This window comes from Streptomyces sp. NPDC050704, from assembly GCF_040654355.1.
Taxonomy (GTDB): domain Bacteria; phylum Actinomycetota; class Actinomycetes; order Streptomycetales; family Streptomycetaceae; genus Streptomyces.
Genome location: NZ_JBFAHW010000044.1, coordinates 1 through 54402, shown reverse-complemented (window position 1 = coordinate 54402; position 54402 = coordinate 1). Strand labels below are relative to the sequence as shown.

The 54402-nt window shown below is 70.1% G+C and carries 58 protein-coding genes and 5 tRNA genes (1 of these 63 only partly in view); 12 read left to right on the top strand and 51 right to left on the bottom strand.

The annotated features are described in order from the left end of the window. From AB0I18_RS25450 to AB0I18_RS25420, 7 genes are all read right to left on the bottom strand, one after another. Nucleotides 1-1070 carry the beginning of a Tat pathway signal sequence domain protein gene (locus AB0I18_RS25450; protein ID WP_363107866.1) on the bottom strand. Its footprint begins 1678 nt before the window's first position, so only the first 1070 of its 2748 coding nucleotides appear in the window; its start codon is at nucleotides 1068-1070; its stop codon lies beyond the left edge, outside the window. A 102-nt stretch (nucleotides 1071-1172) separates the two neighbouring features. Next, a complete protein-coding gene (locus AB0I18_RS25445) occupies nucleotides 1173-1793 on the bottom strand; it encodes a hypothetical protein (RefSeq protein ID WP_363107865.1) in 621 nt (206 codons plus the stop codon). 7 nt (nucleotides 1794-1800) lie between these two features. Continuing rightward, nucleotides 1801-2682 carry a carbohydrate ABC transporter permease gene (locus AB0I18_RS25440; RefSeq protein WP_363107864.1) on the bottom strand — a complete coding sequence of 294 codons (882 nt, stop codon included), beginning with the start codon at nucleotides 2680-2682 and terminating at the stop codon, nucleotides 1801-1803. Continuing rightward, nucleotides 2679-3650 carry a sugar ABC transporter permease gene (locus AB0I18_RS25435; RefSeq protein ID WP_363107863.1) on the bottom strand — a complete coding sequence of 324 codons (972 nt, stop codon included), beginning with the start codon at nucleotides 3648-3650 and terminating at the stop codon, nucleotides 2679-2681. The genes AB0I18_RS25440 and AB0I18_RS25435 overlap by 4 nt, the downstream gene beginning before the upstream one ends. Beyond that, nucleotides 3650-4939 carry an extracellular solute-binding protein gene (locus AB0I18_RS25430; protein ID WP_363107862.1) on the bottom strand — a complete coding sequence of 430 codons (1290 nt, stop codon included), beginning with the start codon at nucleotides 4937-4939 and terminating at the stop codon, nucleotides 3650-3652. Before AB0I18_RS25430 ends, AB0I18_RS25435 begins: the two co-directional genes overlap by 1 nt. Nucleotides 4940-6671: 1732 nt before the next feature. After that, a tRNA-Val gene (locus AB0I18_RS25425) sits at nucleotides 6672-6743 on the bottom strand. A gap of 69 nt (nucleotides 6744-6812) precedes the next feature. Further along, nucleotides 6813-7247: a TIGR02611 family protein gene (locus AB0I18_RS25420; protein WP_363107890.1), complete on the bottom strand. Its 435-nt coding sequence runs from the start codon at nucleotides 7245-7247 to the stop codon at nucleotides 6813-6815. A 191-nt stretch (nucleotides 7248-7438) separates the two neighbouring features. On the opposite strand from AB0I18_RS25420, the gene AB0I18_RS25415 reads away from it, so the two are divergent. Continuing rightward, nucleotides 7439-7852: an SsgA family sporulation/cell division regulator gene (locus tag AB0I18_RS25415; protein WP_003959770.1), complete on the top strand. Its 414-nt coding sequence runs from the start codon at nucleotides 7439-7441 to the stop codon at nucleotides 7850-7852. 870 nt (nucleotides 7853-8722) lie between these two features. Next, nucleotides 8723-9280: a CGNR zinc finger domain-containing protein gene (locus AB0I18_RS25410; RefSeq protein ID WP_363107861.1), complete on the top strand. Its 558-nt coding sequence runs from the start codon at nucleotides 8723-8725 to the stop codon at nucleotides 9278-9280. Nucleotides 9281-9321: 41 nt separating this feature from the next. Here the strand turns inward: AB0I18_RS25410 and AB0I18_RS25405 are convergent, their stop codons facing one another. Further along, nucleotides 9322-9474: a hypothetical protein gene (locus AB0I18_RS25405; RefSeq protein WP_010988207.1), complete on the bottom strand. Its 153-nt coding sequence runs from the start codon at nucleotides 9472-9474 to the stop codon at nucleotides 9322-9324. A 164-nt stretch (nucleotides 9475-9638) separates the two neighbouring features. Continuing rightward, nucleotides 9639-10088 (bottom strand): hypothetical protein, encoded by a 450-nt coding sequence (locus tag AB0I18_RS25400; protein WP_363107860.1) that lies wholly within the window; start codon nucleotides 10086-10088, stop codon nucleotides 9639-9641. Between the two features lie 212 nt (nucleotides 10089-10300). On the opposite strand from AB0I18_RS25400, the gene AB0I18_RS25395 reads away from it, so the two are divergent. Then, nucleotides 10301-10825 carry a DsbA family protein gene (locus AB0I18_RS25395; RefSeq protein ID WP_363107859.1) on the top strand — a complete coding sequence of 175 codons (525 nt, stop codon included), beginning with the start codon at nucleotides 10301-10303 and terminating at the stop codon, nucleotides 10823-10825. Nucleotides 10826-10869: 44 nt separating this feature from the next. On the opposite strand, the gene AB0I18_RS25390 is transcribed toward AB0I18_RS25395, so the two are convergent. The 3 genes from AB0I18_RS25390 to AB0I18_RS25380 form a co-directional block, all read right to left on the bottom strand. Next, nucleotides 10870-11694 (bottom strand): GNAT family N-acetyltransferase, encoded by an 825-nt coding sequence (locus AB0I18_RS25390; RefSeq protein ID WP_363107858.1) that lies wholly within the window; start codon nucleotides 11692-11694, stop codon nucleotides 10870-10872. Nucleotides 11695-11765: 71 nt separating this feature from the next. Continuing rightward, entirely contained in the window at nucleotides 11766-12587 is an 822-nt protein-coding gene (locus AB0I18_RS25385) for an aminodeoxychorismate lyase (protein WP_363107857.1), read from the bottom strand. Next, the gene (locus tag AB0I18_RS25380) at nucleotides 12584-13648 is read right to left on the bottom strand and encodes a chorismate-binding protein (protein ID WP_363107856.1); all 1065 of its coding nucleotides are present in this window, start codon (nucleotides 13646-13648) and stop codon (nucleotides 12584-12586) included. Before AB0I18_RS25380 ends, AB0I18_RS25385 begins: the two co-directional genes overlap by 4 nt. 156 nt (nucleotides 13649-13804) lie before the next feature. On the opposite strand from AB0I18_RS25380, the gene AB0I18_RS25375 reads away from it, so the two are divergent. The 3 genes from AB0I18_RS25375 (at nucleotide 13805) to AB0I18_RS25365 (ending at nucleotide 14062) form a co-directional block, all read left to right on the top strand. Then, nucleotides 13805-13877: transfer RNA gene (locus AB0I18_RS25375), tRNA-Gly, on the top strand. 38 nt (nucleotides 13878-13915) lie between these two features. Further along, a tRNA-Cys gene (locus tag AB0I18_RS25370) sits at nucleotides 13916-13989 on the top strand. A gap of 1 nt (nucleotide 13990) precedes the next feature. Then, nucleotides 13991-14062, top strand: a tRNA-Val gene (locus AB0I18_RS25365). 69 nt (nucleotides 14063-14131) lie between these two features. Here AB0I18_RS25365 and AB0I18_RS25360 read toward each other — a convergent pair. The 12 genes from AB0I18_RS25360 to AB0I18_RS25305 all read right to left on the bottom strand — a co-directional run bounded on the left by AB0I18_RS25360 (nucleotide 14132) and on the right by AB0I18_RS25305 (nucleotide 20760). Further along, complete coding sequence (locus AB0I18_RS25360) at nucleotides 14132-15298, bottom strand: tyrosine-type recombinase/integrase (protein ID WP_363107855.1); 1167 nt, start codon at nucleotides 15296-15298, stop codon at nucleotides 14132-14134. Further along, on the bottom strand, nucleotides 15295-15513 hold the full coding sequence (locus AB0I18_RS25355) for a helix-turn-helix domain-containing protein (RefSeq protein WP_363107854.1): 219 nt from the start codon (nucleotides 15511-15513) through the stop codon (nucleotides 15295-15297). The genes AB0I18_RS25360 and AB0I18_RS25355 overlap by 4 nt, the downstream gene beginning before the upstream one ends. Nucleotides 15514-15515: 2 nt before the next feature. Then, entirely contained in the window at nucleotides 15516-16901 is a 1386-nt protein-coding gene (repSA, locus tag AB0I18_RS25350) for a replication initiator protein RepSA (RefSeq protein ID WP_363107853.1), read from the bottom strand. After that, complete coding sequence (locus AB0I18_RS25345) at nucleotides 16894-17073, bottom strand: hypothetical protein (protein ID WP_363107852.1); 180 nt, start codon at nucleotides 17071-17073, stop codon at nucleotides 16894-16896. The genes repSA and AB0I18_RS25345 overlap by 8 nt, the downstream gene beginning before the upstream one ends. 94 nt (nucleotides 17074-17167) lie before the next feature. After that, nucleotides 17168-17485: a SpdD-like protein gene (locus AB0I18_RS25340; RefSeq protein ID WP_363107851.1), complete on the bottom strand. Its 318-nt coding sequence runs from the start codon at nucleotides 17483-17485 to the stop codon at nucleotides 17168-17170. A gap of 25 nt (nucleotides 17486-17510) precedes the next feature. Then, nucleotides 17511-17666: a hypothetical protein gene (locus AB0I18_RS25335; protein ID WP_344393631.1), complete on the bottom strand. Its 156-nt coding sequence runs from the start codon at nucleotides 17664-17666 to the stop codon at nucleotides 17511-17513. Between the two features lie 18 nt (nucleotides 17667-17684). Continuing rightward, nucleotides 17685-17876, bottom strand: coding sequence for a mobile element transfer protein (locus AB0I18_RS25330; protein ID WP_363107850.1), 192 nt, complete (start codon nucleotides 17874-17876; stop codon nucleotides 17685-17687). 20 nt (nucleotides 17877-17896) lie between these two features. Continuing rightward, nucleotides 17897-18562 carry a DUF2637 domain-containing protein gene (locus tag AB0I18_RS25325; protein ID WP_363107849.1) on the bottom strand — a complete coding sequence of 222 codons (666 nt, stop codon included), beginning with the start codon at nucleotides 18560-18562 and terminating at the stop codon, nucleotides 17897-17899. Nucleotides 18563-18635: 73 nt separating this feature from the next. Continuing rightward, nucleotides 18636-18827: a hypothetical protein gene (locus tag AB0I18_RS25320; protein WP_363107892.1), complete on the bottom strand. Its 192-nt coding sequence runs from the start codon at nucleotides 18825-18827 to the stop codon at nucleotides 18636-18638. Next, nucleotides 18824-18982 carry a hypothetical protein gene (locus AB0I18_RS25315; RefSeq protein ID WP_363107848.1) on the bottom strand — a complete coding sequence of 53 codons (159 nt, stop codon included), beginning with the start codon at nucleotides 18980-18982 and terminating at the stop codon, nucleotides 18824-18826. The genes AB0I18_RS25320 and AB0I18_RS25315 overlap by 4 nt, the downstream gene beginning before the upstream one ends. Before the next feature lie 81 nt (nucleotides 18983-19063). Beyond that, nucleotides 19064-20401 carry an FtsK/SpoIIIE domain-containing protein gene (locus AB0I18_RS25310; protein WP_363107847.1) on the bottom strand — a complete coding sequence of 446 codons (1338 nt, stop codon included), beginning with the start codon at nucleotides 20399-20401 and terminating at the stop codon, nucleotides 19064-19066. Nucleotides 20402-20403: 2 nt separating this feature from the next. Continuing rightward, a complete protein-coding gene (locus AB0I18_RS25305; RefSeq protein WP_363107846.1) occupies nucleotides 20404-20760 on the bottom strand; it encodes a hypothetical protein in 357 nt (118 codons plus the stop codon). A 431-nt stretch (nucleotides 20761-21191) separates the two neighbouring features. On the opposite strand from AB0I18_RS25305, the gene AB0I18_RS25300 reads away from it, so the two are divergent. Next, complete coding sequence (locus AB0I18_RS25300) at nucleotides 21192-22232, top strand: XRE family transcriptional regulator (RefSeq protein ID WP_363107889.1); 1041 nt, start codon at nucleotides 21192-21194, stop codon at nucleotides 22230-22232. On the opposite strand, the gene AB0I18_RS25295 is transcribed toward AB0I18_RS25300, so the two are convergent. From AB0I18_RS25295 to AB0I18_RS25285, 3 genes are all read right to left on the bottom strand, one after another. Beyond that, nucleotides 22216-23010: an NUDIX domain-containing protein gene (locus tag AB0I18_RS25295; RefSeq protein WP_363107845.1), complete on the bottom strand. Its 795-nt coding sequence runs from the start codon at nucleotides 23008-23010 to the stop codon at nucleotides 22216-22218. The genes AB0I18_RS25300 and AB0I18_RS25295 overlap by 17 nt on opposite strands. Before the next feature lie 134 nt (nucleotides 23011-23144). After that, nucleotides 23145-24065 (bottom strand): nuclease-related domain-containing protein, encoded by a 921-nt coding sequence (locus AB0I18_RS25290; RefSeq protein ID WP_363107844.1) that lies wholly within the window; start codon nucleotides 24063-24065, stop codon nucleotides 23145-23147. 742 nt (nucleotides 24066-24807) lie between these two features. Beyond that, a complete protein-coding gene (locus AB0I18_RS25285; protein WP_363107843.1) occupies nucleotides 24808-24987 on the bottom strand; it encodes a hypothetical protein in 180 nt (59 codons plus the stop codon). Nucleotides 24988-25279: 292 nt separating this feature from the next. Between AB0I18_RS25285 and AB0I18_RS25280 the strand changes: the two genes are divergently transcribed. Next, nucleotides 25280-25351: transfer RNA gene (locus tag AB0I18_RS25280), tRNA-Val, on the top strand. A gap of 68 nt (nucleotides 25352-25419) precedes the next feature. On the opposite strand, the gene AB0I18_RS25275 is transcribed toward AB0I18_RS25280, so the two are convergent. From AB0I18_RS25275 to AB0I18_RS25260, 4 genes are all read right to left on the bottom strand, one after another. Then, nucleotides 25420-25752: a zf-TFIIB domain-containing protein gene (locus AB0I18_RS25275; protein ID WP_363107842.1), complete on the bottom strand. Its 333-nt coding sequence runs from the start codon at nucleotides 25750-25752 to the stop codon at nucleotides 25420-25422. Nucleotides 25753-25826: 74 nt separating this feature from the next. After that, on the bottom strand, nucleotides 25827-26774 hold the full coding sequence (locus tag AB0I18_RS25270) for an aminoglycoside phosphotransferase family protein (protein ID WP_363107841.1): 948 nt from the start codon (nucleotides 26772-26774) through the stop codon (nucleotides 25827-25829). A gap of 177 nt (nucleotides 26775-26951) precedes the next feature. Beyond that, nucleotides 26952-27161: a hypothetical protein gene (locus tag AB0I18_RS25265; protein ID WP_138045550.1), complete on the bottom strand. Its 210-nt coding sequence runs from the start codon at nucleotides 27159-27161 to the stop codon at nucleotides 26952-26954. 235 nt (nucleotides 27162-27396) lie between these two features. Beyond that, a complete protein-coding gene (locus AB0I18_RS25260) occupies nucleotides 27397-27663 on the bottom strand; it encodes a hypothetical protein (protein WP_151485138.1) in 267 nt (88 codons plus the stop codon). Nucleotides 27664-27859: 196 nt separating this feature from the next. On the opposite strand from AB0I18_RS25260, the gene AB0I18_RS25255 reads away from it, so the two are divergent. Continuing rightward, on the top strand, nucleotides 27860-29134 hold the full coding sequence (locus tag AB0I18_RS25255) for a serine/threonine-protein kinase (RefSeq protein ID WP_363107888.1): 1275 nt from the start codon (nucleotides 27860-27862) through the stop codon (nucleotides 29132-29134). Nucleotides 29135-29234: 100 nt separating this feature from the next. Here AB0I18_RS25255 and AB0I18_RS25250 read toward each other — a convergent pair whose 3' ends face one another. From AB0I18_RS25250 to AB0I18_RS25205, 10 genes are all read right to left on the bottom strand, one after another. Next, the gene (locus AB0I18_RS25250; RefSeq protein WP_363107840.1) at nucleotides 29235-30053 is read right to left on the bottom strand and encodes an RNA methyltransferase; all 819 of its coding nucleotides are present in this window, start codon (nucleotides 30051-30053) and stop codon (nucleotides 29235-29237) included. Nucleotides 30054-30117: 64 nt separating this feature from the next. Next, entirely contained in the window at nucleotides 30118-31374 is a 1257-nt protein-coding gene (gene cobA / locus AB0I18_RS25245) for a uroporphyrinogen-III C-methyltransferase (RefSeq protein WP_363107839.1), read from the bottom strand. A gap of 237 nt (nucleotides 31375-31611) precedes the next feature. After that, nucleotides 31612-35460: a nicotinate-nucleotide--dimethylbenzimidazole phosphoribosyltransferase gene (gene cobT / locus AB0I18_RS25240; RefSeq protein WP_363107838.1), complete on the bottom strand. Its 3849-nt coding sequence runs from the start codon at nucleotides 35458-35460 to the stop codon at nucleotides 31612-31614. Between the two features lie 336 nt (nucleotides 35461-35796). After that, the gene (cbiE, locus tag AB0I18_RS25235) at nucleotides 35797-37008 is read right to left on the bottom strand and encodes a precorrin-6y C5,15-methyltransferase (decarboxylating) subunit CbiE (RefSeq protein ID WP_363107837.1); all 1212 of its coding nucleotides are present in this window, start codon (nucleotides 37006-37008) and stop codon (nucleotides 35797-35799) included. Between the two features lie 130 nt (nucleotides 37009-37138). After that, nucleotides 37139-37777 (bottom strand): GNAT family N-acetyltransferase, encoded by a 639-nt coding sequence (locus AB0I18_RS25230; RefSeq protein ID WP_363107836.1) that lies wholly within the window; start codon nucleotides 37775-37777, stop codon nucleotides 37139-37141. A gap of 158 nt (nucleotides 37778-37935) precedes the next feature. Continuing rightward, nucleotides 37936-38784 carry a MetQ/NlpA family ABC transporter substrate-binding protein gene (locus AB0I18_RS25225; RefSeq protein WP_363107835.1) on the bottom strand — a complete coding sequence of 283 codons (849 nt, stop codon included), beginning with the start codon at nucleotides 38782-38784 and terminating at the stop codon, nucleotides 37936-37938. A gap of 64 nt (nucleotides 38785-38848) precedes the next feature. Next, nucleotides 38849-39676 (bottom strand): MetQ/NlpA family ABC transporter substrate-binding protein, encoded by an 828-nt coding sequence (locus AB0I18_RS25220; RefSeq protein WP_363107834.1) that lies wholly within the window; start codon nucleotides 39674-39676, stop codon nucleotides 38849-38851. 74 nt (nucleotides 39677-39750) lie between these two features. Then, the gene (locus tag AB0I18_RS25215; RefSeq protein ID WP_363107833.1) at nucleotides 39751-40494 is read right to left on the bottom strand and encodes a methionine ABC transporter permease; all 744 of its coding nucleotides are present in this window, start codon (nucleotides 40492-40494) and stop codon (nucleotides 39751-39753) included. Then, a complete protein-coding gene (locus AB0I18_RS25210; protein WP_363107832.1) occupies nucleotides 40491-41579 on the bottom strand; it encodes an ATP-binding cassette domain-containing protein in 1089 nt (362 codons plus the stop codon). The genes AB0I18_RS25215 and AB0I18_RS25210 overlap by 4 nt, the downstream gene beginning before the upstream one ends. Nucleotides 41580-41980: 401 nt before the next feature. Then, nucleotides 41981-42637, bottom strand: a complete 657-nt coding sequence (locus AB0I18_RS25205; protein ID WP_363107831.1) for an HAD family hydrolase — start codon at nucleotides 42635-42637, stop codon at nucleotides 41981-41983. A gap of 69 nt (nucleotides 42638-42706) precedes the next feature. Here AB0I18_RS25205 and AB0I18_RS25200 point away from each other — a divergent pair, with 69 nt between their 5' ends. Both AB0I18_RS25200 and AB0I18_RS25195 read left to right on the top strand, forming a co-directional pair. Continuing rightward, complete coding sequence (locus AB0I18_RS25200; RefSeq protein ID WP_363107830.1) at nucleotides 42707-43066, top strand: hypothetical protein; 360 nt, start codon at nucleotides 42707-42709, stop codon at nucleotides 43064-43066. 1 nt (nucleotide 43067) lies between these two features. After that, entirely contained in the window at nucleotides 43068-43499 is a 432-nt protein-coding gene (locus AB0I18_RS25195) for a hypothetical protein (protein ID WP_363107829.1), read from the top strand. Nucleotides 43500-43566: 67 nt separating this feature from the next. Here AB0I18_RS25195 and AB0I18_RS25190 read toward each other — a convergent pair whose 3' ends face one another. The 3 genes from AB0I18_RS25190 to AB0I18_RS25180 all read right to left on the bottom strand — a co-directional run bounded on the left by AB0I18_RS25190 (nucleotide 43567) and on the right by AB0I18_RS25180 (nucleotide 45866). Continuing rightward, the gene (locus AB0I18_RS25190) at nucleotides 43567-44070 is read right to left on the bottom strand and encodes a GNAT family N-acetyltransferase (protein WP_363107828.1); all 504 of its coding nucleotides are present in this window, start codon (nucleotides 44068-44070) and stop codon (nucleotides 43567-43569) included. A gap of 45 nt (nucleotides 44071-44115) precedes the next feature. Beyond that, on the bottom strand, nucleotides 44116-44622 hold the full coding sequence (locus tag AB0I18_RS25185; protein WP_363107827.1) for a sigma-70 family RNA polymerase sigma factor: 507 nt from the start codon (nucleotides 44620-44622) through the stop codon (nucleotides 44116-44118). Nucleotides 44623-44696: 74 nt separating this feature from the next. After that, the gene (locus tag AB0I18_RS25180; RefSeq protein WP_363107826.1) at nucleotides 44697-45866 is read right to left on the bottom strand and encodes a glycerophosphodiester phosphodiesterase; all 1170 of its coding nucleotides are present in this window, start codon (nucleotides 45864-45866) and stop codon (nucleotides 44697-44699) included. A gap of 473 nt (nucleotides 45867-46339) precedes the next feature. On the opposite strand from AB0I18_RS25180, the gene AB0I18_RS25175 reads away from it, so the two are divergent. Then, nucleotides 46340-47032, top strand: coding sequence for a lysophospholipid acyltransferase family protein (locus tag AB0I18_RS25175; protein ID WP_363107825.1), 693 nt, complete (start codon nucleotides 46340-46342; stop codon nucleotides 47030-47032). 118 nt (nucleotides 47033-47150) lie between these two features. Here AB0I18_RS25175 and AB0I18_RS25170 read toward each other — a convergent pair whose 3' ends face one another. The 7 genes from AB0I18_RS25170 to AB0I18_RS25140 all read right to left on the bottom strand — a co-directional run bounded on the left by AB0I18_RS25170 (nucleotide 47151) and on the right by AB0I18_RS25140 (nucleotide 54155). Continuing rightward, on the bottom strand, nucleotides 47151-48380 hold the full coding sequence (locus AB0I18_RS25170) for a HAMP domain-containing sensor histidine kinase (protein WP_363107824.1): 1230 nt from the start codon (nucleotides 48378-48380) through the stop codon (nucleotides 47151-47153). Beyond that, on the bottom strand, nucleotides 48377-49045 hold the full coding sequence (locus tag AB0I18_RS25165; RefSeq protein WP_363107823.1) for a response regulator transcription factor: 669 nt from the start codon (nucleotides 49043-49045) through the stop codon (nucleotides 48377-48379). Before AB0I18_RS25165 ends, AB0I18_RS25170 begins: the two co-directional genes overlap by 4 nt. Before the next feature lie 45 nt (nucleotides 49046-49090). Then, nucleotides 49091-50332: a trypsin-like peptidase domain-containing protein gene (locus AB0I18_RS25160; RefSeq protein ID WP_363107822.1), complete on the bottom strand. Its 1242-nt coding sequence runs from the start codon at nucleotides 50330-50332 to the stop codon at nucleotides 49091-49093. A gap of 569 nt (nucleotides 50333-50901) precedes the next feature. Continuing rightward, nucleotides 50902-51852, bottom strand: coding sequence for a VWA domain-containing protein (locus AB0I18_RS25155; protein WP_363107821.1), 951 nt, complete (start codon nucleotides 51850-51852; stop codon nucleotides 50902-50904). A 115-nt stretch (nucleotides 51853-51967) separates the two neighbouring features. Then, nucleotides 51968-52891 (bottom strand): DUF58 domain-containing protein, encoded by a 924-nt coding sequence (locus tag AB0I18_RS25150; protein ID WP_363107820.1) that lies wholly within the window; start codon nucleotides 52889-52891, stop codon nucleotides 51968-51970. Then, entirely contained in the window at nucleotides 52888-53901 is a 1014-nt protein-coding gene (locus AB0I18_RS25145) for an AAA family ATPase (protein ID WP_363107819.1), read from the bottom strand. Before AB0I18_RS25145 ends, AB0I18_RS25150 begins: the two co-directional genes overlap by 4 nt. Further along, nucleotides 53898-54155, bottom strand: coding sequence for a hypothetical protein (locus tag AB0I18_RS25140; protein ID WP_363107818.1), 258 nt, complete (start codon nucleotides 54153-54155; stop codon nucleotides 53898-53900). Before AB0I18_RS25140 ends, AB0I18_RS25145 begins: the two co-directional genes overlap by 4 nt. Between the last annotated feature and the right edge of the window lie 247 nt (nucleotides 54156-54402).

The window sequence follows — 54402 nt, the reverse complement described above, 5'->3', positions numbered from 1 at the left end:
TCGGCGGAGAGCTGCGAGAGGGTGTAGTCGCCCCATTCGGGGATGTACTGGAGCCGGGTCGTCACCCGCTGGTCCCAGGTCGACGGATCGGGCAGCTTCTTGCCCTCGAACTGGGCGGTCCGGATGGCCGCTCCCGGGTCGCGGCGCAGCCCGGTGATGCCCTTCACGGCCTCGCGCAGCAGACCGGTGCCCTCGCCGCCGATGCGGATGTGCCGGTCGTACGCGGCGTCGCGCATCGGCACCGTGAACCGGACGCCGATGCCGCGGATGAAGTCGCCGCTGGCCTTTCCGGGCTCCTGCGTGCCGTCGAAGGTGATGGTGTGCACCATGCGGAAGGACTCGCCGCCCGCGTAGAAGTACAGCCGGACCGAGAAGGGCAGCCAACTCCGGCTGCCCTTGCGGTGCTTGCCGTCGATGCGGACGACGGCACGGACCGGCCCGTCCTGCTCGACCTCCGCCTTCGAGATGGCGCTGTCGAACCGCTCGTACTTCTCCGCGCCCTGGTCACCGTCCTCGACCTCGGGCTGCCGCAGCAGCACGAGCCGGCCGTCCTTGGCGATCTCCGTCGAGCCACGGGTGACCGACTTGACGAGCGTGGAGCCGCTCTTGCCGATCTTCGCGGTGATGACGCCGGTCGAGACGGTGATGGTGCCGCCGCTCTTGTCGACCGTGACCTTCTTCTCGGGCGCGGCGGGCGAACCGGCGTCGAGCGTGAGCTTGCCTGCGCCCGCGCCCGGGCCGACCGCGTGCGCGGTCCACTTCAGCGAGCCGTCCGGCCAGTAGCCGATCGGCCAGGACTGGACGGGCACCTCCTTGCCGTCGGCGTCCTTGAGCGCGAACGTCTGGTCCTTCTCGTACGTGCCCTTCGGCCAGGGCACGCCCACGGTCGAGCCGGGGGCGGCGCCGAGGCCGCCCTCCTCCAGCCAGTCCAGGGTCACCGGGTCCGCGTCGGCGGCCTCGGCTCTCGGCGCGGCCTGCGCGTCCTTCGCGCCCAAGGCCCAGCTGAACTGGGCGGCGGCGCCGGCGACGGCGGCCGCCTTGAGGATGGACCTACGGGGGATGGGAGCCATGAGATGCGGCCTTTCCTTTCCATGCGGGGGAAGTCAGGGGCATGACAGAGCGAGGTGCGGCGCCGGAGCGCCGACCTTGTGCGGGCCGGGGAAGGCAGGTGGTCAGCGGCGCCGGCCGCGCTCCTCCACGGCCAGGGCCGCCGCCGCGACGGCCCCCAGGACGGGGACCGCAAGCGGCAGGACGAACCAGGCGGTGCAGGCCACCATGACCAGCCCGCCTACGAGCAGGAACGACCCGGCGGGGTCGAGGACTGTCCGGCGCCCGGCGGCAGCGAGCAGCTCCCGCCAGGACGCCCCGGGCTCCCAGACCGCCGCCGCGCGCAGCCCGGCGACGGCCAGCCCGATCAGGGCGAACAGACCGACGGCCCCGACCAGCGGGCCGCCGGGGATTCCGGCGCGTACGGCCTGGACGTCCACCCACACCGCGAGGGCCGCGGCCCAGCCGAGCACTCCGGCGATCCATCCGCCGCGCACGGCCGCGCGGAAGTCGGCGACGAACTCCCGCCAGCCGCCCTCCACATGGGCCGTACGCCGCCGCAGATGCCGCGACCCGGCGGCGAACGCGGCGGGATACGTGACCACGGGCAGCGAGGCGATCGCGATCCACACGCCGGTGAGCAGACACTCGGCGAACAGCGCGAACCGCTCGGCGAAGGCGGACTCCCGCTTGGGGAGCTTCCGCGCGGACGCCGATACCGGTGCGGATGCCGTACGAGCCTTCATGCGCGTGTCAGCCCTTCAGCCCGGAGGTCGCCATACCGTCGATCAGGTAGCGCTGGAAGGCGAGGAAGAAGGCCAGCACGGGCAGCAGCGCCACCAGCGACATGGCGATCATGCCGCCGTAGTTGGCGACACCCTCCTGATCGCGGAACATCATCATGCCCAGCGACACGGTGTACTTGCTTGGCTCGTTGAGGTAGATCAGCGGGCCCATGAAGTCGTTCCAGGCGTTGATGAACGTGAAGATCGCGCTGGTGATGAGTGCGGGCCGGCACAGCGGCAGCACGATCGACCAGTAGATCCGCAGATGCCCGCAGCCGTCGAGGCGGGCCGCCTCGTCCAGTTCCTTCGGCAGGTTCCTCATGAACTGCACCATGAGGAAGACGAAGAACGCCTCGGTGGCCAGGAACTTGCCGATCAGCAGCGGCACGTAGGTGTTGATCAGTTCCATCTTCTGGAACATCACGTACTGCGGGATCAGCAGCACGTGATACGGCAGCAGCAGCGTGCCGATCATCAACGAGAACAGCAGGTTGCGCCCGGCGAACCGGATCTTGGCGAAGGCGTACGCCGTCAGCGAGGAGGAGATCACGATGCCGACGACGGAACCGAGCGCGTAGAAGAGGGAGTTCTGGAAGAACGTCGCGATCGAGATGTCCGCGATGCCGTCGGCGAGCCCCTTGAAGTTCTGCAGGATGGGGCTGGTCGGGAACAGCTCCAGGCTGCCGATGATCTCCCGGCTCGGCTTGAACGAGGCACCGAGGACCCAGATGACGGGATACAGGACGACCGCGAGGACCAGCAGGGCGCCGACGTGCCAGGCCAGCGATCCGCTGCGCTTGCGCCCCAGCTCCAGGGACTTGCGCGGCGGGGTGGTCGTGGTGCTGCTCATCGGGAGGCCTCCTCGTAGTGCACCCACCGTTTCTGGGACCAGAAGAGGACCACCGTCACCAGCGCCACGGCGAGCAGCAGCATCCAGGCCATCGCGGAGGCGAAGCCCATCTGGGCTTCCTTGAAGCCTTTTTGGTACAGGTAACAGGTGTAGACAAGTGTGGAGTCGGCCGGCCCGCAGGTGGCGTTGGAGACGACATACGCCGAGCCGAAGATCTGGAACGAGTGGATCGTCTCCAGAAGCACGTTGAAGAAGAGCACCGGGGAGATCATCGGCAGCGTGATGCTCCAGAACCGCTTGAACGGTCCGGCACCGTCGACCTCGGCCGCCTCGTACAACTCCTTCGGCACCTGCTTGAGCCCGGCGAGGAAGATGACCATGGGCGCGCCGAACTGCCAGACGGTGAGCGCCACCAGGCTGTAGAGCACCCAGTCCGGGTTCCCGACCCAGCCGCCGACGTTCATGCCGAAGAACGACTGCGTACGGTCCACCACGGCGTCGTCGGAGAACAGCGCGCGCCACACGAAGCCGACGGACACGCTCGCGCCGATCAGCGACGGGGCGTAGAACGCGGCCCGGTAGAAGGCCTGTCCGCGCCGGCTCTGCGCGAGCAGCAGGGCGACCCCGAGCGCGAGCAGCAGCTTCAGCGGCGTACCGATGATGACGTACTTCGCCGTCACCTCCACCGACTTCTGCCACCGCGGATCGTCGAGCATGGTGGTGAAGTTGTCGAAGCCGATCCACTTCGGGGAGCTGAAGAGGTTGTAGTCCGTGAACGCGAAATAGAGCGAGGCGGCCATCGGCCCCGCGGTCAGCAGCAGAAAGCCCGCGATCCACGGGGACATGAAGAGGTAGCCGGCCAGACTTTCCCGGCGGCCCCGCCGCTTGGCGGCGGCGGGGGTACCGGGACGCTTCGCCGGGGCTTCCGGCGGAGAGTCCTTGATGAGCGTTGTCACTGCTGTTCCCATCAGGCGGCGAGGGCGGTCTTCGCCTCGGAGAAGAACTGCTTGACCGCGTCGGACACCTTCGTCTTGCCCGTCGACATGTCGGCGGCGATGCGCAGGAAGGCGGCTTCCGCGGTGTCGGCACCCGCCGGGTGCGGGGTGATGGTCCCGAGGACACCGGCCGCGGCGACGTCCTCCTCGTACTTCGCGATCGCCTGTTCGGGGGCGGCGGACGGCTTGTACGCGTCGAACTGCTCGGTGGTGGCGAGGAGGCCCCGGTCGTAGCCCATGATCTTGCCGACCTCGGGGTCGTGCACCATGAAGTCGATGAACTGGGCGACTTCCTTGGGGTGCTTGGTCCGGGCGGAGCCGCTGAGCATGAGCGAGGAGAGGTACTGGCCGGTCTCCTTGCCGTCGGTCGTCGGGATCGGCGCGAGCCCGTAGGTACTGTCGCCCTCCGTGGCGTAGCGCACCGTGAAGTTGTCCCAGGTGAACTCGGAGCCGGCTTCGCCCGCGGCCAGCGCCGACTTGGGCTTGAGCTGCTCGACCTTCTTCGGGTCGGTGATGATCCCGGCCTTGACGCGGTTGTACCCGTCCTGCCACCACTCCGTCAGATCGGCCTCGTCGAAGCCGAGTCCGTCCTCCGTGAAGAACGCCTTGCCGTTCTGCCGCAGATAGAGGTCGTAGAGGTACATGATCCCGAAGTAGCCGGTGTCACCGGAGATCTTCTGGGTGTTCTGGATCTTCTTGAGGGCGGCGAAGTACTCGTCCCAGGTCCAGCCCTGCTTGGCCTCGATGCCGGCCTTTTCGAAGACCTTCTCGTCGATCACCAGCGACATGGTGTTGGAGCCGACGGGAATACCGAGCAGCTTTCCGTCCACCTCGCCGACCTTCTCGACTCCGGCACGGAAGTTCTTGAGGTTCAGATTCCCCGCGTCCACCTGAGGCTTGAGGTCGAGAAGAACACTTCTCTTGTCGTACTTCCGCAGAAAGGCCACGGCGTTCTGGAATACGTCCGGCGGATTTCCACCGGCGGCCTGGGTCTGGAACTTCTCCCAAAAGGCCACGTAATCCTGGAAGTCCGTCTTCACCTTGATCTTCGGGTACTTCTTCTCGAAGAGCGCGATGGTCTGGTTGATCCTCTTGGCCCGCTCCTCCGCACCCCACCAGGCGAAGCGGATCTCGACAGTGCCGTCCCCCGACCCACCGCTGTCGCCCCCGCAGCCCGTCGTCGCGGCCAACCCCAGTGTGGCCGCCGACGCCCCCGCCACCTTGAGGACCGTCCGCCTCTGAACACTCCCGTTGTCTCCCACAGTCGGGCCTCCCCGCGACGTCACTGTCCGCTGCCATGAATCGTTTCAAGTAAGCGCTTGCTGCCACAAGGTACGGAGGCCCTCAGAGCACGTCAATGATTCGGACAGGAATTGATGTGAACGGGGTCGCTCGCGCGACGGCGTGAACGGGGCTGAATCCGTGGGGGTGTTGGATGACTGCGCAGGTGGGGCGGGGGGTGTCGGCGGGTCGAACGGGGAGTGGATCTGTGGAAGTTGTGACGGGCCGGGCTGAAAGTTGGCGTGGGGTGGGGGGTTGGTGGGGTGACGGGAGGGTGGTGGCGGGGTGAGGTGTGGGCGAGTAGGAGTGCGGTGGGCGGATGCGTTTTGGGGGTTATGTGCGCGTGGGGGGCTTGATCGAGCCGAGGGTTTGCGGGTCGGTTGAGTTGGGGTGGGTTGGGTTGAGTTGGGGCTTGGAGCCGGATGGGCGTGGAGGCGGTGGAGATGGTGGGTGGCAAGGCCGATGGGGCTGTGTGTGGGGTGTGATGGAGGTCGATGAATGGCAGGCCGAAGTGAGTGGGCGCGGTTCTCGTGTGCGGTGGGCTGCGAAATGTGGGCTGAGCTGCACGAGTGTGGTGGGGCGTCATGGCGGCCGGGGTGCGTGACGGAGGCGGACTGGGGTGGGGGTGGGTTGAGGTGGGACAAAAGTGCGGTCGAGCTGTGGCCGGAAGGCAGGTCAGGGGTCTTCTGCTGGATCTCTGTGGGAGGGAGCGGTGTTCGGTGCCTGGTCCGGGGCCTCGGCCGAAGCTTGGGGAACCGGGCGCAGGCCCTCGCACTGGAGCACTTGGGCCTGAGCGCGGCGCGGCGCGAGGGCGTGCCGGGTCGCGTCCGGCGAGGTGGTGTACGAGTCGGGGCTGTCCTGCTCCGGTGACCGATGCTGCGGCGAGCGGCGATGGGAACCCCTTGGCGGCGTTCCTGCCGCTCTCGGCCGAGCGAGTGCCGGCCGGCCAGAGCGTCGACCCCGGCATGATGTGTGACCTGCGGAGTCATGTGCCCTGCGGCTCTGCACCACTCCGCGGAACGCGACCGCGTGCCGGGCGTCGCGACGCCGCGGAGGTGGCCGTGTCCCGCCAAGTGGTGCAGCAGCGATCACCTCTCAAGTCGCACCAGCACCTGCACCCGCACCTGCACCTGCACCTGGTCCACGCGACACAGAGACTCAACAAGATCGCGCCACGACACCACTTCTCTGGACGCAACCGCATGCCGCGCCCTGGTGGCCCTGGTCGGACCGGGCCCAGGCCGTTTCCTGATGGCTCCTGGTCGTCCGCGAGCCCGGCCAGTAGGCGCCACGCGAATCGCCTCATGAGGCGCGACTTCCTCCGCCATCGGATGCACTCGCTCCGGCCGGAAGGCAGTTTCAAGAGCCATCGGAGACGGCCAGGCCCTGGTGAGACCTGGGCCGGCCTGGTGGAACCCGGGCCGGCTGCTCCTGGAGAGTTGCAGGACGCGGAAGCATCCGTGTGCCCGCCGAAGCGAGGGGAATCATGTCCGCCTCTCAGGTACTTCCCGGACAGGGCATACCGCCGGATCGAAAGCGTCATGGGCGGTTCGGCCCGCGGCAGCCGGGGCGACACACAAAGCCGACAGGCGTGACCGGTTCGATGCGGTGCGGACGGGGCCGAGCCCCTGCGACGCGCGCCGGAGGTGCGCGGAAACGACGAAGGCGACCCGGCCTGCGCTTTCCGCAGGTAAGGGCCGCCAATCGTATGGGTGGGCGATACTGGGATCGAACCAGTGACCTCTTCGGTGTGAACGAAGCGCTCTCCCGCTGAGCTAATCGCCCGGGCGCACGGAGAACATTACCCCATGTCAGAGGGTGCTTCCGAACGTCCTTCGAGCGCGCGGAGCGGTGTTACTCCTTGATCTTCCACGGCATCTCGAAGCCGAACTTCCAGACGTAGATTCCGACCAGAACGGCGATGATCACCAGCCCGATGGTCGTCAGGATGATGTTCCGGCGCCGCACTTTGGGATCGAGCGCCCGCTGCGTCGCCGCGGTGACCTTGTGTTTCGTCCAGCGGAGCACCAACTGCGCCCAGACGAACTCGGTCGCCCAGATCGCCATGCCGCCGAAGATCACCAGCCAGCCCGGCCCGGGCAAGGGCAGCATGATCACGCCCGCCACCACGACCGCGAGCCCCACGATGAACACGCACACCTGCCAGCTCAGATGCAGCAGGCGGCGGGCCTTGATGAATTCCGGCGCACGGGATCCGAGCACCGGCTCGCTCTTCGTTCCGTCGGTCGCCATGGCGACCTCCCCCGTTCCGTCACTCCCCGTATTCATACGGCCAAACCCTACCCGACGGAAACCGGTCACCGGAATGGTGGTACTCCGCGAACGAGCCCTCGGCCGGATGAGCTACCTAAAGACACGCAAAACACTCAGAGGGGTTTACAACGGCACCGTAGGTGGCATGTCGATTTCGCCGACGTGCGAATCCCCGAGCGCACACTGAGCGAAAGGCCCTGGCGCTTATGAACACCACGGTCAGCTGCGAGCTGCACCTGCGCCTCGTTGTGTCGAGCGAGTCCTCACTGCCTGTTCCCGCAGGACTGCGGTATGACACGGCCGATCCCTATGCCGTGCACGCCACCTTCCACACCGGAGCCGAAGAGACCGTCGAGTGGGTGTTCGCCCGCGACCTCCTGGCCGAGGGCCTGCACCGGCCCACCGGTACCGGCGACGTCCGAGTCTGGCCGTCCCGCAGCCATGGCCAGGGCGTCGTGTGCATCGCCCTGAGCTCCCCGGAGGGTGAGGCACTGCTCGAGGCCCCGGCGCGGGCCCTGGAGTCCTTCCTGAAGCGAACCGACGCCGCCGTGCCCCCTGGCACGGAACACCGGCACTTCGATCTCGACACGGAGCTCTCGCACATCCTGGCCGAAAGCTAGGGCGAGGTCTCCGCACCAAGCCGCCCGGCGCCGTCCACTCGGGGAGACGGCTCGGGCTCAGACAACCGAATAGGGCACACACATCGGCGCCGTCGCCGCGGATCTCCCGCGGGGCGGCGCCGCTGTGTGCCTCCGGCGGTCGGGCGGGTATGGACTGGACCCGCCTGTATGCCCCGGCGGCCCGGCGTACCGGTGGCCGACTGGGTGCGCTCCCGCCGGTCCGCCCGACAGGCGAGCCAATGCGCCGGCGCGACAGTACGGCGACCCCGGACCCTCGGACCGTCGAAACGCAGCCCGCCGGCCAGCGGCCGGCAGCAGACCGACGGCACGGCGGTCGGCGGTCAGCCGCGTAGAAGCCGCCAACGGGCAGCGGCTACGGGCAGCGGCCGAATGCGGCTGGTGCACGTACCAGTAGGCGGCCGGAACACGGCCCCGGCCTCCGGCAGGTGCGCCGGCAGCCCGCCAGGCGGAGCCGTCTGTTCACGCTCTCCGGCAGTCGGCGGCCAGAGCCAAGGGACGTGCAGGGCCTCCAGCAGCCCGGTGGTCAAGAACCATGGGTGCAGGCCGTCAGCCGGCCCGGCAGAACGGATCCCCTCCCGCACGTCAAGGCATCTAAGGCATCCCGGATATCCCGGCAAGCCGCCCTCGTCGATGCCCGGACCACGTATCCGGACAGCCGCCCGCTCCTCCCCCACCCCCCACCCCGACATCCCGGCACACAAACCCGCCTCACCGCACTCCACCCCGCCCCACCCGCATGCCGCAGCAGGCCGGCGCCCGAGTCCCGTGCCGGTCCAGCGTGTCGTGGAGCCGCTAGCATCGGCCTGCATCGGCGGGCGCTCGCCCGACCCCCAGGCCAGGGAGCGAAACGTGCTGATCACCCACGACACCCGGTGCGCCCTCGACACCGTGGTCGATCTGGTGAACACCGCACCGGAGGACGACACGGCGGACGGGCTCGCGACCCTCGCGGCGCTGGAGGATTTCGTAGCAAACCACGAGATCAGCGATGTCGGGACGCTGACCGAGCTCGATCTCTCGGCGGTACGCAAGATCCGCGGGCGGTTCTCCGGGATCTTCGCGGCGCCCGAGCCCCGGGCCGCCGCCGTGCTCATCAACGAGCTGGTCGCCGCCGCGGGCACCACCCCCCGTCTCACGGATCACGACGGCTACGACTGGCACGTGCACTACTTCGCGCCCGGCGCGTCCGTCGCCGACCATCTCGCGGCCGACTGCGGCATGGCCCTGGCGTTCTTCGTGGTGGCCGGGGAACAGGAACGGCTGCGCCGCTGTGAGGCACCGGACTGCCGGCGCGCTTTCGTCGACCTCTCCCGCAACCGCTCCCGCCGCTACTGCGACAGCCGCACCTGCGGAAACCGCCTGCACGTGGCCGCCTACCGGGCGCGTCGCAAGGAGGCGGCGGGCTGACGGAGTCCTCGGCGGGTGACGCCAGGGACTCCGCGTACGGCTCAGAGCAGCAGCAGATCGTGCAGCGAAGCCATGAGCAGCAGACAGCCGATCACCGCAAGGAAGATCATCAGCGGTGGCTGGGAAAGCGCGAAGAGACAACCTCGCCGCTCCTCGGGAGGAGCCGCGGTGTCGCTCTGTGTTGTGTCCAGCATCTCGCGGGCGATGATGACGCAGCCGCCACTCCCGACGCGATCAACACGCCCGGTTTATGGGGGAGTTTGCCGAAATCCGTGACACAGCGGTCCAAGATCTGGGACAACCGGCTCGGCGCCGCCCCTTCAGGACACCGCCCGGCTCACTGTGTCGTTTCAGAGCGTCATATGCCGTGCTTCTTGAGGATGGCCTCGATGTCGCTGAAGTCGTCACCGGACTCGGCCGCGCGGGGCTTGGCCGCGGGGCGGGTGGCGGGCGGACGGGCCACCCCCTGGCCGAGCGAGGGTGCCGAGGCCGCGGGGGCCACCGCCTCGCGCTGCGCGGAGCGGGCCGCCCTGCGCTCCTTGCGCGTGCCGCCACGGCGCCGCTCGACGGCGCGCGTGGTCACGAACAGCAGCCAGGCGCCGCCGAGCACCCCGAAGCCCGCCCAGGCCGTCGGGCTGAAGGCGGTCTCGGCCACCCATTCGACGGCCCCTGTCATCACCAGGCCGACGGGGACCAGCGAGTAGGCGGCGAGACGGGCCGCCGCGAGGAAGCGCTTGCGGTACGCGGTGACCGCGGCGATGCCCAAGCCGGCCGCGGAGACGGCGGAGCAGACGGTCTCGGCAATCATCCGGTCCTCCAGCAGGGCTCGGTCGGGCAGAGTCGCTTCGTCCCCTCCATCCTGCACCGCTCGGTGCCCGGTATGCCATGGTCCGGGAAGACCTCAGGGACATATCCGGGTCGGCTCCTCCTCAGGGCCCGGTCCCGGACCGTCCCGGGGGTCATTCGGAGTGGGCGAGGTCCCGGTTGGGCCGGGAGGGCAGTGCTGGGACACTGGGGTCCATGAGCGATTCCTCCCCCGTAAGCCCCGCCGTCCCCGTCCTGGACGTCTGGTGCGAGCTCCAGTGCCCGGACTGCCGTAGCGCCCTGGACGACCTGCACGCGCTGCGCGCCCGCTACGGCGACCGGCTGGAGCTGCGGCTGAGGCACTTCCCCCTGGAGAAGCACAAGCACGCGTTCGCGGCCGCGCAGGCCGCCGAGGAAGCCGCCGAACAGGGGCAGGCCTGGCCGTACGTCGAGGCGGTACTGGGGCGGGTGGCGGAGCTGGACCGTAAGGGAGAACCCCTCCTGGTCGAGGTGGCGCGCGGACTCGGCCTGGACGCCGAGGAGTTCGACACCGCCCTCATCGACGGCCGGCACATCCTGATCGTCGACGCCGACCAGGCCGAGGGCAAGGCCATCGGCGTGACCGGCACCCCGACGTACGTCATCGACGGCGAGTTCCTCGACGGCGGCAAGAGCCAGGAGGGGCTGCGCGAGCGGATCGAGGAGATCGTGGACCGCCTGCTGGCCGGGCAGGAGGCCTGATCGCCGCGAAGGCCCGCCCTCTGCAGAAGGTTCTCGTAGGCGCTCTACAGCAGGTTCTTGTAGAGGTGGTGGGTGGTCGTCTCGTAGCCGAGTGAGTCGTAGAGCCGCTCGGCCGGGGCGTTCCCGGCGAAGACGTTCAGGCGGATGCCGGTCCTTCCGACGGCGATGGCCTGCGCCTCCGCCAGCAGCAACAGCGAACGGCCGTACCCCCGCCCCCGGTACCGCTCATCGGCCTCGACGTCGTACACGAAGGCCCAGCCGTCGTGCGACCCCAGCCACAGCCTGCCGACCGGCGTCCCCTCGTGTTCCAGGACGCTGAACTCCATGCCCTCGCTGCTGAGCCCGTCCGGCAGTGAAGTGGCCTGCTCCCGCTCGCACTTGGCGCGGGCCTCGGCCTCGGGCACCCCGCGAGCGGTCCAGTCCTGAACGTAGTCCTCGTTCGCCCGCTCCATCCAGGACCCGAACTCGGCCTCGGTCATGGGACGTCCCCGGCTGCCGGCGGGCAGTTCGGGAGGAGTCCCGTCGAGCCGCTTCTCCATGTTGCGGTTGCGCGGGACATAGCCGAGCGCAGTGGCCAGCCGCAGGGCGGCCTCCGCATCGGCCGGCACCGCCGCCTCGATCCGCGCGCAGCCCCAGCCGCGCGCCACCTCCTCGGCGGCGAGCGCGGCCACGGTGCCGCGCCCGCGCCTGCGGTCCGGCTCCTCGATCCGCAGTTCGCGGATCTGGGCGACCGACCGCCCGAAGGCGGGGCTGGTCGCGAGGTGTATCGCACCGACGGGACGGCTGTTCACACACACTTGGTAGTGGCGCGAACGCGTCCCGTCGGCGGCGTGCTGAAGCGGCTCGGTCGGCCGCAGGGTGGTGGTCATCAAGGGTGTTGTACCCGTACCGCGGCCTCAGGGCATCCGGTTAACGGGATGACCTGGGACCGTGGGCCGAGTTACGGATCGAGGTCGTCGCCGGCCCGCTCGTCGAAGATCCGCATCGCCTTGGCGGTCACCGGGCCCGGTGCGCCCGGCAGTTCGCGCCCGTCGACCCGGTGCACGGCCTGCACATCGCGCAGGGTCGAGGTCAGGAAGACCTCCTCGGCCCGCTCCAGGACGTCCAGCGGAAGGTCGGTCTCCCTGGCGCCCGTCCACTCGACGGTGAGGGCCCGCGTGATGCCGGCGAGACAGCCGGAGGCGACCGGCGGGGTGTGGATCTCACCGTCGAGGACGACGAAGACATTGGAGCCCGTGCCCTCGCACAGCTGCCCCACCGTGTTGGCGAACAGCGCCTCGGACGCGCCCTGTTCGCGGGCGCGGGCGAGGGCGACGACGTTCTCGGCGTACGAGGTCGTCTTGAGGCCGGTGAGCGCGCCGCGTTCGTTGCGGGTCCACGGCACGGTGATCACGGCGGTGGAGTCGGGGCGGCGGGTGGTCCCGCCCAGGGCGACGACCAGGGTCGGTCCGTGCTCCCCGCGGTCGGAGCCGAGCGGGCCGTGGCCCCCGGTGTACGTGATCCGCAGGCGGCCGAGCGGCATCGGGTTGGCGTCCAGGACGGCGGCGCAGGCCCGGCGCACCTCGTCGAGATCGGGCTCGGGCAGCCCGAGGCCGCGCGCCGAGCGCGCCAGCCGGTCGAGGTGGCGGGTGAGCGCGAACGTACGGCCGTCGAGCACCTTCACGGTCTCGAAGATGCCGTCGCCCACGGTCAGCCCGTGGTCGAAGACGGAGACACGGGCCGACTCGATGTCCTGCAGCCCGCCGTCGAGCCAGATCTTCACGTGGGGGTCCCTCCGCTCGCGTCGTACGCCCCTGGATACACCCCTGACGCTACAGCGAGCAGTCGCGCGGCTTTCAGTTCGGTCTCCCGCCACTCGCGCTCGGGGTCGGATCCCCAGGTGATCCCCGCGCCGGAGCCGAAGCGCAGCACGGCCGCGTCCTCGGCGGACCGGTCGATCCAGAAGGTGCGGATGCCCACGGCCAGCTCTCCGGTCCCGCGGTCGGCGTCGACCCAGCCGATGCCGCCGCAGTACGGGCCGCGGGGCGCCGTCTCCAGGGCCTCGATGATCCGCAGGGCGCTGGACTTGGGGGCGCCGGTGACGGAGCCGGGCGGGAAGGTCGCGGCCAGCAGTTCCGGCCAGCCGGCGTCCTCGCGCAGTTCGCCGCGGACCGTGGAGACGAGGTGGACCAGACCCGGATGCTTCTCCACGACGCACAGGTCGGGCACGGTCACGGTCCCCGTCGCGCACACCCGGCCCAGGTCGTTGCGCACCAGGTCCACGATCATCACGTTCTCGGCGTAGTCCTTCTCCAGAAGATCCGCTTCGGTGCGCCCGGTGCCCTTGATGGGCCCCGAGTCGACGACACGACCGCTGCGGCGCAGGAAGAGTTCGGGGGACGCGGTGGCGATCTCCACCCCGTGGCGGGGCAGGCGAATCGTTCCGGCATACGGCGCCGGGTTGCCGCGGGCCAGCAGGGCGGTCAGCGCGTCCACGTCGGCGTCCGGCGCGACGGGTGCGGACAGGACCCGGCAGAGGTTCGCCTGGTACACCTCGCCGGCCGCGATGTGCTCCCGGATACGGCGTACGCCCGCCATGTACGCGACGCGGTCGAGCGACGACGCCCAGTCACCGGCAGTCGGCCCCCGCCACTCCCCCGGCACCGGCGCGGGCACCGGCTCTCGTCGTACGTCCGCGAAACGGGCGCATACCAGACGCCCCTCGAAGTCGGCGCTCACGGCCCAGAAGCCACCGGAGTCCAGGGCCGCGGGGTCGCCGGTGACGTCGACGAGACCGGTCGCGACGAGGCCGCCGAAGCGGGCGAGAGCTGGGAGGTCGTGCACGGCTGTGAGTCTATGGTGGGTGACCAACGGGTGCCCCGGCCGTGTCGTCGAGCGGACGCAGCGCAGCACGCTGCACAAACGCGTTTTTGTACTGGCCCCGGAATCCGCTAGAGTTCAACACGTCGCCGGGACGCGCAAGCGGCTCGGAAACGACAAGCGGACGTAGCTCAGTTGGTAGAGCGCAACCTTGCCAAGGTTGAGGTCGCCAGTTCGAACCTGGTCGTCCGCTCGCAGGAAGTGGGGGCTCTTCCCGGGCCCCCGACTCCTGGTGGAGTGGCCGAGAGGCGAGGCAACGGCCTGCAAAGCCGTCTACACGGGTTCAAATCCCGTCTCCACCTCCAAGGACGATTAGCTCAGCGGGAGAGCGCTTCCCTGACACGGAAGAGGTCACTGGTTCAATCCCAGTATCGTCCACACAGGCCAGAGGCCGTTTCCCGATACGGGAGACGGCCTCTGGTGCGTAGCGAGTGACTATCTGCGTGACTACCGATCCTCGCCGCCCTCAAAGATGCGGTCCATGGTCACCGCTCCCGTCTGGATCACAGGGCGGATCTGCTTCCGGTAGACCTTCTCCGTGACAGCCGTACTGGAGTGCCCCACGAGCCGAGAGATCTCCTCCAGCGGTACGCCGTTGTCGGAGAGCAGGGACACGAAGCTGTGCCGGAGCTCCCGGGGTGTCCAGTCCGCAGAGTCAAGACCGTCCACCGCAGCAAGGACGCGCCGATAGGCACGCCGCACGTTGGCCGCGTCGAGCTCTGTGCCGACTGCGGACGTGAAGACGAGCCCCTTCTCCTTCCACTGCTCCCCCGCCTTCTCACGCTCCCGATCCTGCGCTTTCCGCTGCTCGGTCAGCGCCTCCACACAGCGAGCAGGCAGCGCGAGCGTGCGCCTCGACTTCCGGGTCTTGGTATCCCCGCTCGCACGGACGGAACGCCAGACAGCGATGTGCGGCGGGATCGGGGGATCCGCGTCCGGCGTCCCTTCGAGGTCCACGTGATCCCACGTGAGCGGGCGCAGCTCCTCCGTCCGACCGCCAGTGAGGAGAGACAGCACGATGTACGCGTGCAGCGGCGTGTCAGCGGCAGCGTCCAGCACCGCCTCAGCCTGTACGAGGGTGAGCGCTTTGGAGGGACGCCCCTCCTGGCCGGTCGGAACGGAGCACAGCTCAACGACGTTGCGCTTCACCTTGTCCCGCACCATGGCCCGCTTGACCGCTCGGTTCAAACACGACCGGATCACTTGCAGCGTGCTCGTACTGAGCACCTTGGCCTTGTCAGCCAGCCACTTGTCCACCTCGTCGGCGGTCAAGTCGCGGAGCTTCCGCGCTCCGAGCGCCGGAATGATGTGCCGCCGACAGAGGGTCGTGTACTTGGCCACGGTCGCCCCGTCCAGTCCCGCCAAGCCGTAGGCCAGCCAGTCATCAACAGCGTGCTTGACCGTGTAGCCCGAGGGTGCGATGGCAAGGCCGTCTTCGTAGTCCCGAATGACCTCCTTCAGCTTGGCTTTGGCCTCCGTCTTGGTCCGGCCACTGCCCCGCTTGACGATCCGCTTTCCTCGCCCGTCATAGCCCAAGCTGACCGTTGCAATCCAGCGCTGGCGCTTGTCGTCCCAGTGAAGTCCGCCGTCTCCCCTGCTACGTCGCTTCGTCACCGGTCGCCTCCCGCCTCGTGTTCGAGGAGCGCGACATACTCATGGACCGCCGAGGCAGGGATGCGGTGTGCACGCCCTTGCTTCACCGTACGAAGGCGCCCAGCGCGGATCTGCTCATAGATCACGGTTCGGCTGAGGTTGAGCACCCTCACGACGTCTTTGATCCGGTAGAGGAGTGGTTCGTCAGCCAGGCCGTACTCAACGGCGGTCGCCATGCTCACCACTCCCTCTCAGTAGGCAGCGAGACGAGTTCCTCGCGGGCGGTTTCGCGGTTGAGTTGGAGGTCGCGGGCGATGGTGGCGGCGAGGGCGGATTCGCCGGGGGTGTGGCCGTGGCCGGCGTACTGCCAGGAGGCGAGGACGAGCACGGTGTCCGGCTCGGTGTCGTCGAGGCCGCAGGCTTCGCGTTCCTGGGAAGCGCGGTAGTCGGCTCGGATCTGCCGGAGCGCGCCGAGGGTGGTGGAGTAGCGGCGGGACTTGGAGGAGAAGTGACCGCGAAAGCCGAGCATGTGAGCCCAGGCCCGTAGCCGACGGTCTGGGTAGAGGGGTTCGAGGTCGAAGCAGGCCTCGATGAGCCGGCGAGAGTGGTCGGGCACGCCGAGCAGAACGGGCGCTTCGCGGTTGCCGATCGGGCGGTCGAGGGTGCCGGTCGTTTCGGCAGCTTTGGTGGCGTACTTGGCGACGTAGGACGCAACGGCCTGTTCGGTGATGTCCGTACCGTCGCCGAACGCCTTGACCGGCCGGATGTCGAGCTGGGTGCCCCACTGGAAGGTGCGGGCCGGCTCGTTGCCCACGGCGGGTACAGAGACGGTGGCGTAGCGGTGCACGGCGGCGGCGCGGATCGCGGCGGTGAGGAGTTCGACGGTGGCCCAGGACGGTGGTGGGTCTTCGGGGCCGTCGGGTCCGTCGAGGCGGATCACGGCGTGGAAGTGGACGGCGCCGCGCTTTTGGAATTCGGCGACCTTGCCGTACGAGACCCGTGCGGTGTCGGCGAGTTCGCGTTGGGTGAGGCCGGCGCGGGCGGCGATCTCGCGGCGCAGTCGTTTGATGAACCGGTGCCACAGGTCGCCGGCGTGGTTGTTGAAGAGCACCGCGCCCGCGTAGTCGTAGGTCGCTGGGTCGAGCGCCGTGCCCAGTATCGAGTCATCGTCGGCGTGGCGGGCACCGCAGCGGCAGCGTCCGTGGGTGGGCCGGTTGTGAACGGGTCCGAAGGAGGGGGCGGTGAGGGTGGTGAAGACGCGGGGGTGTTCGCGGACGGTGGCGGGGATGTCGTGGCGGTCGTCGCCGGCGAGTCCGGCGCGGATGAGGTGGTAGGTGTCCCCGGCGTACATCCAGGCGCAGGCCGGGCAGCGCGAGGCACGGCGGTTGCCGCAGGCGATGCGCAGCCGGCCACCCGGTTCACCTTCGGTGCTGTAGTGGTGCAGCGTCTCGCCGGTCGCCTTGTCCTTGGTGAGTGTCCAGCCGGTCAGGTGGATCGGGTCGGCACAGCCACCGGTGCGTTTGATCTGGTCTTGCCAGCGGTCGAAGCCCGGAGCCCCGGCCACCCGCAGCATGTCGGCGAGGGTGTCCGGGGCCAAGCCCGCGAGTGTCGCGGCGTCAGACACGGGCCGCCTCCCGCCGACGGGCCGGAACGGTGCCGGTGCCGTGGCAGGCCGGGCAGGCGACACGGATGGTCTGGCGGGAGCCGTCGCGGTGACGGGCGCCGGTGGTGATCGCGGCGACGGGGAAGCCGTCGCAGTGCGAGCAAATGGGCGTGTTCAAGACGTACTGAGGCATGATGGTGCTTCCCTTTCGGGTCCGTTGGATCGGGAAGGTGGGAAGGCGCCCGGAGCGGCGGAAACCTGGCAGTGGAGGCCGCTCCGGGGGCCGGTCAGCGTCGCTTGGCGTCGGTGGTCACCAGGGAGCGGATGACCAGGGCGCAGATGGCGAGCGAGGCGCCGGTGAGGGCCACGGCGAGCAGCATGGAGACCAGGACGGCGCCGACCACCAGGGCCACGGCGGTGCCGGCTCCGGCCACGGCCACGACCGCGCCGGGAGTGAGCTGGACGCTCGGACGGACCGGAGCGGGGCTCTGGCAGTGACAGGCGGTCGGGGCGTGGCCGGCATGCGGCTCGATCGGGGTCGGCGTGTAAACCGGGATTACCTCCCCGGTGGGGGTGGGGTTGACCGGGACGCGGGGCTGGAACATGAGCTGAACTCCCTTCTCTGCGGGGCTACTTGGTGGCGGTGTCGATGGCGGGGGCAAGGAAGCTGTCGGCGAGCAGGTAGCCGCCGATCAGCAGGACGATGACGAGCCAGAGCGGCGGGCGGACGAGCTTGATGCCGACCAGGCCGACGCAGGCGATGAAGAACCACAGCGGCACAGACACGGCAGGTCTCCTCTCGGGTCAGCGGACCGGGCAGCGGTGGCCCTGGGCGGCGATCATGGCGGGGCTGACGTCGTCGTACTCGACGGACCAACCGCAGTCCTCGGCCGCGCAGGCGGCGACGTACTTGATCTCGCCCCGGCGTCCGTGGGCGGTGCCGACGGTGACCTTGCCGACGTGATGCAGTTCGCGCCAGATCTGGTAGAGGCCCATGGGTAGTGCTCCTTTCGGATTCAGGTGAGTTGGGTAGCGATCGCGTCCGCCATCGGGGCAGGAACCCCGAGACGAGCGCGCAGGGTGTCGGTGTCGATCCGAGTCCCGGTACGCGTTTGGTGGTCGTCGGCGACCTTGCGGGCGTGGGCGACCAGCGCGGGGGGAACCTGCGGAACCGGCTCAGGGGCGGCGGCGGGCAGCGCCGGAACGTCCTCGGCAGCAGCCAGCCGGGCGGCGTGCGGCTCGGGGACGGGGTCCGGCTCGATGCGCTCCGGTTCGGGGGCCGGGGCTGCGGATGCCGCAGGAGTCGACATCCGGTCGCCGGTCGTGGGCGAGTGGGCCAGGAGGGTGCCGCCGAGGAAGGCCAGTGCTGGCCAGCCGGCGACGAGGATGCGCAGCCAGGCCGGAACGTCCTTCAGGTTCAGGAGTCCGGCGGTGGCGACGTTGGCGCCGAGCGAGGCGACCAGGGCGATCAGGAACCAGGACCAAGCCAGCCGGGACGGGCCATCGGTGCGCAGCCGGCGCCATGCGGCCACGAACAGCAGGTCGACCGAGATCGGGTAGGCCCAGGCTTTCCAGCCGGTCTGTCCGGCGGCGGCGGCCAGGTCGTGCAGGTGGGCGAAGGACAGCGCCCCGGCAATCACGGCCTGGACGAGTACGGCGTCCGGGCGGATCGAGCGAGTCATGTCCTCACCTCCTTCGGGGAAGTTGGGCCGGGACCGGGCGGGGAACGTGTCCAGCCGCCCGGCCCCGGCGGGTTCAGTCGGTGGCCTGGCCGGAGCCGAAGCAGGCGAGACAGATGCCGGTCTGCCGGCCGACGACGCGCTGTTTGCGACCCACACGAACGGCGCGGTCAACCTCGCCGGAGCCGTCGCAGGTCGGGCACTTCGCGGTCTCCGACACGGGCGCCTTACGGCAGGCGGTCGTCTTGCGCGCGGCCACGATGGTCACCGGTCCTGACCGGGGTCGGCGGTGTCCTCGGGCTCTTCGTCGCGGTAGGCGTCCATGAGGTCCGGCGAGTTGTTCCACGCGGACAGCAAGGCGGACTCCAGCGGATCAACCGGACCCGGCGGCGGGGTGCGCTCGGGGAACGGGATGACGGTCAAAGTGATCACTCCGTTTCGGGCATGGGCGGGGTAGGGACAGGGCGCGAGACGGTCACGCCAACCGATCGAGCGGGATGAGGCTCAGGCGGCTTCGGCCACCGTCGGCGCCTCGACGGGCGCGAGATCCAGCACGGGCCGGAAGCGGGCCAACTCCGGGAGATCCGGGGTCAGGTGGGCGTGCCGGTTGCAGGCGGACACGGCTTGCCGCATCGAGGTGTGCGGGGTGCGGATGCGGGTCCACTCACCGGTGGAGTAGCCCACTACGGCCATCCCGCGACGGGTGTTGGGGATCTGCGTGGCGGCGAACACCGCGTGCGGCGAGATGTCGCCGAAGGCCATCTTGGCGGTGGATTCGTCGTTGACGCGGTGCACGGTCCGGCCGGTCAACTGGGCCCGCAGCATGGTGATGCCGTCGCCGAGTTCGGAGCCGAAGCGCTGCCCGTAGATGTCCAGGAAGACACCGGCGGCGCGGCCGAGCTGCGCGAGGCGGATCAAGGCGGTGATGATCCGGTCCCGGCGTGGGTCGTTGCGCTTGCTGCTCATCGCGAGTTCCGCGATCTCGTCGATGGTGACCACGATCGGCACCGGGCGCAGCGCTGCGGGCAGGTCCCAGATGTTCGCGGCGATCTCCGCATCCGGAGTATCCGCGCTGATCCGCTGTTCGCGGCGGATCACGTCATAGGTGCCCTCCATCCGGACTACCAGCGCTTCGAGGAGATCGGCCGCGTCGTCGGGGTTGTCCGCCAGGGCGGAGAACCGGCGGGCGAACGGGGCGAGTTCGATCTTCTTGCAGTCGATGCCGACCAGCGCGACCGGCTGCGCAGCGAGTTCTTTGATCACGGTGCGCTGAAACACGGACTTGCCCGACTGGGTGGCGCCGGCCGTCACCGAGTGCGGCACCTCGCGGTAGTCCCGGTAGTGGACCGATCCGTCCTCCACCAGCGCGACCGGGATCTTCAACAGGCCACGGTCGGTCTTGGCGGGCATCTGCACGTGTTTGAGCACGTCGTAGCCGGTCAAGGCCATCTCGACAACGCCCGGCTTCGCCTCGCGGGAGGTGACCTGATGGACGCCGAAGGAGTGGCGCAGTCGGTCGGCGGCGGCGGAGAACTCGAACGCGTCCTGACCGGGCCGCATCTTGATCCGTAGCCGGACGCCGGTGCGGGTCGGGCGCAGCCACAGCAGCCGGGGGATGCGCTGCTGCGGAGTCGGCTTCTTGGACCAGCGGGCCAACGCCAGCCGCAGGCGGGAGGCCGGGACGGTGAGGTGACAGGCGTCCATCACGGCCGCGTAGCGAAAGCGGATGCGCAGCGCGGCGAGCAGGATGCCGAAGATCAGCCAGTACCAGGCGGGACGGCGCCACTTCAGCAGCAGCGCCACCCCGACCACGACCGCAAGCGCGATCAGTAACCAGCTCATCGTCAGGCCGCCTTGGGCTTCGAGGCGCCGGCGGCCAGCGAGGTCACGGCGACCGCACGGAAGCTGATCCCGTGCCGCTTCTGGCCGTTGAACTCGTTCTCCCACGGCCGGGCGACCAGGCCGGTCAGCGCGACCGGGGTACCCATGGCCAGCTCACCGGAGATGTCCGGCTCGGTCACCGTGATGGACACGACCTCGGCGTTGCCGTTCATCACGAACAGCACGTCCACGGTCATCAGCGTGTGACCGGTGTCGGTGTCAGTGGCGATCACGCCGTTCTTCTTGTCGCGCATCTTGATCTGCGGAGGCTGAGCGACCATCAAGGTCGCGCCGTTCGTGTCGACGGGGATCTGACGCATTATGGAACTCCCTTTTCCGAGGGGCGGGAGCGGCGGACTACTTGGCGGTGGGTCGCCGCTCCTGTGTGTTGTTGGTCTTGGTCCGCAGGCAGACGGCCACGGACACTCGCGTTCCAAACTGGTGCGCACCAATAGATTCCATCTGGTGCGCACCAGATGTCAAGCCCTGTCGCGATCCGGCTTCTTCAACTCGCCTTCCTGCGACGCTTCTAGACAACCGCGTACGCCAACTCCCCGGTAGCCAACAGGGGTTAACGTGGTTTGGGTTAACCCCTGACGACCTGCGCCGATGTGAGGCATGCTGCTGTTACGGCTCAGGACTCACATGCAGGGCGGTGCACGTGGCGAACGGACTCCGGGCAGCGAGGAGTGCGCGCGAGTGGTCGCAAGAGCGGCTGATCCGAGAGATCGAGCGGCACGCGCGGCAACACCTGCTCACGATCGCGTCCACGGCTAGCCTGCGCGTCTACGTCTCGGAGTGGGAGAACGACAGACGCCCGATCACGGAGCGGTACGCGAAGATCCTTCGAGCATTGCTCGGGATCACCGACGATGAGCTGTACGGCAGGCACACCGCGCCGGCAGTCCCAGAAACCGACGGGTATGAGGACCTGGTGAGCCGTATCGACGCAGCCCGCAGCGTCAGTATCACCATGGTGAAGACGTTCATGGACCAGACCGAACTACTGCGAACCGTCGATCGTCAGATGGGCGCGGCCAGTCTCGTCGACCAGATGACCGGGCATCTGTCGACCCTCGAAGATGCCTTGACCTTTGCCGTGCTCCCCGACACGCGACGACCCATCGCTGAGGCACTTGCCGGAGCGGCAACGCTCGCCGCATGGCAGGCCCTTGATGTCGGAGCCGTCGAACGAGCGTGGCGGCACTACGAGTTAGGCAAGCACGCGGCCAAGGAAGCCGAAGCTCCGATGTACCTCGCGCACGCCACGGCCGAGCAGGCGTACGTACTCTGCGACGCGGGCCGACCAGCCGTAGCGGTCGAGCTGATCAGGGATGCCCAAAGAGCCGGCGGGAAGGCCATGTCTCCCCGGCTTCGAGCATGGCTCTACGCTGCCGAGGCCGAGATCTGTGCCAAAGCCAATATGCCCGACGACTGCCGCCGAGCGCTGGATCACGCCATGCAATGCCTGCCATCAGGTGAAGAGGCTCGCGACCCGGACATGTTGAGCATCTTCCTGAATGAAGGTCACCTGAGCCGATGGCGGGGCAATGCCCTCGCGCTGCTTGGCGATAACGACGCGGTAGACAACCTGTACGTAGCCCTTGACGCCGTAGACCCGACGTTCATCCGAGCAACAGCGGGACTTCGGTGCGATCTTGCACAGGCTCATCTGGCCCGTGACGAGTACGACCAGGCGACCGATCATCTTCGGCAAGCGCGTCTCCTCGCGAACCGCACCGGATCAGTCCGTCACCGGCGCCGGATCGAGCAGCTCACGCAGCGGTTGTAGGGGGCTTCCCACCAGTCCGCGAGGCAAGCACGTGAAGGAGCCCCACGAGGGTTCCCGAGCCCATCAGGTCCCCGCGCGCCATAAGCCCAGGGATGTCGACGAGCGGCACCCACGCGACGTGTCCGGCCTCTTCGACATCCGTTGGGTCACCGACATACTTGGCACCACGGCCCACATAGATCTCATGCGGCGAGTCGACCATGCCGACCATGGGCTGATAGGTGACCGCGTGCTTCAGATCATCGGGGCGCCAACCGGTCTCTTCCTCGACCTCCCGGGCAGCAGCCGCAGAGGGATCCTCGCCCTCGTCGACGATGCCACCGGGTAGCTCCCAGCCGAAGGAGTCGGGCACGAAGCGGTAGCGCCAGAGCATCAGTACTCGATCCTGATCATCGAGTACTGCGGCGATCGCGACATGGTGTAGCCGCACTACGTGATGCTCGAACCGTTCCACACCGGGCGGCTCAACGTCGACCAGCCCGAGCTTTACCCACTGGTTGTCGTAGAGGGTCCGTTCCCCGTGGATCTGCCACGGTTCCAAGTCTGTCGGTGTCTCCACCGAGACAGCATGTTCGGGGACGCGGTATGCGCTTCGCTCATGCACTTCCACGAGGCCTTCGAGCGCAAGGCGGCCCAGGACGACGCGCAGTTGAGTACGCCCGATGTCGAGGTCTTCGATCAGCGTGCGCTCGGAAGGGAGCTTGGACCCCGGCGGGTACTTGCCCGTTGAGATCCATTCGCGAATCGTGCGGTCGACCCGCGCCGACTTCGTTTCCATCCGTTGAGCACACTCCCCGATGTCATCAGCTGGCCCGCACCAGCGTAGCCGTGGAGCCTGACACTCGACAGAGGCGATCTCCGAGGGTGCCGAGTCTCAGTTGATGAATGACGGGTTGGCGTCGGTGATGCAGGTCAGGAGCGCAGCCAGGCATGCTGATGCCTGGCAACGGCGTAGACCTGTTCCACCTGGCGCAGAGTGAGCTTGCCGGAGAGCGGACCGAGCGCCGACACTTCCCGCTCCTGATAAACCCGCACCGTGTATTGCGTGGCGGCCCGCTGCAACGCGGCTACGCCGACGAAGACCAGGACCGGTTCCACAGGAACGGCGAACTCGCAGTGCCGTTCCAGGACCGCTTGGGCGTACGCGGCTTCCGCCTTGCTAGATGCCACATACGGCACCGGCGGGCCACCGTTGACCTTGGCCATCTCGTCACCGATCCACACTGAAGCCCCGGAGTGGTGTTTGGTGTTGATGCTGAATACCCCACCAGGACCGATCAGCAAATGATCGATGTCGCCACCGTTACTCTTGGGTACACCGTGCAGGACCCGCCAGCCATAGACGGACAGGCGCCGTAACTCTCGGCCTACTCGCCGCTCACCCTCTAAACCGGTGTACCAGGAATCCCACTCCGAGGAACGCCTTAGCACTTTGGACCACGCTCGCTGAGCCGGCGACGGGCCACGAGCGGCGATAGCTTCAAGGAGCTTGGCACCCGGACGGTTCTCTCCAAGATCGTTGGCGACGGTCATTTCTGGCAGTTTCAACGGCCGATCGCGCCGGCGGACAGCGGACGGCTCGGACTGTCGAGAACGTTCCGCCGATCCTGCTTCAGGCGGCGCAACGGGTTGGGATGATGCGGGGTGAACGGTCGCCGAGTCGCCGAGATGTTGACGCAGTAGGGTCACAGCCTCACGTCGGTGTTTCTGTACCTTGATCGTGATGACTTTGGTGGCACGGTCTGCCCACGCAACAGCAGTGCCGTCCGGCAGGTTCACGTACAGCCGATCTCTGCCGTGCCGCTTCCACGGGTTCACCGTGAGATCACTCATTGGCCGCCCCCGAACGCTGCTGTCCCCACATACATGGCAGCAGCCGACCGCGAGCCCGGCAAGAGCGCGTTGCGGTCAGACTTTCCCTACATCATCAAGGCTCGCTCCGCTCGCGGCCGCTTGATCGGCCGCGAGCGCCAACCACCCTTCCCCGAGGCGACCAGCCCCGGTGACGCGGGATAGCCCACCGCGTACCGCCGCCGCGATCCGACCTGGGAGGGGAAGGACATCAGCAGCCGTAGGGCCGCAAGCGCACGCGCATAAAACACCCCATCAAGACCACCAGACCCGAGCAGCCCAACGAAGTCGGGATCGATCCAAGGACCGAGGGCCGCGCACGCGCGGCGGCGCCGGTCGGCCGCCGCCGCGCTGCCTCTATGTCTCCGCCACCGGCTGCGCGGCGCCGTCCGCCCGTCGCCACCTCACAGCGGCCAAAACCCAGCACCGGGCCATGGGGCACAGGGGATAGCCGCACAGCAGGCCAAAGACGCTTTGTGTTACCGAATAGGCCGGATCGCGGCGGCGGTACGCGGCGGACTCTCCCACTACCGTGGCCGTTGCCCCGGGGCTGGGGCGGTCGGCTCCACGACTTTAGGCAGCCGCCATGGGGCGAGCCTCGAAGATCATGGCCCCAACGTCGTGCTTTAACGGGCAGGTCCACAGACTGCCCGACTCGCCATGAGCTTACGGGGCCATGATCACTCGCCCCATGGCAGCTCCCGCCCAAAGTCGCTCCGCCGACCTAGTCGGGCACCGTCTCGGACGGGCCTTTCTGGATGTCGGGGAACATCAACCGGGCGGCAAGGCTGATCACTCCAAGGGATGCCAGTGCCAGGCCGTGACGCAGCCATCTCATGCCGCCCTCCCAATCTTGGGGAGAACCGAAGACCAGCCAGGTCGCGACAGTGATGCCGACCAGCACGCTTGCTATGCCAGCTATGCGACGTAACCCAAGACTCATACGCTCATGATCCCCTGTGACCTCCAGCACCCACAGTCGAAAATGCGGCGAGTGCAACGCCTCCCAACTGGGTGGTTGAGACTCCGCCGACCTCGGTCCAGACCCGCCGGAGTGAGTGACTAACCGCGCGGACTGAGTGACTAACTGCGTGACAACCGCCGCGCACAACGGCGAACGTCCACGGACACCAACGGATTTGCGATGCAGGCCAGAGGCATGTCAGTATCTGTTCACCGGCCCAGACGGGCCGCCCGCGCGATTAGCTCAGCGGGAGAGCGCTTCCCTGACACGGAAGAGGTCACTGGTTCAATCCCAGTATCGCGCACCGCCCGAAGCCCCCGACCGTCTCGTACGGTCGGGGGCTTCGTCGTTCGGGGCGGTTCTCGGAGCGGTTCAGGACGAGAAGAGCATCCGCCCGAAGCCCTTCTCACGCTTGTGACCGTAGTGCCCGCCGTGGCCTCCATGTCCGCCGTGTCCGCCGTGCTGCGGGGCGCCCCAGGCGGGTGCGGGAGCGGCGGGGTACGCCTGCGGGGCGGGAGCCGCCGGGTACGCCTGCGGGGCGGCCTGCGGAGGCGGCGCGGGCTGCGACCACTGCGACTCCAGGCGGGTCAGCGACTCCAGCTCGCCGTAGTCGAGGAAGATCCCGCGGCAGTTGCTGCACTGCTCGATCTGAACGCCGTTACGGTTGTAAGTGTGCATCGGCGCACGGCACTTCGGACACTGCATGCTCGGCTCATCTCCTCGCCGGTCGGTACTGCTCCCGCCAGGACAGACACGGCCCGGCTTCGGTCGGTTGCACCCTACTTGGGGATAGCCTCCACCAACTCCGGGGGATGCGCAGCCATTCGGTCACAAGCGTCGATCACGGACATCTCCACCTCGTCCAACGGGCGCCCCGCCGCGACCGACTTGGCAATCGCCAGGGCCGCGGTCTGGACGGTCAGGGCGCGGGCCGGGACGTCCAGAGCCGGCCAGGGATCGGTGTCCGCGGGTACGGCAGGGCCTGCGGCCTTCTGGTACGCGGTGAGGAAGCGGGTCCACTCGTCGGGCGGGAGCAGGCCGGACGCGAACCAGGCCGCGGGGCGGGCCAGGTCCCAGGCGGGATCGCCCAGCCCCAGGTCGTCGATGTCGATGAGCAGCCACTCACCGTCCGGTGCGCGCACGAGCTGGCCCAGATGAAGGTCGCCGTGGCACAGCGTGCGCCGGTGCCGCATCGGAGCCTCGTCCCGTGCCCAGGTCGGCAGTACGGCCCAGGCGCGGAGGACCGGGGCGGCGGCGGGGTGCGGGCCGGCCGCGTGGAGGCGGGCGACGGCGCGGGCCGCCTTCGCCGGACCGCGCATCGGCGGCAGGCCGGACGGAAGCGTGGACTCCGGCGTGCGGTGGAGGTGCGCGAGGAGAGTGGCGGCCTCTTCCCAGGGGGCGGCGTCGGGGTCGTCACGGTCCACGGGAGTGCCGTACGGCCAGAAGGTGACCGGGCGCCCGTGCAAGTCGACGGCGGTCGGGCTGAGCGGCGGCAGGAGAACACCGGTGAGCCGGGGGTGGGCGGCGACCGCCATGCGTACCGCCAGCTCGGCGGGGTCCGTGTCGGAGGCGTGCGCTTTCGCCACGGTGCCCGCGTGCCGGACGACGGTGCCGTCGGGGCGGTCGGCCAGGACGGAGGTGCCCGTACCGCAGACACAGGCCTCGGCTGCCGGGTGAGCCGCGGTCCTCACCTTCGCGGTAAGGGCAGGCAGTACGTCTGCGGTCACTCGGGTCCCCTCAAGCCGTACGTCCCAGTCTCTCCAGGAGCGTACGCAGGCAAAGCAATGCGGGTGCAGCTCCCCAGCTGCACCCGCATTTTTTGCCGTCCGCCGCACCCCCGTCCCCACGGGGTTTCATGGCCGGATGTCCCCGCCCGGACCGCTCTTCCGGGCCTGGGGCGCCGCTCAGCGCCCCAGCATCACGCCCACGGACGACGCTTGTGTGACCACTGCTTCCCAGCCGCCGAAGACGACCACGAGCAGGGCTGCCAGGGGGAGGACCATGGCCGTCGCCACCAAGGGGTGGCGCTGGCCGGACCGACGGGTACCGAACGCGGCGATGTACGCCCTGCGTCCCCGCGTGCGGATCATGGTCCGCGATGCCGTGTCCGCCATGATCCCTCTCCTGACCGTTCGGTTGAAAGCTTCTGTTGTCCGGCTCTTGCTGTCCGGCTCTTGCTGTCCGGCAGCGGCGGGTGTCTGACCTCGGGGGACGAGTGCTGCACCCGCCGCTTGACAACAAATCTATGTGTGGAGCCGCCGCGGGTCGTCATGCCCTCGTACCGATTGCCGGGCCTCCCGGAGGATGACCGGTGACCTGCGGAGTACTCCCCTGGGTGGAGAAGAGGTCCTAGGTCTCAGGGGTTTCCCGGAGGGGACGTCCGGTCTGTTCCGAGGTGTCCTCTCTTGGGACCGGTTGTTCGACGAGGGCGAGCACCCTGGTCGCCATGAAGCGGGCGGTGCGGACGACGGATCCGCTGCGGGTGACTTCGCTCACTTCGACCACTCCCCTGCGGACCGCCGTCTCCACCCGACGGCCCGCACGGCTCGCCACCACCTCGTAGGTACGCGTCGTGTCTCCGGCGTCGACCACTATCTCCACGCGATCACCCTTCACGGGCTCAATCCCCCTTCTGTGACGGATGGTTGGGGATTCCGGCGGCTCAACGCCGCCTGGCTCCCCCGTCCCCTGACCACCTTTCAAGTTTCCCACCCGGCACTGACAATCGATCGGGCCGTGAGGGCGCGGCCTCTGCGCGCACCCGGCCGTGGAAACGTAAGCTGTGGCTCGTCAAACGGACCGGGCAGCGGGGATGGACATGGCGATGATGCGCCTGAGGCGCGAGGACCCGCGTGTCGTCGGCTCGTTCAGGCTTCACCGACGGCTCGGCGCGGGCGGGATGGGCGTTGTCTATCTGGGCTCCGACCGGCGCGGCCAGCGGGTCGCGCTGAAGGTGATCCGGCCCGATCTGGCGGAGGACCAGGAGTTCCGGTCGCGGTTCGCCCGCGAGGTGTCGGCGGCCCGGCGGATCCGGGGCGGGTGCACCGCGCGGCTGGTCGCCGCGGACCTGGAGGCGGACCGGCCCTGGTTCGCGACGCAGTACGTTCCCGGGCCCTCCCTGCACGACAAGGTCAACGAAGGGGGCCCGCTCAGCGCGTCGGACGTCGCGGCCGTCGGCGCCGCCCTCTCCGAGGGGCTCGTCGCCGTGCACGAGGCCGGGGTCGTCCACCGGGACCTCAAGCCGTCGAACATCCTGCTGTCCCCGAAGGGGCCGCGCATCATCGACTTCGGCATCGCCTGGGCGACGGGCGCGAGCACGCTCACCCACGTCGGTACGGCGGTGGGGTCGCCCGGTTTCCTGGCGCCGGAGCAGGTGCGGGGTGCCGCCGTCACACCGGCCACGGACGTGTTCGCGCTGGGGGCCACGCTGGCGTACGCGGCGACCCAGGACTCGCCCTTCGGACACGGCAGTTCCGAAGTGATGCTCTACAGAGTGGTGCACGAGGAGCCGAACCTGCACGATGTGCCGGACGCGCTGGCCCCTCTCGTACGGGCGTGTCTGGCGAAGGACCCCCAGGAGCGGCCGAGCACGCTCCAGTTGTCGCTGCGGCTCAAGGAGATCGCGGCCCGGGAGGCGCAGGGGCTGAGTGACACTCGGCCGCCGGCGCCCCGTACCGCCGATGCCGACCGGCCGACCGGACGGCTCACCGAGAGCTACCCGGAGCAGCGCACCCAGCGCCGTACGCAGGGCACGTCCTCGCCTCGCGGCAACGGCAGCCCTTCGCGGTCGGGGGCGCGTCCGGCGCCGTCGCGGTCCGGCACGGGCAGTCGGCCCGCGCCGTCCCGCGGTGGCGGGGCGGGGCGTTCTGGGCCGCGGACCACCGGGGGCGGGCGGCGGCCCGCCAATCCGCGGCTGCTGCGGCAGCGGTTGTTCGTGTTCGTTGTGGTGACGTTGTTGGTGGCGTTGGGTATCGCGGCGGCGCAAGGGTGTCAGGGGCCCGCGCAGGGGCTTGATCGTGGGGGTGTGGGCGGGGACGTACGGCAGGAACAGTCGTACGTCCAAAGCGGGGATCGTCTCGGCGGGTGAGCGTTGTTCGCCGGCTGCGGGTGATTCGTGGCTGGTCGCGCAGTTCCCCGCGCCCCTCACGGGGCGCCTCAGCCCCCGCGCTACTACGTGCGGGGGGGCGCTAGTTCTGCGGTCTGCCTGTCGCTACCGCGTAGAACGCGACCGCTGCCGCCGCGCCCACGTTCAGGGAGTCCACGCCGTGGGCCATGGGGATGCGGACCCATTCGTCGGCGGCGACCAGGGCCTGGGTGGACAGGCCGTCACCCTCCGCGCCGAGCATCAGGGCGACGCGGTCCATTCGGTGCGGGGCCACCTCGTCGAGGGGCTTGGCCTTCTCGTCGGGGGTGAGTGCGAGGAGGCCGAAGCCCGCCTCGCGGACCGTCTCCAGGCTCTTGGGCCAGGAGTCGAGACGCGCGTACGGGACCGCGAAGACGGCGCCCATGGAGACCTTCACGCTGCGGCGGTAGAGCGGGTCCGCGCAGTCCGGGGAGAGCAGGACCGCGTCCATGCCGAGGGCCGCGGCGGAGCGGAAGATCGCGCCGATGTTGGTGTGGTCGTTGACCGACTCCATGACGACGACCCGGTGGGCCGTCTGGAGCAGGTCGTCGGGGGTCGGCAGCGGCTTGCGCTGCATGGAGGCGAGCGCGCCGCGGTGCACGTGATAGCCGGTGACCTGCTCGGCGATCTCCGGACTGACCGCGTACACCGGGGCCGGGAGTTCGTCGATGACGTCGCGCATGACGTCGACCCACTTGGCCGAGAGCAGCATCGAGCGCATCTCGTAACCGGCGTCCTTGGCCCGTCTGATGACCTTCTCGCCCTCGGCGATGAACAGGCCCTCGGCGGGCTCGCGCTTGCGGCGCAGCTCCACGTCGGTCAGGCCCGTGTAGTCGCGCAGGCGTGGGTCGGCGGGGTCCTCAACGGTGATGAGATCGGCCACAGGGTGATACTGCCTTGTCCTGGGTGTCGTGCCAACGGCTGGGAACAGGTTGGGTTACCCGGGGTTACTCGGGACGCCCGGGACCTGCGTTCCCCGGGAGTCCGCTGCCGACGTTCACCACCTCGCCGATGACGATGACGGCCGGGGGTTTCACGTCCTCGGCCCGTACGGTCTCGGCGACCGTCGCGAGAGTCGCGTCGACCCGGCGCTGGGCCGCGGTCGTGCCCTCCTGGACGACGGCCACGGGGGTGTCCGCCGCCTTGCCGTTCTCCATCAACGTACGGGCGATGGCGCCGATCTTGTCCACGCCCATGAGGATGACCAGGGTGCCGCGGAGCTTGGCGAGGGCTGCCCAGTCGACCAGGGAGCGTTCGTCGTCGGGGGCGATGTGACCGCTGACGACCGTGAAGTCGTGGGCGACCCCGCGGTGCGTGACCGGGATGCCGGCCGCGCTCGGGACCGAGATCGAGCTGGAGATGCCGGGGACGACCGTGCAGGAGATGCCCGCCTCGGCCAGCGCCTGGACCTCCTCCATACCCCGGCCGTAGACGTAGGGGTCCCCGCCCTTCAGACGGACGACCGCCTTGCCCTGCTTGGCGTGCTCGATGAGCGCGTTGTTGATGGCCTCCTGGGCCATGAAGCGCCCGTACGGGATCTTCGCCGCGTCGATCACCTCGACGTGCGGCGGGAGTTCGGCGAGGAGGTCGCGGGGGCCGAGGCGGTCCGCGATGACCACGTCCGCCTCGGCGAGGAGTCGGCGGCCGCGGACCGTGATCAGGTCCGGGTCGCCGGGGCCGCCGCCGACCAGGGCGACGCCGGGGGTGCGGGTGCGGTGGTGGGGGGCCACCAGGGTGCCGTCGCGGAGGCCCTCAACGACCGCGTCCCTGATGGCCGCCGTGTGGCGGGGGTCGCGGCCCTTCGCGTTCGTCGTCAGGACCGCCACCGTGACGCCCTCGCTGTGGCCCGTCGCCGGGGTCCAGGCCGTGGCCGCGTCGGCGTCGTCCGAGCGGACGCACCAGACCCGGTTCGCCTCAGCCTCGGCCGAGGCCCGGGTGTTCGCTTCGGTGTCGCCGGTGGCGATGAGGGCGTACCAGGCTTCCGCCAGGTCGCCCGTCTGGTACGAGCGCCTGGTCCAGGTGAGCTCGCCCGCGTCCGCCATCGCCTCGACCGAGGGGGTCGCGGACGGGGAGACGAGGTGGATGTCGGCGCCCGCGGCGATGAGGGCCGGGAGTCGGCGTTGGGCCACCTGGCCGCCGCCGAGTACTACTACGCGGCGGCCGGTGAGGCGGAGGCCTACGGGGTAGGCGGGGTTTTCGGCCATGGAGGTGCGGCTCCTCGTGCGGGCGGTGCGGGGGCGCGCTGCTGCGTCGGAGCGGCCCTGACATGCGAATTTTATGGTGCGGGGTGGTGGGTGGCCGGGGTGGGTGGGGTTTCTTTCCCCAGACCCACCCCTTCCCGGCAGTATCGATCATGCGGCTCCGCCGCGTGAGGAGGCTCCGTCCCCAGACCCCCGAACCGTGCGGGTGGGTCCGTGGTTGTACCCACAACCACCAACGGCCTACTTCTCGGTTACCCCCGCCGAGTCGAACGTCGCCACCTCGTGCATGGCGCGGGCCGCGCTCTGGACCACCGGGAGGGCCAGGAGGGCTCCCGTGCCCTCGCCGAGGCGGAGGTCCAGGTCGACCAGGGGGCGCAGGCCCAGCTTGTTCAGGGCGGCCACGTGGCCCGGTTCCGCACTGCGGTGGCCCGCGATGCAGGCCGCGAGGACCTCGGGGGCGATGGCGCGGGCGACCAGGGCGGCGGCGCCGGCGCTGACGCCGTCCAGGATCACCGGCGTACGGAGGGAGGCGCCGCCGAGGAGGAGGCCGACCATGGCGGCGTGTTCCAGGCCGCCGATCGCCGCCAGGACGCCGATCGGGTCGGCCGGGTCCGGCTGGTGGAGGTCGAGGGCCCGGCGTACGACCTCGGTCTTGCGGGCCAGGGTCTCGTCGTTGATGCCGGTGCCGCGGCCGGTGACCTCGGCGGGGTCGGCGCCGGTGAAGACGGAGATCAGGGCGGCCGACGCGGTGGTGTTGGCGATGCCCATCTCGCCCGTGATCAGGGCCTTGTTGCCGGCCGCGATCAGGTCCCGGGCCGTGTCGATGCCCACCTCGATGGCCGCCTTGACCTCCTCGCGGGTCAGCGCGGGCCCGGTCGTCATGTCGGCCGTGCCCGCACGGACCTTGCGCGGGAGCAGACCGGGGGTCGCGGGCAGGTCGGAGGCGACGCCCACGTCGACGACGCAGACCTCGGCGCCCACCTGGTTGGCGAAGGCGTTGCAGACCGCTCCCCCGCCGAGGATGTTGGCCACCATCTGGCCGGTGACCTCCTGCGGCCATGGGGTGACGCCCTGGGCGTGCACGCCGTGGTCACCCGCGAAGATCGCGACGGCCGCCGGTTCCGGAATCGGCGGCGGGCACATCCGGGACAGGCCGCTGAGCTGCGCGGAGATGATCTCCAGCATGCCGAGCGCGCCCGCGGGCTTGGTCATCCGCTTCTGGCGCTCCCACGCCTCGCCGAGCGCCTTGGCGTCCAGCGGGCGGATGTTGGAGACGGTCTCGGCGAGCAGGTCGTGCGGCTCCTCGCCGGGCAGCGCGCGACGGCCGTACGTCTCCTCGTGGACGACCCAAGACAGCGGGCGGCGCTTGGACCAGCCCGACTGCATCAGCTCGGGCTCCTCCGGGAACTCGTCCACGTACCCGACGCACAGGTAGGCGACGACCTCCAGGTGGTCGGGCAGGCCGAGGGTGCGGACCATCTCGCGCTCGTCGAAGAAGCTGACCCAGCCGACGCCGAGGCCCTCGGCACGGGCCGCGAGCCACAGGTTCTCGACCGCGAGCGCTGAGGAGTACGGGGCCATCTGCGGCTGGGTGTGACGGCCCAGGGTGTGGCGGCCGCCGCGGGTCGGGTCGGCGGTGACGACGATGTTCACCGGGGTGTCGAGGATGGCCTCGATCTTCAGTTCCTTGAACTGCTTCGCACGGCCCTTGGGAAGGGACTTGGCGTACGCCTCGCGCTGGCGCTGGGCCAGTTCGTGCATCGTGCGGCGGGTGTCGGCCGAGCGGATGACGACGAAGTCCCAGGGCTGGGAGTGGCCGACGGACGGTGCCGTGTGGGCCGCTTCCAGGACGCGGAGCAGGACGTCGTGCGGGATGGGATCGCTGCGGAAGCCGTTACGGATGTCGCGGCGCTCGCGCATCACACGCAGGACGGCCTCGCGTTCGGCGTCGTCGTAGCCGGGGGCCGCGGGACCGGTGGACTCTCTTGCCTCTGCCACGGCGGCCGCGCTCTCCTCCTGGTCGGCACCCCGGGTGTCCAGGTCCTCCGCGAGCTGTGCGGCCACGGGTTCTGGTTCGGAGTCCGGGTCCTCGAAGGGTGCTTCCGGTACGGAAGTCGCCTCGGCCTCGGGCGCCGGATCGGCCTCTCGGGGGGCGGGCACGGTGAGGACGGACTCCGCGGGCTCGGGCGGCAACGGCTCGGCTGTCTCCGCGGCGGCAGCCACCGGCTCTGCCGTCTCCTCCGGAGCGGTGGGCTCCGCCGGGAAGGGCGGCACGCTCATGGCGTGCGGCGGGGTCGGAGCCAGGTGCGGGGCGGTCGGGACCATGCCCTCGACCGGCACGAACTGGCCGACGGCCTGCTCCGCGTGGGCCTCCGAGGACACGTCCGGGGACGCGTCCGGGTGAGGAGCCGCTTCGCCGTGGAACGCCTCGCCGGGTGCCGCGACCGCTCCGAGTGCCTCGGTCTGCACGGCGACGCCGGCCTGCACGGGCCGCTGCTGCTCCGACTGCGCGGAGTGCTCCGGCCGCTCGGTGTCGGCGACGATCTGGGCGGGTGTCTCCGTGCGTTCAGCGGGTTCGGCGGATTCAGCGAACTGTTCCGGGGCGGTGCCTTGGCTCTGGCCCTGGACGGCCTGATCCACGACGGCCGCTTCGACGACGGGCGCGGCGTCGACAGGCACCGCATCGACAGGCGCGGCTTCGACGGACTGCGGCTGCGCCTGAGGCTGCGGATCCGGCTGGGGCTGTGGGATTCCGGCCTGCGGCCCGGCCTCGACGAACTGGCCGGCGGGGTCCTGGAACTGCTGCTCCGCCGGGTGCGCGGCCCGCGGGTCCGGTGCCGAATGGGCGTCCTGGGCCATGTACGCGGCCTGTGCCTCGTCGGCGGCCTGCGGCGGAAGGTGCGCCTCGGGCGCGTGCGGGCCGACGTCCTCCGAGGGCTGGAGCAGGTGCTCGGCTGCGGGCGCGGCCGAGAAGGGCGTGTGCTGAGGAACCTGGGCGAGGTCCGGGGTGTGCGTGAACTCCGGGGCCGCTTGGGGGGCATCCGCGGTCCGCGGTGCCTCCTGGACCGGGGCGTGGGGGAAGAGCGAGCCGTCCGCGAGCTGCGGGGCCTGCGCGTAGTCCTGGACCTGAACGGCTTCCGGAGTGGCCTGGGCGGCTTCCGGAGTGGCCTGTGCTGCTTCCGGCGCCTGTGGAACGTACGCGGCTTCCGGCGTCTGCGGGGCCTCAGGAGCCTCGGCGACGCCTTGGGCGGGCGCGCCCTCCCGCACCTCGTCGGTGCCGGGGGGCGGCGGCTGCGTCTGGGCCGGCTCGGCAACCTGCGAGGCAGGGGCAGCGGCAACCGGCGGCTCGGCGGCGCCTTCGCCCTGAGCGGCCGTCATGCCCGCCGCGTCGGGTACCTGCGCGCCATGTGCGACCTGTCCCTGTGCGACAGGTGCGACCTGCGCCGACTCGTCACCCCCGCCCGGGCTCGCGGCGGCGTGCGCTCCGCCGCTTCCCGGGAAGACCGTTTCTGCAGCCGCCACCTCGGAGCTCACCTGGGCCACCGGAGGCGCGACCTGGACCGAAGCGACCGCGGTCCGCGACTGCGCTCCCCAGGGTGAGGCCCCCTGCGGGACGGCCTCTTCGCGCGGCACGTCGAGGTATTCGGGCCCGACCGTGGGCGGACCGGACTGCCGCATGGGAACGGCGTTGACCGGCACTTCCGCCGGGCCTCGGTCGGCGAGCGAACGCACCGGGCTGCCGGCACCGTCGGGTGTCGGCGGGCCGAGGTGCAGCGGGCGACGGGCGACGGGCGGCTGCGGCGCGGCCGCGGACATCCGGACGGCGCTCAGGTCGACCGAACCGCTGTCGCGGCCCGCCGTCTCGTGCGGACCGGGCTCGTGGACGGCCTCGACGACCGGCGCCGGGGCCGGCGGCGGCACTTCGTTGCCCCACGCGCCCTGGGCGCCCGGCAGCAGCAACAGGTCTTCGTCTTCGGCGGGGGTATCGGAGAGGTAGGTGTACGCACCGGGCGCGGGGGCGCCCGGCTGCTCCACCATGCCTGAGTTCTCCGGCAGTCCCTCGCCCGGGACCTGGCCGGTGTCGGTCATGCGTACCCCTCGCCCATCGGTTAGTGCTCCTACGACCTGCTCGTCCGGAGCGGCGCACCGACCGCCCGCAGTGAAGAACGAGCATGTGTGCCGGGCGGCACGAACGGCCGGTCGACAAAGCCATTAACAGGCATTGTCGCGGTCGGCCGTCCACCGCGACAGGTTGATCCGCCACGGCCCGCTGTGGACTGCGCCACTTTGCGCGTCCTCCGGTTCTGCCGTACCACACGCACCCCAAAACAGGTGCGTTTTCCGGACATTGACCGGCGAAATACCGGACAACCCGACTGCGGTACAACGATCGGCCAGCCTACCGCGCGCGGTACGACTACAGGATCACAGGGCGCGATCGGTCAGCATCCCGGTCAGCAGGAACGCGATGCTCCGCTCCTTCTCCGTCCAGGCGCGGGTGTCCAGCTCGACGGACTGGAGAAGGGAGCACTCGACCCGGTAGCCGTGCTCGGCGAGGTCCCGGCCGATGAGTTCGGCGGCGTCGCGTGTCGCCGCGTGCGCGACGATCCGCTGGGGGCGCCGGTCGGCGACGGCGGAGACCACGGCGGCCCCGCCGCCCCCGACGCGTACGACGTCCGGTTCGGGCAGGTTCTCCAGGATGTACGGCGCGGTGCCGTGCGTGATCTGGAGCTGTACGCCGAAGCGGCGGGCGGTGGCCATGGTGCGGGCACACGCGTTCGCGTCGCGGTCGACGGCGATGACCGCGGCACCGCACCGCGCGGCCTCCGTGGCGAAGGCGCCGCTGCCGGAGCCGATGTCCCAGACGAGGTCGCCCACGCGGGGTCCCAGGCGGGCCAGTTGGGCGGTGCGCAGCACCTCGGTCTCGCCCTCGCCGAGCTCGTCGCCGTAGGTGTCGTCAGGCAGCGCCCAGGCGCGCGGGCCGGTGCCCGGGTCCCGTCCTGCGATCCAGCTGCCGCCCTCGGAGGAGGCGACGGGTCCGCCCAGGACGATCACGACGTTCGGGTCGCGCCAGGTGTGGTCGGCCACCTTGTCGGAGGTGAGCATCGTGACCCGCTCGCGCTCGGTGCCGAGCTCCTCGCAGATGACGAACGTGCGGTGGACGCCGTCGAGGAGCAGGCCGAGTTCGGCGGGTCCGGCGCCGGGCGAGGTGAGGACGGCGACCTTGGTGTGGGCCCGGCACACATTCACCGCGCGTCGCAGGGTGCGCCGGTGTGCGACGACCACCTGTGCGTCGTCCCAGGGCATCCCTGCGCGGGCGAAGGCCGTGGCCACGGACGAGACCGCGGGGACGACTTCGACCTCCAGGCCGAATTCGGGGTCGCGCAGGGTGCGTACGACTCCGAAGAAGCCCGGGTCGCCGTCGGCGAGGACGACGGCGCTGCCCCGGTGGGCGGCGATGCGGCGAGCGGCGAGGGCGACGCTCCCGAGCCGGATGCGCTCGGCGGCGCCGGGCACCTCGGCGAGGGTCAGATGATGGCCCGCGCCGGCCACGAGCGTGGCGGCGCCGAGGGCGGAGAGCGCCGCGTCGGTCAGCGGCGAGCCGTCCCAGCCGATCACCGTGACCCGGTCGGCCATCGTCGTCAGTCTCCTGAGGTCTTCGCAGGTCGTCAGGTGGGCATGCGGCCGCCAGGCAGGCATGCGGAGCCCCGTGAGCGTACCTCGTGACTTCTCCGGCTGCGGGTGCGGGTCGGCGGCCGCCTCCCGTTCAGTTCCAGTCGGAGTACGAGGTGAAACCCCCGGTGTCGGCGAGCTGCTCGGCGACACCCTCGATGTCCTCGGGGAGCAGGCTCCACACGATGAAGTCGGTACGCAGCTCGGCCCAGCCCCCGTCCTCGGTACGGGTGCGCGCTATGCAGGCGTTGCGCAGGACGCCCTCGCTGATGCAGCCGATCTTCTGGGCGACCTGCTGGGAGGCGGTGTTGTCGGCGGCGGTGCGCAGCTCCAGGCGCTCGAACTTCTGGTCGCCGAAGAGCCATTGGGCGGTGGTGAGCGCCGCCTCGGACGCGTAGCCCTCGCCGCGCGCCCAGGGGGCGATGATGTACGAGAGTTCGGAGGACCGTACGTGCCAGTCCGTCTTGCCCAGTTGGACGACTCCGACCAGGCGCTGGGTGAGGAACTCGGTGACGGCGAGGTCGAGTCCGCGTCCTGAGGTGCGCTCGGCGGGCGCGTCCTCGTCGATCCAGTCGCGGGCGGTTTCCTCGGTGAAGGGCTGGGGCACTGATGTCCAGGCCACGACCTGCTCGTCGTTCATCATCTCCGTGAGGGCGGGGACGTCCTCGTCCTCGAGAGGGCGCAGCACCAACCGCTCCGTGCTGAGGGAGATGTCGGGGAAGGTGTTCGTCATGCGCCGCTCCGTAACCATCAGGGACCGTCCATGAGGGACCGTCGCGCCTGCTGAACTGCCCAGCATGCAGCATGCAAGCCCCCAACTGCACCATGGGGTCCACTCCTTGTGAAGGAGCGGACCCCGTGAGTGGCGACCCGAGCAGGGGCCGAATGCGGTCAGCCTGAGGTGACCGGCAGGACCGACCCCTGGTACTTGTCCTCGATGAACTTCCGCACCTCGGGCGAGGTCAGCAGCTTCGCGAGCTTCTCGACCCGCGGGTCGTCCTCGTTGCCCTTCTTGACGGCGAGGAGGTTCGCGTACGGGTTGTTCTTCGCGGACTCCAGGAGGATCGCGTCCTCGGCGGGGCTGAGGCCCGCGTCCTGGGCGTAGTTGTTGTTGATCACCGCGGCGGCCACGTCGTCCAGGGAGCGGGGCAGCTGAGCGGGTTCGAGCTCCTTGAACCTGAGGTTCTTCGGGTTCTTCGCGATGTCCGCGGGAGACGCGGTCGTACCGGCGCCCTCCTTGAGCGTGATGACGCCCTTGGAGGCCAGCAGCTTGAGCGCGCGACCCTCGTTGGTCGTGTCGTTCGGCACCGCGACGGTGGCTCCGTCGGCGAGCTTCGTGACGTCCTGGACCGTCTTCGAGTACACGCCCATGGGCGGCAGGTACGCCTTCACGACCGGGACCAGGTCGGTGCCCTTGGCCTTGTTGAAGTCGTCCAGATAGGGCTCGTTCTGGTACAGGTTCGCGTCGAGCGAGCCCTCCTGGAGAGCGGTGTTCGGCAGGACGTAGTCGGTGAACTCCTGGACTTGCAGGTCGAGTCCGTTCTTCGCGGCGAGGTCCTTCTTGATGTACGAGAGGACCTCGCCGGCCGGGACCGCGGTGGCGCCGACGACCAGGGTGCCGTCGTCACCGCCGCCACCCGAAGCGGAGTCGGAACCGGAGCCGGAACCGGAGCCGCAGGCGGTGAGCCCGAGCCCCAGCGCGAGTGCGGCCGCCAGGGCGGGAATTACGGGCTTACTCATCGTCGGCCATCCTCAAGGTGATGCGGACTCAAGGTGATTCGGGGCGGTCAGGAGAAGGAGGAGGTCAGAAGGACGCGACGACGGAACCGGCGTACTCGTCGTCGATGAACTTCCTTACCTCGGCGGAGGTCAGGAGCTTGGCGAGCTTCTTCACGCGCGGGTCGTCCTGGCCGCCTTCCTTGACCGCGAGGAAGTTGCCGTACGGGTTGTCCTTGGGGGACTCCGAGACGAGGGCGTCCTCGGCGGGCGAGAGGTCGGCTTCGAGTGCGTAGTTGCCGTTGACCACCGCGGCGTCGACGTCGTCGAGGGAGCGCGGGGTCTGGGCCGCCTCCAGCTCCTTGAACTCGATGTTCTTGGGGTTCTCGGCGATGTCCTTGGGGGTCGCGGCGTTGCCCACGCCGTCCTTGAGGGTGATGATCCCGTTGGCGTCGAGGAGCTTGAGCGCCCGTGCCTCGTTGACGGTGTCGTTCGGGACGGCGACGGTGGCGCCGCTCTTCAGCTCGTCGGCGTTCTTCAGCTTCTTCGAGTAGAGGCCGAGCGGTTCCAGGTGCACCGTGACGACCGGCACGATGTCGGTGCCGTTCTTCTCGTTGAACTCGTCGAGGTACGGCTGGTTCTGGAAGTAGTTGGCGTCCACGGACCCGTCCTCGGTCGCCGGGTTCAGGGTGGCGTAGTCGCTGAACTCCCTGACGTCCAGGTCGAGTCCCGCCTTCGTCGCCAGGTTCTTCTTGATGAAGGTGAGGATCTCGGCGTGCGGGACGGTACTCGCGCCGACGACCAGCGGGCCGCTGGTGTCGGAGGCGGAGTCCTTGTCCGAGCCGCAGGCGGAGAGTCCCAGGGTGAGGGCTCCGGCGGCGAGGACGGCAGTGGTGATCTTGGCGGTGTTACGCACGAAAAGTGCCTTTCCTGAGGGGTGGAGCGACCCCGCGTGGGGTGGGCGGGGCGGTTATGGGGAGTGCGAGAGGGTCAGCGGGTCTTGGCGGTGTCGGCCGCGACCGTGCCGGGGAAGAGACCGCGCAGTGGCCGGAACAGCAGCGGTTCGCCGGAGCGTCCGCCTCGCCGGTGCAGCCTGCGTGCGGCGAGGTCGCCGCCGAACTGGATCACGGAGATGACCACGGCGAGGATGGCCACGGTGATCCACATCAGCCCGGTCTCGAAGCGCTGGTAGCCGTAGCGGATCGCGATGTCGCCGAGGCCGCCGGCGCCGACGGTGCCCGCCATCGCGGAGTAGCCGATGAGCGCGACGATCGTCGTCGTGGTGCTGGAGATCAGCGAGGGCAGCGACTCGGGTACGAGGACCCTGCGGACGACGGTCCAGGTGTTGCCGCCCATGGCCTGCACGGCTTCGACGAGGCCGTGGTCGACCTCGCGCACCGACGTCTCGACGAGCCGGGCGAAGAACGGGATGGCACCGACCGCGAGCGGCACGATGGCCGCCTCGCGCCCGATCGTCGTGCCCGTGATCGACCGGGTGAAGTCCATCAGCGCGACCATCAGGACGATGAAGGGCAGCGAGCGCCCGATGTTCACCACCTGCCCGGTCACCTTGTTCAGCACGGTGTTCTGCAGCAGGCCGCCCCGGTCCGTGAGGACCAGCAGGATGCCCAGCGGCAGCCCGCCGACGACGGCGATGAGCGTGGACCAGCCGACCATGTAGAGCGTGTCCCAACAGGCCTGCTCCAGCAGCGGCTGCATCTCGGACCAGGTCACTTGGCACCGTCCTTCACCAGTACGGACTCCTGCGCCGACCCGGGCTCCGGCACCGGCCCGGGCTCCTGGGCCGCCTGTTCGACGACGTCGATCTGCAGGCCCTGCTCGCGCAGGAAGCCGATCGGCACGACGTTCTCCTCGTAGCGGCCGGGCAGCTCGATGCGCATCCGGCCGACCTGCTTGCCGGCGACGGTGTCCATCGCGGCGCCGAGGATCGAGATGTCGATGTTGTACGTGCGGGAGAGCTGCGAGATGACCGGCTGGGTCGCGGCGTCACCGTGGAAGGTGACGTCGACGACCGTGCGGTCGTCGGCGGAGGCGTCGCCGCTCACCGGGAAGAGCGCGGCGGCCAGCTCGGAGCCGGGGGTGGCGAGCAGCTCGCTGACCGTGCCGGATTCGACGATCTTTCCCTGCTTCATGAGGGCGGCCGAGTCGCAGATGCTCTTGACGACGTCCATCTCGTGCGTGATGAGCAGGACGGTCAGGCCCAGCTGCCGGTTGAGGTCGCGCAGCAGCTGGAGGATGGAGCGGGTGGTCTCGGGGTCGAGGGCGCTGGTCGCCTCGTCGGAGAGGAGCACCTTCGGGTCGCCGGCCAGCGCGCGGGCGATGCCGACGCGCTGCTTCTGGCCGCCGGAGAGCTGGGCCGGGTAGGACCCGGCCTTGTCGGAGAGGCCGACCAGGTCGAGGAGTTCCAGGGCCTTGCGGGAACGTTCCTTCCCTGACCTGCCAAGGATTTCGAGCGGCAGCTCCACGTTGTCCTGGACCGTCCGCGAGGACAGCAGGTTGAAGTGCTGGAAGACCATGCCGATGTGACTGCGCGCCTTCCGCAGCTCCCGACCGGCCCGCGGGCCGCGGCCGGCCAGTGCGGTGAGGTCCCGTCCGGCGACGGTCACGGTGCCGGCGGTGGGGCGCTCCAGGAGGTTGACGCAGCGGATGAGGGAGGACTTGCCGGCGCCGGACTGTCCGATGACGCCGTACACCTCGCCTTCGCGGACGTGCAGATCTACGCCGTCCAGGGCGGTGACCTCACGGCCGCGCGAACGATGAGCCCGATAGACCTTGGTGAGGCCTGTTGTCGTGATCACTGGGGACTTCCGTCACTGTCGAGTGCAGGGCGTGGGTGTGCGCCGGGCACGGGTGCATTCGGTCGGAACGCGGCACGGTTCTCGTGAGGGCGACGGAAGCCGGGGCTTCAGGCCTGGACTTCACACCAGGGCGTCAAAAGAACGGCGTGCGCTGGGCTGGCTCAGTCGCGTACGAGGGACGTACGGGCAGACGTGAGCGGCTCGCTTCGGGGCGCGAGGCCAGGGGTGGTGCGGGGGCCCTCTAGAAGGCGCACATTCGACACATACAGCGAGCACCGGGCGTCATGGTCGCCTCGGTCGCAAGGATGCGGCTGCTCGTCGTGGTCATGAGAAAAGTAAAGCAGACGTATGGACGGGACCAGGAATCGCTGTCCGTATGACGGACAGTGGTGGACACCTCGTCAGAGCCGGATGGAGATCTCCACTGTCCGGCCCGTGACCAGCGCCGACACCGCCGAGAGGTCCTTCAGCACGACGTCCGCGTCCAGCTCGGCGGCCTCATGGGTTGTGGCCAATGCCACGGTGGTCATTCCGGCCGCGCGGCCTGCCTGGAGACCGGCGGGCGCGTCCTCGAAGACGACACAGCGGGCCGGGTCGACGCCCAGTTCACGGGCGGCGAGCAGGAACGGCTCGGGGTCGGGCTTGCCGCGGGTGATGTCGTCGGCGGTGATCAGGGTCTTGGGGCGGATACCGACCTCGCCGAGGCGGGCCTCGGCCAGCCGCCGACTTGCCGAGGTGACGACGGCCCAGCGGTCGGCGGGCAGCGAGTCGAGGAGCGCCTGCGTACCCGGCAGCAAGTGCACTCCGCCCACGACGTCCTCGACCTCCAGCCGCTCGATGCGTACGACGGCCTCGGCGACCTGGTCCGGGGGCAGCAGGTCGGCGGCTATCTCGGCGGCGGGGCGGCCGTGCAGCTCGACCCGGGCGAACTCCTCGGCGGTGATCCCGTACTCCTCGGCCCACCTGGTCCAGCACCGGTACACCGACTCCAGGGACGAGACGAGCGTTCCGTCGTTGTCGAACAGCAGGGCATCGGCCTGGATCTTTCGGATCTTCATGGCCTCGACCCTACGGGGCACCCCGGGGCCGAGCGCATCAGGCCTTTTGGCCCGTAATAGGGTCACGGCATGCTTGATGCCCTGACGGTCGCGACCGCCGTCGCCGCGCTCGCGCTCGCCGCCTGGTGCGGCTGGGCCGCCTACCGCGACCAGCCGACCAAGGACTGGCACTTCATCGGTATGGCCGTGGTGTCGGTACTCGCCCTGGCCCAGCTCGTGGTCGGCATCGTCCAGCTGGCACGCGGCGAGAAGCCGGAGCAGGGCACGACGATCTTCGTCTCGTATCTGATCGGCGCGTTCGCGTGCATCCCGGCGGCGGGCTTCATGTCGCTGGCGGAGCGCACGCGTTGGGGCTCGATCACGGTCGCGGCCGGCGGCGTGGTGCTCGCCGTGCTCCAGGTGCGGCTCTACGACATCTGGGGAGGCTGAGATGGCCGCGGCCGACGAGTCCGAGGAGAAGCCCGGGCGGACGCGGCTGATCGGGGGTCCGGGCATGCTGCTGGTCTGGCTGTACGGCGTAATGGTGGTCGGCGCCGTGTCACGCTCCGCCGTGCAGATCGCGACGGAGTTCGACAAGGCGCCGCTCGCCTACTCGCTGTCCGCGGTGGCCGGGCTCGTCTACGGCTTCATCACGTACTCGCTCGTCCGCGGTGGCGAGACGGCCCGCAAGGCGGCGCTGGTGTGCTGCGCCGCCGAACTCGCGGGCGTACTGACCGTCGGCACCTGGACCCTCGTCGAACCGTCCGCCTTCCCCGACGCCACGGTCTGGTCGGACTACGGCATGGGCTACCTGTTCATCCCGGTACTACTCCCGGTGACGGCAATCTTCTGGCTGCGCCGGTCACGTAAAGCGCCTTTTTAGGGGCGCGGGGAACTGCGCGACCAGCCACAACGGACCCGCAGACACACACCCACCGACCCGCGGAGCGCTACGCGCTGGCGACAAAGGCACCAGCTGCCGCACCCTTCGCCAGCGTCACCAGACTGAGCCGCTCATCCACCCGCTCCGTGGACACCGGCTCGTACCCGTGCTTCCGGTACAACGTCAGGTTGTGCTCACTGCGGTGCCCGGTGAACAGCTGGAACCTCTTCGCCGCCCCACCCTCGGAGAGCCGCGTCTCGATCGCGTCGAGCAACCGCCCGCCCAACCCGTGCCGCTGCATCCGGGGGTGCACGATCAGCTTGTTGATGCGAGCCGTGCCCTCCGAGTCCACGACAGCCCGCACCGAGGCCACCACCTCGTCGCCGAGCCGGGCCACCAGCACCGTGCCGCCCGCCAGCTCCGCCTTGAGCGAGTCGAGGGGCTGGGTGAGGGGCTCGATGCTGTAGTCGCCGTACAGCTCGGCCTCGCTCTGATAGCAGAGGAACTGCAGTTTGAGGATCTGTTCGGCGTCCTGCTCGGTCGCCGCAGAGATGGTCACGCTCATGCCCATGTGTGCATGCCTCCCGCTCACCTGCTCGCCGGTTGTCCCTCACTCCTATCCCCGCGGTTCACGAGCCGCAACCTCCGACGTAAGCATTCGGCGCAGACATCCCAGGCATCTGGAACGTTCCGGACCAAGACTGCCCTGTGACATACCCAACTCGCCCGCGATCTCCCGGTAGGTGAGGTCCTTCGGGGACAGCAGCGCCGCCATGAGCCTGGGGCAGCGGCCGGGCAGCCGGCGTACGGCGGAGTGCAGGGCGCGGCGCCTGGCGGCGGCGAGCGCGAGCTGCTCCGGTCCCGGCCCGCTGTCGTCGACGGGCTCGGCGGCGTACGGCTGTTCGGCGCGCGCGGTGCGGCGGGTGCGGCGGGCCTCGGAGCGGACGGCGCCGCGCAGCCAGGCGGCCGGATCGGCGGGCGGACCGTCCGTGCCGAGGCGCTCCAGGAGGCGCAGCCAGACGGCCTGTTCCAGGTCGCTCGGCTCGACTCCGGAGGCATATGCCTCGGCGGACGCCTCGGCGGTGAGCAGCGGACGCAGCGTGGCAACCATGTCGTGGGTCATATGCGGCACGACGCGGCCGCCCCGGCACGAGGTTGCCGGGGCGGCCGTCTGTCACCCCAACCGGGGCCGCGGGCTCAACCGTTGACGAAGTCCTCGCGGGCGAGGACACCGGTGTCCGGGTTGTCGGTGAAAACCCCGTCGATGCCGGTGGCGAAGTACGTCCTGAAGGCGCCGAAGGCGTCTCCGTACGCGTCCGCGTCGGTGCCCTTGCGGAAGTTGGCGGGCAGGAAGGGGTTCTCGTTGCGCATCGTGTACGGGTGCAGGATCAGGCCCACCTTGTGCGCGTCGGCGACCAGCGTGGTCGGCGTGGTGAGGTTGCCGCTCGCGTCCTTCGGGATGATCAGGTCGAGGGTCGGGCCGATGCCCTGGGCGTACGAGGCGATCCACTTCAGGCCCTCGGGCTTGACGAGGTCGGCGACCGTGCGCGGGTCGCCCGTCTCCACGAAGTCCCAGGGGCGGGTGCTCGCGCCGGAGAGAAGCACCACGAGGGGGTTGCCGACCAGCTTGTTCAGCCGCTGGACGCTGGTCGGCTCGAAGGACTGGAGGATGACGGGCGAGTTCTTCTTGTCCAGGCCATGCTTGCGCAGCACCTTGGCGACCCGCTCTTCCAGGCCGAGGCCCAGTTCGCGGAAGTAGGTGGGGTGCTTGAGCTCGGGGTAGATCCAGACCTGCCGGCCGCGCTTCCTGCTCTGTTCGCTCCGCCAGCGCAGCACCTCTTCGAAGGTGGGGATCTCCCAGCGGCCGTCGTAGAGCGTGTTGTGCGGGCGGTTGGCGGGGATGCGCTCCTTGGCCCGCAGGGTCTTCAGCTCGGCGAGCGTGAAGTCCTCGGTGAACCAGCCTGTCGTGGACACCCCGTCGAGGAGCTTGGTCGTCCTGCGGCCCGCGAACTCGGGGTGCGCGGAGACGTCCGTCGTGCCGCCGATCTCCGGCTCGTGACGACATACGAGGTGGCCGTCCTTGGTCGGCACCAGGTCGCCCGCCTCGATGACGTCCGCCCCCATGTCGAGGGCCAGCTGGTACGCGCCGAGTGTGTGCTCGGGCCGGTAGCCGCTGGCCCCGCGGTGCCCGATGATCGTCGGCTTCGGCAGGCTCTTGTAGCCTCCGCCGGTGCTCCGCTCGTCGGCTCTCGCCGTGCCGGGCAGTCCGAGGACCGCTCCGCCCGCGCCCAGCACCGCGGCCCCGAGCAGCGCCCGCCGTCCCGGGCTGATCCCGTTCAGTCCCTCGTTCGACCCCTGCGTCGCCATGAGCGCTCCTCCCATACTGCCCTGCACCTGTCAAAGCGGGACGATCGTAGGTGCGCGGGGGTGACGGGTGGGAGACCTTGGACGGAACACGCGGGTGACGCTGGATGTCGTGTGGGGTGGGTGAGTTGACGGACGGTCGGTTCCGAACCCTCGGCCGGGGCCCCGCGGCCTGCGGTCCGCCCACCGCGTGCGGGCCTGGGCTTGGGCTGCGGAGGAGCGGGTAGGCGGTGCGCAGGCGTGCCGGACCAGCGGCCGGCGACGCCACGCGTACAACTCGGTCCCCCCGTTTCACCCGGCGGTCCCCTTCGGACGCGACATGTGTCACACCGTCTCGGGCGGATGACAGGCGTGCAACGGGACGCCACCGCAGGTAAACAAGGGTCAACAATGCGTATCCACTCGGTGAACCCGATGTGCAAGACCCCGGGGGCCACGAGTATCGTCCTCACCTGCACAGACTTATCCCGATTCCCTTGACACCGGAGGGCCCGTTGTCCCGCTTCGCGCTCATCAAGGCAGTGCTCGGACCGATCATGCGCCTGATGTTCCGCCCACGGGTGGAGGGTGCGGAGCGCATCCCGGGCACCGGTCCGGTCATCCTGGCCGGCAACCACCTCACGTTCATCGACTCGATGATCATGCCGCTCTTCTGCAACCGCCAGGTCTTCTTCATCGGCAAGGACGAGTACGTCACCGGCAAGGGCCTCAAGGGCCGCCTGATGGCCTGGTTCTTCACGGGCTGCGGCATGATTCCGGTCGACCGGGACGGCGGCCGCGGCGGTGTGGCGGCGCTGATGACCGGCCGCCGGGTGCTGGAGGAGGGCAAGGTCTTCAGCATCTACCCCGAGGGCACCCGCTCCCCCGACGGCCGGCTCTACCGGGGTCGCACCGGCATCGCCCGGCTGGCCCTGATGACCGGCGCGCCCGTGGTCCCGTTCGCCATCATCGGCACGGACAAGATCCAGCCCGGTGGGGCCGGGTTCCCGCGGCCCGGGCGGGTCACCGTGCGCTTCGGTGAGGCGATGGAGTTCTCGCGGTACGAGGGTATGGGGCGCGATCGCTATGTGCTGCGGGCCGTGACCGACTCGGTGATGACTGAGGTTATGCGGTTGTCGGGGCAGGAGTATGTGGACATGTACGCCACCAAGGCCAAAGAGGCCGCCTAGCTCTGCTGGTTGGGCTGGGGTAGTACGGGTCCTTTGTCGACTGCGGGTGCGTCGTGGCTGGTCGCGCAGTTCCCCGCGCCCCTTGAGGAGGGCCTGCGGCCCCCTCAAGGGCGGTGTGTCAGGCCGGACGGTCTTCGGGTGGGCCGCCGTTTGTGTGGTCTGTGCCCGGGGTTGGGAACCATAGGACGAATGTTGAGCCTTCTCCCACTCGGGAGAAGAGGCGGATCTGGCCGCCGTGGGATTCGACTATCTGGCGCACTATGGCCAGGCCGAGCCCCGCGTGGCGGTCGCGGCCGCCGCCGTTGCCCTTGGCCTGCCAGAAGCGGTCGAAGACTCGGGCCTGGTCGTCGTCGAGGATGCCGGGGCCCTCGTCCTGCACCGATGCCCAGAGCCAGCCGTCCGACCGGCCTGCCGCGACGGTGATGCGGGTGCCTGGCGGGGCGAGCCGTACGGCGTTGGAGAGCAGGTTGCCGACGGCTCGGCGCAGCGCGTCGTGGTCGCCGATGACCGTGAGACCCGTGGTCAGGCGCCGTTGCAGGGCGAGCCCGCGTTCGGCGGCGAGCGGTACGAACTCCTCGCACGCCTCACCGGCCACCGCCGCCAGGTCGACGTCCGCGTCGGCGAGGGCCGGGGCGGTACGGCGGGCCGTGGCCAGCAGGTCCTCCACCAGGCGTGTCATCCGGGTCGTCGCCCGGTCCACGCTGCGGGCGGCGGCCCTGCGCTCCGCCTCGTCGGACTCCTCGGCGGTCAGCACCGCGTCCAGGTTGGCGCGGATGATCGCGAGCGGGCTGCGCAGTTCGTGCGAGGCGTCGTCGATGAGCTGGCGCTGGGCGCGGAAGGCCTCGTCGAGGCGGTCCAGCATGGAGTCGACGGTGTCGGCGAGGTCGCGGAGCTCGTCCTTCGGCCCGTCGAGACGGATGCGCTGCGAGAGGTCGGTGGCCTGGATGTCGGCGGCCGTACGGGAGATGGCGCGTACGGGGCGCAGGACGCGTCCCGAGAGGACCCAGCCGATGGCGAGGCTGGCGACGGCGAGGCCGCCCACCAGGGCGAAGGAGAAGCGGCGGAGGTTGGCGAGCGTCTCGTAGTTGACGGCCGCCTCGACCTCCTGGAGCTTCACGGCGGGGAACTCGCCCCGGTAGACCCCGTCCACGTACTTCTGGGCCTGGAACTGCTTGCTGACGGGGTGCGCCTCGCCGCTGCGCTCGACGGCGAGGTACGTGCCGCCGAGGACGAGCGTGGTGAGGACGAAGAGCAGTCCCGAGTAGAGGACGGTGAGGCGGAAGCGGATGGTGTGAGTGAAGGCGGGGAGCCGCAGCTTCGCCCTGAGGAGCCGGAACGCGGCGATCATCCTGCCTCCTTGAGCCGGTAGCCCTGCCGGATCACGGTCTCGATCAGCGGTTCGTCCTCCCCGGTGATCTTCCGGCGCAGTGAACCGACCGTGACCCGCACGGTGTTGGTGAACGGATCGGCGTGCTCGTCCCAGACGTGTTCGAGCAGCTCCTCGGCCGGTACGACGCGTCCGGGGCGGGTCATCAGATAGTGCAGGACGCCGAACTCCTTCGGCGTGAGCTGGAGCGGGCGTTCGCCCCGGAAGGCCTCGAAGCGGGCGGTGTCCAGGCGGAGTTCGCCGACCTCGACAACGGAGGTGCCGCCGTCCTCGCGGCGCAGCAACGCCCTGATGCGGGCGAGGAGTTCGGGCAGGGCGAAGGGTTTCACCAGGTAGTCGTCGGCGCCCTCGTCGAGGCCGCGGACCCGGTCGGCGAGGCGGTCGCGGGCCGTGAGCATCAGGATGCGGGGGCCGCCGGCGGTGGTACGGATGGCCCGGCACACCGAGAAGCCGTCGCCGTCCGGCAGGTTGAGGTCCAGCAGGACCAGGTCGTAGTCGTTGACGGCGAGCTTCTCCGTCGCCGTGTCGACGTCCGGGGCGGCATCGACCGCGTAACCGGCCCTCACCAGGCCGACCTTGAGCGCGACGACCAGGTCCTCCTCGTCCTCCACGACCAGCAGTCTCATGTCTGCCCCACCTGCCTTCCGCCGCTCTGCCGTGCCCCGTAGGACTCAGCTGCCGTCGATGATCGTCCGCGCGGCGTCCCGCGCGTCCGCCACGGGGATGGCGAAGCCGATGCCTATGGAACCGCCCCGCTGCTGGTCCAACGTCGCGATGGCCGTATTGATGCCGATGACACGGCCGTCGGCGTCGACCAGGGGTCCGCCGGAGTTCCCCGGGTTGATCGACGCGTCGGTCTGCAGGGCGCGCCGCCGCTCGCCTCCCTCGCCGAGCCGCACCGAGCGGTCGAGCGCGCTGACGATGCCCGAGGTGACGGTGCCGCTGAGGCCGAGCGGCGAGCCGATGGCCAGTACCGTGTCGCCCACGCCGGGGCGGGCTCCGGTGGCCAGTTCGGCGGCCCGCAGGCCTCGTGCGGTCTCCGGTTCCAGCACGGCCACGTCGTTGGCGGGGTCGTCGCCGAGCACGTCCGCGCGTAGCCGGCGGCCGTCCTGGAGCTCGATCGACACCTGCGAACTCCCCGCCACCACATGGGCGTTGGTGAGAATCCGGCCCCGCTCGTCGAACACGAACCCGGAGCCCTGTCCGTCCGCCGTCTCGATGGACACGACACTGGGCAGCACGCGCGCGGCGACGGCTTCGAGCCCGGTGACGTTCTGGGCGGCGGCCGAGGACGCGGCGGGGTCCTCGTCACCGATCGCCCCCGCCGCGTACCCCGCGGCTCCGCCCGCGAGCACGGCCGCGAGGACCGCCGCGACGACCGGCCGGGGCTTGCGCGGCGCCCGCGCCGGCGGGGGCTGCGGGGTCCCGTACGGGCTCGGGTACGGGCTCTCGTACGCCTGTGCCGGTGGGGGCGGCCCGAACCCGGGCGGGGGCCGCCCGGGAAGGAACGAGGGCCCGCGCGGCTCGCCGAGACCGGGGTAGGGGGTGTCGGCCCGGCCGCCCTGGTAAGGGTCGCCGGACTGCCCGCCCTGGTACGGAGGATCGGGTGGGCCGGCTTGGTACGGGTCGCCGGACTGCCCGCCTTCGTACGGGTCCTGGTAGGGGTCGCCGGACTGCGCGGCCGGGCTCGGACCGGCGGGGGCCCGGCCGGCGTACGGGTCACCCGGCGACACGGATGTGCCCGGACCGTCCGCGTCCGCGGCCCGATCCCGGTACGCGTCGCCGAACCGCGCGGCCGGGCTCAGGTCGTCGGTGCCCCGCTCGCGGTCTGGGCGGCCCGGCGGCGTTGACTCGCCCGGGCCGTCGGCGGCCCGGCCGGTGAATGGGTCGCTGGACCTCTCGGTCGTGGGCATGTCGCCCAACCCCGCGGTGGGAGCCGGGCCCGGGACGGCAGGTGCCGGATCCACTCCGCGGCCGCCGGCAGTCCCGGTTCCGGTTCCAGCTCCGGTTTCGGTTTCGGTTTCGGTTTCGGTTTCAATCCAACGGCCGTCCACCCTCGGGCCGTTGGGGCCGGGCGGGCGGGGTGGCCCGGAGGGACGTGACGGGCCCAGGGGCCGGGACGGACCCGGGTGAGCCGGAGGACCGGATTGGTCCGGGAGGCCGGAGTCGGCCGACGGGCCGGAGTGGCCCGGCAGGCCCGAGTGGGTCGGAAGGCCGGACCAGCCCGGGAGACCGGAGTGGGCCGGGGGGCCGGAGTCGGCCGACGGGCCGGAGTGACCCGGCAGGCCGGAGTGGGCCGGCGGGATTGAATGGCCCGGCAGGCCGGGATGGCCCGGATAGCGGTCGTCGGACACGGTCGTTCCTCCTTGGTCGCGGAACCCTGGGCCGGGACCCGGACGCGGTCCCGGTTCCGTCCCGGGTCCGGAGTGGCCGGACGGTGAGACGGAACCGGTGGGGGCCGGTGGCCGGACCGGGATGCCGGTCATGGGAGACGGGAGAACCAGAGCAGTGACGTGGCCGCGGCGGCGAGTGCGGCGATGAGACCGGCCGCGATGAACCACTGCCAGATCTCGCGTTCCTCGGTGCGATGGCCGACGGAGCTGCCGATGTCCTCGTACACCTCCTGGAGTTCTTCCCCGGTCGCGGCCTCGTGGAAGTCGCCGCCGGTACGGGAGGCGAGGTCCTGGAGGGCAGGGCCGTCGACGGGGACGCTCACGGTGTCGCCCGACGGCAGGTCAATGGTCCCGCCTTCGGTGCCGTACGCGATGGTCGATACCGGGATTCTGTCGCCGGCCGCCTCCGCGGCCGCCGACTCGACGGACCGGCCCGTGGTGTTGGAGCCGTCCGACAGCAGCACGATGTGCGCGGGCGGCGGCTTGGTCTCGGCCTCGCGGTCGAGCATGCGGACGGCGTCCCGGGCGGCCACGACGGCCTCGCCGATCGCCGTGCCCTCGCCGGTGGTGAGCCGTTCGATGGCCGAACGCAGCGCGTTCCGGTCGGTGGTCGGCGGGACCGCGACCGTGGCCGAGCCGCTGAACGGCACGAGCCCCGCGTTGAAGCGCTCGGGCAGCCGGTCCACGAAGGCGAGGGCGGCCTGCTGGGCGGCCTCGAAGCGGGTCGGTTCGACGTCGGTGGCCTCCATGGAGGCGGAGACGTCGAAGGCGACGACGACGGTGGCCCGCTCGCGCGGCACCTGAACGTCCGTGGTCGGCCGCGCGAAGCCCACGACCAGCAGCGCGAGCGTGGCGCAGAAGGCGGCCGCGGGGACATGGCGGCGCCAGCCCGGCTGCCTGGGCGCCACCTTGTCCAGCAGATCGAGATTGGTGAACCGGACCGCGTACCGACCGCGCCTGCGCTGGACCAGCAGGTACGCGGCGATCAGCAGGGCGAGCGGCACCAGGAGCAGCAGCCAGCCCGGCGAACGCAGACTCATGGCACCTCCAGCCGGCTCATGGCCACCTCCACGGCAACGGCGGACGCGGACAGGGGCACGGTCATGAACGAGGACAGGGACGGGGACGGGGACGGGGACGGGGACGGGGGTACGTTCACGCGGCACCGCCTCCCGCACGGCGCCGCTGCTTCTCGACGTGGCGTATGACGTCCCGCACCCAGTCGCGGTCGGTACGCAGACGCAGATGTGCCGCGCCCGACCGGCGGATGGACGCCTTGATCAACGCCCGTTGCTCCAGCGCCGCTTCCGTGTACCGCTCCCGCAACCGGCGTGAGTGGGTGGGGACTTCCCGCTTGCGGCCGGTCTCCGGATCGACGAGCGTGATCAACCCGACGGACGGCAGCTCCAGTTCGCGGGGGTCGACCGTCTCGACCGCCAGGATCTGGTGGCGGTGGGCGATCGTGCGAAGGGGCTGCTCCCAGCCGGCCTCCAGGAAGTCGGAGACGACGGCGACCAGTCCGCGGCCGGGAAGCGTGCGCAGCGAGCGCAGCGCGTCGGCCAGGGAGTACGGGGCCTGTCCGGCCGCGTCCGGTACCACCCGGGGCCGGTCCAGGGCGGCGCGCAGGATCGTGAGGAGGTGGCCGCGCCCGGTGCGCGGCGGGATCCTCTGAATGCCGTCCGGCCCCGTGAACTGCGCACCGAGCCGGTTGCCGGCCCGTTCGGTGAGGAAGGCGACGGCCGCGGCGGCGCCCACGGCCAGGTCGCGTTTCTCCATCCGGGCCGTGCCGAAGTCCATGCTCGCGGACGCGTCGAGCACGATCCAGGTGGTGAGTTCGCGGTCGGCGAGCGTGAGACGGACATGCGGGACCGTGGTGCGCGCGGTGGCGTTCCAGTCCATCCGGCGTACGTCATCACCGATGACGTACGGGCGGGTCTCGGCCACCTCGCTACCGGGCCCCGGCACGAGGCCGGGGTGGTCCCCCTGGAGGAGTCCGTCGGGGCGGCGGGTGAAGAGCAACTCCAGGTGTTTCAGGGCCTGTTCGGGGGTGAGTTCGCGGAGGGTCGGGGTGCCGCTCATGCCGCTTCCTCCTCGGGGCGGCTGGCGGCCTGGCGCGGGCTGATGCGCGGCTGCTCGACGGCGGCCAGCACCTCGTCGACGATCTCGGCACCGGTGACGCCGTCGGCGAGCGCGTCGAAGGACAGCACAAGGCGGTGCGCGACGACCTCGTGGGCCAGGTCGTGCACGTCCTCGGGAAGGACGTAGCCGCGACCGCGCAGCAGGGCGAGCGCGCGGGCCGCGGCGACCAGGGCGAGCGTGGCGCGCGGGCCCGCGCCGTGTGCCAACCGCCTGTCGGGGCCCGCGAGTTCACGGGTCGAGACGACCAGGCGTACGGCGTATTCGGCGATCGCGTGGTGCACGAACACCTCGTCGGCGCTGCGCTGGAGCGCGATGAGCCGCTCCGGGTTGAGGACGGGGCGTGCCCGGGGCGGGTCGACGCTCATCCGGTAGAGGATGGCGAGCTCTTCGGACTCGCTGGGCACGGCGACGTCGACCTTGAGCAGGAAGCGGTCGCGCTGGGCTTCGGGGAGTTGGTAGACGCCCTCGGACTCGATGGGGTTCTGGGTGGCGAGGACGAGGAACGGCTGGGGGACGGGGATGGTGGTGCCGCCGATGGAGACCTGGTGCTCGCCCATCACTTCGAGGAGCGCGGACTGCACCTTGGCGGGGGCGCGGTTGATCTCGTCGGCGAGGACGAAGTTGGCGACGACCGGGCCCGGTTCGACGCTGAACGTCTCCTGGGACGGGCGGTAGATCCGGGTGCCGGTGATGTCGGACGGGACGAGGTCGGGGGTGAACTGCAGCCGGGCGAAACGGCCGCCCGCCACCTGCGCGAGTGTCTTCGCGGCGAGCGTCTTGGCGACGCCCGGCACACCCTGGAGCAGGCAGTGGCCGCGGGCCAGGACCGCGGTGAACATCCGCTCCACCATGCGGTCCTGGCCGACGATCACCCGCTTGACCTCGAAGAGCGCCTCTTCGAGGAGTTTCCCGTCCGCGGTGTCGCCGCCGCGGGGGTCGGCGGTGGTCACAGCGCTGCCGCGGGGTTGCTCGGATCCTCGGACGGGGTGCCGGTGCTCCCGCCGCCGTCCTTCTCCGGGCAGTCCTCGCGGGTCCAGGCGCTGGTTCCGTTGTCGTCGGACGCCCCCTCCTCGACGACGAACCGGGTCTGCTCGCGGGGCGCCTCGTCACCGTCGGCGGCGAGTGCGACACCGCCTCCGGCGATTCCCGCGGCGGCCAGCACTGTGGCGGCGAGGACTGCTGTCTTACGGATACGACGTGTCATGGTCTTGGCTCCTTCGGCCGTGTGGGACGACGTCGGGTACAGAGCCAAGACCATCAGGTGAGGGCGAAAACGCGCTTAAAGCGGGGTGCGGCCTGCGGGTTTGGGGAGCGGGGGTCGTTTGTCGGCTGCGGGTGCGTCGTGGCTGGTCGCGCAGTTCCCCGCGCCCCTGACGAGGGGCGCGGGCCAGGCGGGCAAGGACACGGCCGCCCCACCCCAAACACACACCCCCCCCCCCCCACGAGCCCAC

Excerpts from the sequence above, each read along its gene's own strand:
- AB0I18_RS25445 (WP_363107865.1), bottom strand. The coding sequence starts at position 1,793 with ATGAAGGCTCGTACGGCATCCGCACCGGTATCGGCGTCCGCGCGGAAG.
- AB0I18_RS25440 (WP_363107864.1), bottom strand. The coding sequence starts at position 2,682 with ATGAGCAGCACCACGACCACCCCGCCGCGCAAGTCCCTGGAGCTGGGG.
- AB0I18_RS25435 (WP_363107863.1), bottom strand. The coding sequence starts at position 3,650 with ATGGGAACAGCAGTGACAACGCTCATCAAGGACTCTCCGCCGGAAGCC.
- AB0I18_RS25420 (WP_363107890.1), bottom strand. The coding sequence starts at position 7,247 with ATGAATACGGGGAGTGACGGAACGGGGGAGGTCGCCATGGCGACCGAC.
- AB0I18_RS25415 (WP_003959770.1), top strand. The coding sequence starts at position 7,439 with ATGAACACCACGGTCAGCTGCGAGCTGCACCTGCGCCTCGTTGTGTCG.
- AB0I18_RS25405 (WP_010988207.1), bottom strand. The coding sequence starts at position 9,474 with ATGCTGGACACAACACAGAGCGACACCGCGGCTCCTCCCGAGGAGCGG.
- AB0I18_RS25400 (WP_363107860.1), bottom strand. The coding sequence starts at position 10,088 with ATGATTGCCGAGACCGTCTGCTCCGCCGTCTCCGCGGCCGGCTTGGGC.
- AB0I18_RS25395 (WP_363107859.1), top strand. The coding sequence starts at position 10,301 with ATGAGCGATTCCTCCCCCGTAAGCCCCGCCGTCCCCGTCCTGGACGTC.
- AB0I18_RS25390 (WP_363107858.1), bottom strand. The coding sequence starts at position 11,694 with ATGACCACCACCCTGCGGCCGACCGAGCCGCTTCAGCACGCCGCCGAC.
- AB0I18_RS25355 (WP_363107854.1), bottom strand. The coding sequence starts at position 15,513 with ATGGCGACCGCCGTTGAGTACGGCCTGGCTGACGAACCACTCCTCTAC.
- AB0I18_RS25345 (WP_363107852.1), bottom strand. The coding sequence starts at position 17,073 with ATGCCTCAGTACGTCTTGAACACGCCCATTTGCTCGCACTGCGACGGC.
- AB0I18_RS25340 (WP_363107851.1), bottom strand. The coding sequence starts at position 17,485 with ATGTTCCAGCCCCGCGTCCCGGTCAACCCCACCCCCACCGGGGAGGTA.
- AB0I18_RS25330 (WP_363107850.1), bottom strand. The coding sequence starts at position 17,876 with ATGGGCCTCTACCAGATCTGGCGCGAACTGCATCACGTCGGCAAGGTC.
- AB0I18_RS25325 (WP_363107849.1), bottom strand. The coding sequence starts at position 18,562 with ATGACTCGCTCGATCCGCCCGGACGCCGTACTCGTCCAGGCCGTGATT.
- AB0I18_RS25310 (WP_363107847.1), bottom strand. The coding sequence starts at position 20,401 with ATGAGCTGGTTACTGATCGCGCTTGCGGTCGTGGTCGGGGTGGCGCTG.
- AB0I18_RS25305 (WP_363107846.1), bottom strand. The coding sequence starts at position 20,760 with ATGCGTCAGATCCCCGTCGACACGAACGGCGCGACCTTGATGGTCGCT.
- AB0I18_RS25295 (WP_363107845.1), bottom strand. The coding sequence starts at position 23,010 with ATGGAAACGAAGTCGGCGCGGGTCGACCGCACGATTCGCGAATGGATC.
- AB0I18_RS25290 (WP_363107844.1), bottom strand. The coding sequence starts at position 24,065 with ATGAGTGATCTCACGGTGAACCCGTGGAAGCGGCACGGCAGAGATCGG.
- AB0I18_RS25275 (WP_363107842.1), bottom strand. The coding sequence starts at position 25,752 with ATGCAGTGTCCGAAGTGCCGTGCGCCGATGCACACTTACAACCGTAAC.
- AB0I18_RS25265 (WP_138045550.1), bottom strand. The coding sequence starts at position 27,161 with ATGGCGGACACGGCATCGCGGACCATGATCCGCACGCGGGGACGCAGG.
- AB0I18_RS25255 (WP_363107888.1), top strand. The coding sequence starts at position 27,860 with ATGGACATGGCGATGATGCGCCTGAGGCGCGAGGACCCGCGTGTCGTC.
- cobA (WP_363107839.1), bottom strand. The coding sequence starts at position 31,374 with ATGGCCGAAAACCCCGCCTACCCCGTAGGCCTCCGCCTCACCGGCCGC.
- cobT (WP_363107838.1), bottom strand. The coding sequence starts at position 35,460 with ATGACCGACACCGGCCAGGTCCCGGGCGAGGGACTGCCGGAGAACTCA.
- cbiE (WP_363107837.1), bottom strand. The coding sequence starts at position 37,008 with ATGGCCGACCGGGTCACGGTGATCGGCTGGGACGGCTCGCCGCTGACC.
- AB0I18_RS25230 (WP_363107836.1), bottom strand. The coding sequence starts at position 37,777 with ATGACGAACACCTTCCCCGACATCTCCCTCAGCACGGAGCGGTTGGTG.
- AB0I18_RS25225 (WP_363107835.1), bottom strand. The coding sequence starts at position 38,784 with ATGAGTAAGCCCGTAATTCCCGCCCTGGCGGCCGCACTCGCGCTGGGG.
- AB0I18_RS25205 (WP_363107831.1), bottom strand. The coding sequence starts at position 42,637 with ATGAAGATCCGAAAGATCCAGGCCGATGCCCTGCTGTTCGACAACGAC.
- AB0I18_RS25200 (WP_363107830.1), top strand. The coding sequence starts at position 42,707 with ATGCTTGATGCCCTGACGGTCGCGACCGCCGTCGCCGCGCTCGCGCTC.
- AB0I18_RS25195 (WP_363107829.1), top strand. The coding sequence starts at position 43,068 with ATGGCCGCGGCCGACGAGTCCGAGGAGAAGCCCGGGCGGACGCGGCTG.
- AB0I18_RS25190 (WP_363107828.1), bottom strand. The coding sequence starts at position 44,070 with ATGGGCATGAGCGTGACCATCTCTGCGGCGACCGAGCAGGACGCCGAA.
- AB0I18_RS25185 (WP_363107827.1), bottom strand. The coding sequence starts at position 44,622 with ATGACCCACGACATGGTTGCCACGCTGCGTCCGCTGCTCACCGCCGAG.
- AB0I18_RS25180 (WP_363107826.1), bottom strand. The coding sequence starts at position 45,866 with ATGGCGACGCAGGGGTCGAACGAGGGACTGAACGGGATCAGCCCGGGA.
- AB0I18_RS25170 (WP_363107824.1), bottom strand. The coding sequence starts at position 48,380 with ATGATCGCCGCGTTCCGGCTCCTCAGGGCGAAGCTGCGGCTCCCCGCC.
- AB0I18_RS25165 (WP_363107823.1), bottom strand. The coding sequence starts at position 49,045 with ATGAGACTGCTGGTCGTGGAGGACGAGGAGGACCTGGTCGTCGCGCTC.
- AB0I18_RS25160 (WP_363107822.1), bottom strand. The coding sequence starts at position 50,332 with ATGCCCACGACCGAGAGGTCCAGCGACCCATTCACCGGCCGGGCCGCC.
- AB0I18_RS25155 (WP_363107821.1), bottom strand. The coding sequence starts at position 51,852 with ATGAGTCTGCGTTCGCCGGGCTGGCTGCTGCTCCTGGTGCCGCTCGCC.
- AB0I18_RS25150 (WP_363107820.1), bottom strand. The coding sequence starts at position 52,891 with ATGAGCGGCACCCCGACCCTCCGCGAACTCACCCCCGAACAGGCCCTG.
- AB0I18_RS25140 (WP_363107818.1), bottom strand. The coding sequence starts at position 54,155 with ATGACACGTCGTATCCGTAAGACAGCAGTCCTCGCCGCCACAGTGCTG.